This is a genomic window from Pseudomonas cichorii (genome assembly GCF_003700275.1).
Lineage (GTDB): Bacteria > Pseudomonadota > Gammaproteobacteria > Pseudomonadales > Pseudomonadaceae > Aquipseudomonas > Aquipseudomonas cichorii_B.
Window position 1 is genome coordinate 1 of sequence record NZ_RBRE01000040.1, and the last position, 57,671, is coordinate 57,671.

General features: G+C 58.3%; 42 protein-coding genes, 3 tRNA genes and 1 pseudogene (1 of these 46 running past the window's edge). 34 read left to right on the top strand and 12 right to left on the bottom strand.

Annotation, left to right across the window (positions count from 1 at the left end):
- Together ALQ04_RS26725 and ALQ04_RS10665 are read left to right on the top strand one after the other, a co-directional pair.
- Positions 1 to 306: hypothetical protein (locus ALQ04_RS26725; RefSeq protein ID WP_221033399.1), on the top strand; the 306-nt coding region annotated here is incomplete at its 5' end.
- Between the two features lie 77 nt (positions 307 to 383).
- The gene (locus ALQ04_RS10665; RefSeq protein WP_147466583.1) at positions 384 to 4,961 is read left to right on the top strand and encodes a neuraminidase-like domain-containing protein; all 4,578 of its coding nucleotides are present in this window, start codon (positions 384 to 386) and stop codon (positions 4,959 to 4,961) included.
- Here the strand turns inward: ALQ04_RS10665 and ALQ04_RS10670 are convergent.
- Positions 4,954 to 5,310 (bottom strand): hypothetical protein, encoded by a 357-nt coding sequence (locus ALQ04_RS10670; protein ID WP_122315731.1) that lies wholly within the window; start codon positions 5,308 to 5,310, stop codon positions 4,954 to 4,956. The two genes, ALQ04_RS10665 and ALQ04_RS10670, sit on opposite strands and share 8 nt — an antisense overlap.
- Before the next feature lie 447 nt (positions 5,311 to 5,757).
- Here ALQ04_RS10670 and ALQ04_RS10675 point away from each other — a divergent pair, with 447 nt between their 5' ends.
- Positions 5,758 to 10,614 carry an NAD-glutamate dehydrogenase gene (locus ALQ04_RS10675; RefSeq protein WP_122315732.1) on the top strand — a complete coding sequence of 1,619 codons (4,857 nt, stop codon included), beginning with the start codon at positions 5,758 to 5,760 and terminating at the stop codon, positions 10,612 to 10,614.
- A 72-nt stretch (positions 10,615 to 10,686) separates the two neighbouring features.
- Here ALQ04_RS10675 and ALQ04_RS10680 read toward each other — a convergent pair whose 3' ends face one another.
- Positions 10,687 to 11,694: an aldo/keto reductase gene (locus tag ALQ04_RS10680; protein WP_122315733.1), complete on the bottom strand. Its 1,008-nt coding sequence runs from the start codon at positions 11,692 to 11,694 to the stop codon at positions 10,687 to 10,689.
- A gap of 249 nt (positions 11,695 to 11,943) precedes the next feature.
- Positions 11,944 to 13,023, bottom strand: a complete 1,080-nt coding sequence (gene galE, locus ALQ04_RS10685; protein ID WP_122315734.1) for a UDP-glucose 4-epimerase GalE — start codon at positions 13,021 to 13,023, stop codon at positions 11,944 to 11,946.
- 331 nt (positions 13,024 to 13,354) lie between these two features.
- Between galE and ALQ04_RS10690 the strand changes: the two genes are divergently transcribed.
- The 7 genes from ALQ04_RS10690 to ALQ04_RS10720 all read left to right on the top strand — a co-directional run bounded on the left by ALQ04_RS10690 (position 13,355) and on the right by ALQ04_RS10720 (position 20,977).
- The gene (locus ALQ04_RS10690; RefSeq protein ID WP_259644988.1) at positions 13,355 to 14,455 is read left to right on the top strand and encodes a glycosyltransferase family 1 protein; all 1,101 of its coding nucleotides are present in this window, start codon (positions 13,355 to 13,357) and stop codon (positions 14,453 to 14,455) included.
- Positions 14,443 to 15,645 (top strand): UDP-galactopyranose mutase, encoded by a 1,203-nt coding sequence (gene glf / locus ALQ04_RS10695; RefSeq protein WP_122315736.1) that lies wholly within the window; start codon positions 14,443 to 14,445, stop codon positions 15,643 to 15,645. The genes ALQ04_RS10690 and glf overlap by 13 nt, the downstream gene beginning before the upstream one ends.
- The gene (locus ALQ04_RS10700) at positions 15,632 to 16,780 is read left to right on the top strand and encodes a beta-galactosidase (RefSeq protein WP_122315737.1); all 1,149 of its coding nucleotides are present in this window, start codon (positions 15,632 to 15,634) and stop codon (positions 16,778 to 16,780) included. The genes glf and ALQ04_RS10700 overlap by 14 nt, the downstream gene beginning before the upstream one ends.
- Positions 16,777 to 18,531, top strand: a complete 1,755-nt coding sequence (locus tag ALQ04_RS10705) for an ABC transporter ATP-binding protein (protein ID WP_122315738.1) — start codon at positions 16,777 to 16,779, stop codon at positions 18,529 to 18,531. The genes ALQ04_RS10700 and ALQ04_RS10705 overlap by 4 nt, the downstream gene beginning before the upstream one ends.
- Before the next feature lie 82 nt (positions 18,532 to 18,613).
- Entirely contained in the window at positions 18,614 to 19,834 is a 1,221-nt protein-coding gene (locus tag ALQ04_RS10710; protein ID WP_122315739.1) for a multidrug effflux MFS transporter, read from the top strand.
- Between the two features lie 14 nt (positions 19,835 to 19,848).
- Complete coding sequence (locus tag ALQ04_RS10715; protein WP_122315740.1) at positions 19,849 to 20,466, top strand: TetR/AcrR family transcriptional regulator; 618 nt, start codon at positions 19,849 to 19,851, stop codon at positions 20,464 to 20,466.
- Positions 20,467 to 20,635: 169 nt separating this feature from the next.
- The gene (locus ALQ04_RS10720; protein ID WP_122315741.1) at positions 20,636 to 20,977 is read left to right on the top strand and encodes a hypothetical protein; all 342 of its coding nucleotides are present in this window, start codon (positions 20,636 to 20,638) and stop codon (positions 20,975 to 20,977) included.
- Positions 20,978 to 21,065: 88 nt separating this feature from the next.
- Here the strand turns inward: ALQ04_RS10720 and ALQ04_RS10725 are convergent, their stop codons facing one another.
- Positions 21,066 to 21,470, bottom strand: coding sequence for a RidA family protein (locus tag ALQ04_RS10725; RefSeq protein WP_122315742.1), 405 nt, complete (start codon positions 21,468 to 21,470; stop codon positions 21,066 to 21,068).
- 144 nt (positions 21,471 to 21,614) lie between these two features.
- Here ALQ04_RS10725 and ALQ04_RS10730 point away from each other — a divergent pair, with 144 nt between their 5' ends.
- Positions 21,615 to 22,544, top strand: a complete 930-nt coding sequence (locus tag ALQ04_RS10730) for a LysR family transcriptional regulator (RefSeq protein WP_122315743.1) — start codon at positions 21,615 to 21,617, stop codon at positions 22,542 to 22,544.
- Positions 22,545 to 22,559: 15 nt separating this feature from the next.
- Here the strand turns inward: ALQ04_RS10730 and ALQ04_RS10735 are convergent, their stop codons facing one another.
- From ALQ04_RS10735 to acnB, 3 genes are all read right to left on the bottom strand, one after another.
- Complete coding sequence (locus ALQ04_RS10735; RefSeq protein ID WP_122315744.1) at positions 22,560 to 22,982, bottom strand: MarR family winged helix-turn-helix transcriptional regulator; 423 nt, start codon at positions 22,980 to 22,982, stop codon at positions 22,560 to 22,562.
- Positions 22,972 to 23,850 carry an alpha/beta fold hydrolase gene (locus tag ALQ04_RS10740; RefSeq protein WP_122315745.1) on the bottom strand — a complete coding sequence of 293 codons (879 nt, stop codon included), beginning with the start codon at positions 23,848 to 23,850 and terminating at the stop codon, positions 22,972 to 22,974. The genes ALQ04_RS10735 and ALQ04_RS10740 overlap by 11 nt, the downstream gene beginning before the upstream one ends.
- Before the next feature lie 145 nt (positions 23,851 to 23,995).
- The gene (gene acnB, locus ALQ04_RS10745; protein WP_122315746.1) at positions 23,996 to 26,596 is read right to left on the bottom strand and encodes a bifunctional aconitate hydratase 2/2-methylisocitrate dehydratase; all 2,601 of its coding nucleotides are present in this window, start codon (positions 26,594 to 26,596) and stop codon (positions 23,996 to 23,998) included.
- Positions 26,597 to 26,995: 399 nt separating this feature from the next.
- Here acnB and ALQ04_RS10750 point away from each other — a divergent pair, with 399 nt between their 5' ends.
- The gene (locus ALQ04_RS10750) at positions 26,996 to 27,466 is read left to right on the top strand and encodes a DUF1289 domain-containing protein (protein ID WP_122315747.1); all 471 of its coding nucleotides are present in this window, start codon (positions 26,996 to 26,998) and stop codon (positions 27,464 to 27,466) included.
- A 187-nt stretch (positions 27,467 to 27,653) separates the two neighbouring features.
- Here the strand turns inward: ALQ04_RS10750 and ALQ04_RS10755 are convergent, their stop codons facing one another.
- Positions 27,654 to 28,508, bottom strand: a complete 855-nt coding sequence (locus ALQ04_RS10755; protein WP_122315748.1) for a universal stress protein — start codon at positions 28,506 to 28,508, stop codon at positions 27,654 to 27,656.
- 148 nt (positions 28,509 to 28,656) lie between these two features.
- Here ALQ04_RS10755 and ALQ04_RS10760 point away from each other — a divergent pair, with 148 nt between their 5' ends.
- The 4 genes and pseudogenes from ALQ04_RS10760 to ALQ04_RS10775 all read left to right on the top strand — a co-directional run.
- Positions 28,657 to 29,268: a tRNA-(ms[2]io[6]A)-hydroxylase gene (locus tag ALQ04_RS10760; protein ID WP_122315749.1), complete on the top strand. Its 612-nt coding sequence runs from the start codon at positions 28,657 to 28,659 to the stop codon at positions 29,266 to 29,268.
- 151 nt (positions 29,269 to 29,419) lie between these two features.
- Complete coding sequence (locus ALQ04_RS10765) at positions 29,420 to 29,908, top strand: MarR family winged helix-turn-helix transcriptional regulator (RefSeq protein WP_122315750.1); 489 nt, start codon at positions 29,420 to 29,422, stop codon at positions 29,906 to 29,908.
- A 76-nt stretch (positions 29,909 to 29,984) separates the two neighbouring features.
- Positions 29,985 to 31,190, top strand: coding sequence for an efflux RND transporter periplasmic adaptor subunit (locus ALQ04_RS10770; protein WP_122315751.1), 1,206 nt, complete (start codon positions 29,985 to 29,987; stop codon positions 31,188 to 31,190).
- Between the two features lie 42 nt (positions 31,191 to 31,232).
- Positions 31,233 to 32,792, top strand: a pseudogene (locus ALQ04_RS10775) (DHA2 family efflux MFS transporter permease subunit); the annotation flags it as partial.
- Positions 32,793 to 32,909: 117 nt separating this feature from the next.
- Here ALQ04_RS10775 and lpxH read toward each other — a convergent pair.
- Positions 32,910 to 33,656: a UDP-2,3-diacylglucosamine diphosphatase gene (gene lpxH, locus ALQ04_RS10780; protein ID WP_122315753.1), complete on the bottom strand. Its 747-nt coding sequence runs from the start codon at positions 33,654 to 33,656 to the stop codon at positions 32,910 to 32,912.
- A complete protein-coding gene (locus ALQ04_RS10785; RefSeq protein ID WP_122315754.1) occupies positions 33,653 to 34,156 on the bottom strand; it encodes a peptidylprolyl isomerase in 504 nt (167 codons plus the stop codon). Before ALQ04_RS10785 ends, lpxH begins: the two co-directional genes overlap by 4 nt.
- Positions 34,157 to 34,365: 209 nt before the next feature.
- On the opposite strand from ALQ04_RS10785, the gene ALQ04_RS10795 reads away from it, so the two are divergent.
- Both ALQ04_RS10795 and cysS read left to right on the top strand, forming a co-directional pair.
- On the top strand, positions 34,366 to 36,060 hold the full coding sequence (locus tag ALQ04_RS10795; RefSeq protein ID WP_122315756.1) for a glutamine--tRNA ligase/YqeY domain fusion protein: 1,695 nt from the start codon (positions 34,366 to 34,368) through the stop codon (positions 36,058 to 36,060).
- Between the two features lie 10 nt (positions 36,061 to 36,070).
- Positions 36,071 to 37,453, top strand: a complete 1,383-nt coding sequence (gene cysS, locus ALQ04_RS10800; RefSeq protein WP_122315757.1) for a cysteine--tRNA ligase — start codon at positions 36,071 to 36,073, stop codon at positions 37,451 to 37,453.
- 119 nt (positions 37,454 to 37,572) lie between these two features.
- Here the strand turns inward: cysS and ALQ04_RS10805 are convergent, their stop codons facing one another.
- Entirely contained in the window at positions 37,573 to 39,426 is a 1,854-nt protein-coding gene (locus tag ALQ04_RS10805) for a sigma-54-dependent Fis family transcriptional regulator (RefSeq protein ID WP_122315758.1), read from the bottom strand.
- A gap of 301 nt (positions 39,427 to 39,727) precedes the next feature.
- Here ALQ04_RS10805 and ALQ04_RS10810 point away from each other — a divergent pair, with 301 nt between their 5' ends.
- From ALQ04_RS10810 to ALQ04_RS10835, 6 genes are all read left to right on the top strand, one after another.
- Positions 39,728 to 40,822 (top strand): ABC transporter ATP-binding protein, encoded by a 1,095-nt coding sequence (locus tag ALQ04_RS10810; protein ID WP_122315759.1) that lies wholly within the window; start codon positions 39,728 to 39,730, stop codon positions 40,820 to 40,822.
- Positions 40,822 to 41,931 carry an ABC transporter ATP-binding protein gene (locus tag ALQ04_RS10815; protein ID WP_122315760.1) on the top strand — a complete coding sequence of 370 codons (1,110 nt, stop codon included), beginning with the start codon at positions 40,822 to 40,824 and terminating at the stop codon, positions 41,929 to 41,931. Before ALQ04_RS10810 ends, ALQ04_RS10815 begins: the two co-directional genes overlap by 1 nt.
- Positions 41,928 to 42,791 (top strand): carbohydrate ABC transporter permease, encoded by an 864-nt coding sequence (locus ALQ04_RS10820; RefSeq protein WP_122315761.1) that lies wholly within the window; start codon positions 41,928 to 41,930, stop codon positions 42,789 to 42,791. The genes ALQ04_RS10815 and ALQ04_RS10820 overlap by 4 nt, the downstream gene beginning before the upstream one ends.
- Positions 42,792 to 42,800: 9 nt before the next feature.
- Positions 42,801 to 43,601 (top strand): carbohydrate ABC transporter permease, encoded by an 801-nt coding sequence (locus ALQ04_RS10825; RefSeq protein WP_117165301.1) that lies wholly within the window; start codon positions 42,801 to 42,803, stop codon positions 43,599 to 43,601.
- Positions 43,602 to 43,612: 11 nt separating this feature from the next.
- The gene (locus ALQ04_RS10830; RefSeq protein ID WP_122315762.1) at positions 43,613 to 43,885 is read left to right on the top strand and encodes a DUF2160 domain-containing protein; all 273 of its coding nucleotides are present in this window, start codon (positions 43,613 to 43,615) and stop codon (positions 43,883 to 43,885) included.
- A 76-nt stretch (positions 43,886 to 43,961) separates the two neighbouring features.
- Positions 43,962 to 45,734, top strand: coding sequence for an ABC transporter substrate-binding protein (locus ALQ04_RS10835; RefSeq protein WP_122315763.1), 1,773 nt, complete (start codon positions 43,962 to 43,964; stop codon positions 45,732 to 45,734).
- Between the two features lie 60 nt (positions 45,735 to 45,794).
- On the opposite strand, the gene folD is transcribed toward ALQ04_RS10835, so the two are convergent.
- The gene (gene folD / locus ALQ04_RS10840) at positions 45,795 to 46,649 is read right to left on the bottom strand and encodes a bifunctional methylenetetrahydrofolate dehydrogenase/methenyltetrahydrofolate cyclohydrolase FolD (protein WP_122315764.1); all 855 of its coding nucleotides are present in this window, start codon (positions 46,647 to 46,649) and stop codon (positions 45,795 to 45,797) included.
- Between the two features lie 300 nt (positions 46,650 to 46,949).
- Here folD and ALQ04_RS10845 point away from each other — a divergent pair.
- The 10 genes from ALQ04_RS10845 to ALQ04_RS10890 all read left to right on the top strand — a co-directional run.
- Positions 46,950 to 47,026, top strand: a tRNA-Arg gene (locus ALQ04_RS10845).
- A gap of 52 nt (positions 47,027 to 47,078) precedes the next feature.
- Positions 47,079 to 47,154 (top strand) — tRNA-His (locus tag ALQ04_RS10850).
- 63 nt (positions 47,155 to 47,217) lie between these two features.
- Positions 47,218 to 47,302 (top strand) — tRNA-Leu (locus ALQ04_RS10855).
- Between the two features lie 371 nt (positions 47,303 to 47,673).
- Positions 47,674 to 48,984, top strand: coding sequence for a trigger factor (gene tig / locus ALQ04_RS10860; RefSeq protein ID WP_122315765.1), 1,311 nt, complete (start codon positions 47,674 to 47,676; stop codon positions 48,982 to 48,984).
- Between the two features lie 91 nt (positions 48,985 to 49,075).
- A complete protein-coding gene (gene clpP, locus ALQ04_RS10865; RefSeq protein WP_122315766.1) occupies positions 49,076 to 49,717 on the top strand; it encodes an ATP-dependent Clp endopeptidase proteolytic subunit ClpP in 642 nt (213 codons plus the stop codon).
- 106 nt (positions 49,718 to 49,823) lie between these two features.
- Positions 49,824 to 51,107: an ATP-dependent Clp protease ATP-binding subunit ClpX gene (clpX, locus tag ALQ04_RS10870; RefSeq protein ID WP_024687896.1), complete on the top strand. Its 1,284-nt coding sequence runs from the start codon at positions 49,824 to 49,826 to the stop codon at positions 51,105 to 51,107.
- A 385-nt stretch (positions 51,108 to 51,492) separates the two neighbouring features.
- A complete protein-coding gene (lon, locus tag ALQ04_RS10875) occupies positions 51,493 to 53,889 on the top strand; it encodes an endopeptidase La (protein WP_122315767.1) in 2,397 nt (798 codons plus the stop codon).
- A 147-nt stretch (positions 53,890 to 54,036) separates the two neighbouring features.
- The gene (locus ALQ04_RS10880) at positions 54,037 to 54,309 is read left to right on the top strand and encodes an HU family DNA-binding protein (protein WP_002552737.1); all 273 of its coding nucleotides are present in this window, start codon (positions 54,037 to 54,039) and stop codon (positions 54,307 to 54,309) included.
- A gap of 205 nt (positions 54,310 to 54,514) precedes the next feature.
- Positions 54,515 to 56,398 (top strand): SurA N-terminal domain-containing protein, encoded by a 1,884-nt coding sequence (locus ALQ04_RS10885; RefSeq protein ID WP_122315768.1) that lies wholly within the window; start codon positions 54,515 to 54,517, stop codon positions 56,396 to 56,398.
- 170 nt (positions 56,399 to 56,568) lie between these two features.
- Positions 56,569 to 57,671: the 5' portion of a type III effector HrpK domain-containing protein gene (locus tag ALQ04_RS10890; RefSeq protein WP_122315769.1), read on the top strand. Its footprint extends 625 nt past the window's final position; only the first 1,103 of its 1,728 coding nucleotides appear in the window; the start codon lies at positions 56,569 to 56,571; its stop codon lies beyond the right edge, outside the window.

The following is a 57,671-nucleotide window of genomic DNA, read 5'->3' on the forward strand; positions in this document are numbered from 1 at the left end:
GTGTATAGACATCGCGTGGAAACATCTGGGTATTTGCTTTTAAATAATACGGGGCATGGGTCGGAGGAGATGGATGTTCCGCAGGGTTTTTCTGTGGTGCTTGGCTTTGCTGTTGAAGTTCAGAGGTGGCAAGCATCGATTTCAGTGGATATTAAACGCAGTGGTTTAATGAAGGGAGTTATGGCAGCTCCGATCGCTTCAGGATTGGCAGTCGGGGATTGGGTAGTCTGTTCACGCGCTACACTTCTGAAAGGTCATCTTGTTGTTGTGCCGAGTGGTTGTTTTGTTTCTCTGATGAGCCAGTAAGTTAAACTTGGTTTTAGTGTTCATGATCTCATGATGTTTCGGTAAGGCTGACATTAGCCAGGGATGAAGGTGTTGAAATGATTAATGGAATAATCGCCACGCTTGAAGAACAACGCCGCGACGCCCTCGTTGGTTATTATCTAGGCCAGCTTGTTCCTTCAAATGCAACCTCGGCCCCCTTGGGCCTGACCACGCCTGACGATTTATACGAATACTTGCTGATCGATAATCAGGTCAGTGGGGAGGTGGAAACCAGTCGTGTTGCGCAAGGCATCGCCAGCATTCAGCAATATATCAATGCCATCTATCACGGTATGGAGCCGGGATACACACGTGGTTTTGATGAGGACCGCTTACGGCTCTGGCGCGAAGGCATGAGCGAATACAGTGTCTGGGCCGGTTACCAGATGATCGAGGATTACCCGGAAAACTATATCGACCCGACACTGCGTCTGGGCAAGACCAGTCAATTTCAGGCATTCGAGTCGGAGTTGGGGCAGAGTCGAATCAGTAAAGATAATGTAAGCTCGGCACTGAAAAACTACCTAGACAGTTTTGAGAATATTAGTAATCTGCGTGTGGTCGCCTGCTATGTTGATGGCGAAGATTTTAGACACGCCGACTACTATTTTGTAGGTCGAAAAAACGTCGAGCCTTTTGATTACTACTGGCGCGTGGCGAACATCGATCTGGCGCTAGAGAGCACTGGGGTGTTGCCCTCGGCGTGGGGTGAGTGGAAAAAAATCGATGTCGCTTTCGATGCGAAAGTGCAGCATGTCCGTCCGGTCGTGGTCGAGGGGCGCTTGCATTTGGTCTGGGTGGAGCTTGGGCAGGCTGAAACCAACGATGAAGGTATCAAGACCGGCAAGTATTTTTATCGTGCCAGAATGGCTTATAAATTCATCTCGGATAGGTGGTCACCGACGACGCTGATTTATGAGGGGCTTACCGATAAGACCAATCTCGATGCCCGCGACGGAAGTGGAAACAGTGTCCTGGCTGGTCGCTTTACACTGATGGCCAGTATGGATGTGCGATTTGTCGGCGAGCCTCGCATGATTGTTTGCTTTCAGTACAGAGCTGACATCAGTGCACTGGAAGTAACGGCAGAGCCTGAGCAGTTTTTGCTGGTGTTCGACAGGCTCTTCAATAGGGTTCAGCTGGACCATGCCGAGGAAATGCAGTTGTATGCGATTGCCATCACTATGCTGGCTACGAATCCAGCGCGTGCGCAATATCCGATAGGGGGAAGATATCTTGATGGGCGCAGAGAGTGGCAGTTGGAGGGCGTAACCTGGAACACGGCTGGCGATAATGACATCCCGGAAGGCGGTGTTAACCAATCGCTTGAGCTTGCGGTCACGTTGCATAGTTCTGAAGCGGCGTGTTCGCTAGATGTGCAAGGTATTTGTAACGCAAAAAGATATCGGCGCAGCGAGTTTTCCTTGTTTCTCGCAAGTAATCGGAAATATGGCAATGATCTTTACCAATTTACTGTCCGAGGTAGTCAATCAGGATTTTCTCTGGAAGTAAGGATCATCTGTAATTACGCGAATGCATCTGTACCCATAAGTGCGAGTGGCGCTTTAACCAGGTTTGGCGATTTGGTGGCGGGTTTTAATCCCTCCGATTTTGACTGGATCGTACTTGAGCCTGGTTACCGTACCGTTTATCAGGCAATCAAGGCTTTAACCATTGATCCTGAAACGTTTGCTGCACCGACCGCCGAAGAATTAAGAAACGGGGCCCAGTTCACTATGAATTTTGCGGGGCCACTTCCCATGGCAAATCCAGCGAACCAGTACAGTGAAACACTCGTCGCAGCCGTTCAAGATTTCGATATTTGGGAGTCATCCCCCGCCGTGTCTTGTCAATTGGTGCTCAACGGTGCGGCCAGAACGCCGGTGGAGTCCATACCCTGGACAGGCGATGAAGTTGTAAAGACCCTGCGCTTTGGCGCTTTGCCCAAGGGGTCGGGGTATGGGTATAACGAATTTCACGTCGCCAGATTCATGAAGCCCGAGCCAGTGCCGCTCATTGTTACCACGCCTGACGGAGGGCAGTTCCTGGATCTGGCGGCGCTCGAGCTGCCCTTATTACGCTACGTGCGCATGAACACTACATTCGCCAAGGAACTTGTGAAAAGGGCTGAGCTTTCGCTGGAAAACGTATTGAGTTGGGAGGCGCAGCATACACAAGAACCACCCGCTCCCGGCGGTGCGAAAGTGCTGCTGGATTTCAAGGGGGCCAACGGTCGTTATTTCTGGGAGCTGTTCTTTCATGTGCCGCATCTGGTTGCCCAAAGGCTGCACGCCGAGTTCGATTATCTGGGGGCGGAAAGCTGGCTGCATTACCTGTTCAATCCTCTGGAACGCATCGCGCCTTTATACCCTCCACCTGTAGCAGAGCATTTCTACTGGACCAGCCGTCCGCTGACCTTTGAAAACGATCCAGCATATGAGTGGGGCGGGCTCGGCGATCCCGATGCCATCGCCTACGGCGCGCCATCCCATTACCGCAAGGCTATCTTCGTCTTTTACCTGAATAACCTGATTGCCCATGGCGACATGCTTTACCGGCAATTGACCCGCGATACGCTGAATCAGGCGCAGCTCCTGTATGTCCGTGCCGCTTCGCTGCTCGGGCCGCTTTCCAAAGGTCGCAGTATCAGCCGCTGGACCCCGATGACCCTGCAAGAAGCTGCCGCGCATGACGAGACGCTGTTCGCCGACTTCGAGGCTTCGGGGCTAGAGGGGTTGAACAGTGACATACCGAATCATTCTGACGGGCAGCTCTGGCTGCATCTGCTGGATGCGCCGTGGTTTCGTCTGCCGGTCAACAACAAGCTGCTCGATCTCTGGGAGCGGCTGGCACTGAGGCTCTACAACCTGCGGCATAACCTCAGTCTGGATGGCAAGCCGCTTGCGTTGCCTCTCTACGCTCCTGCGGCAAACCCGACCGACCTGTTGCGTGCCCAGGCAGCGGGCGGTGGCAGTGGCCAGCGGCGTCTGGGTTCGCTGGCGATCATTCCTCCGTATCGTTTCAGGGCCATGTTGCCGCGGGTACAGAATGCCGTCGAAACACTGATTCGCTATGGCGAGCAACTGCGCGGTTATATGGAGTTGCGTGATCGTGCCGATCAGGAAGAGCTGCAACAGGCCCATGTACTGGAACTGTCGGTGTTCACCGAAACCCTGCAGATGCAGATGATCGAGCAGGCAATCAAGTCCCGTGAGGCTCTGGTGGGCAGCCGTGCGGCCATTGAGTCGCGCAAGGAGTATTACCGTAAACTTGAGCAGGAGGATGTCAGCCAGGACGAGAGTCGGGCAATGGAATTGCATAATCAAGCCAAATTCATGGATATGGGGGCCTTGGGAATAACAATGGTGGGGCATGCTCTTGATGCCGCTGTTCCGACCATTTTCGGTACCTCAAACGGCGGTATACGTCCTTCCGGATTTGCCTTTGCCGCGGCAACTGCCGTTCAGATCGCCACGTTAGGAAAGTCCAAAGATGCAGACCTGCTCTTGATGAGCGAACAGTACCGCCGTCGGCGTGTCGAGTGGCAGTTCCTGGCCCGTCAGGCCGAACAGGATCTTGAAGCCCTCGATCAGCAGATCCAGGTGCAGGATATTGCCATCGAGGCAGCCAGGACCAGCCTGGCGCAAGCCACCAAGGCCCAGGAGCAGGCGCAGGTCTACTACACCTTCCTGAAAAATCGCGCCACGGGTCCGGCGTTGTATCAATGGTTGATTGGCCAGATGGCGACCCTGTATTTCCAGGCCTACGATGTGGTGCTATCGATGTGCCTGGGCACCGAGGCTTGCTGGCAATACGAAATCGGCGATCGCGATACCCGCTTCGTTCCGGTCAATGCCTGGGCGGATAATCGCTATGGGCTGACGGCGGGCGAGATGTTGAAGCTGGGCCTGTTGCAGATGGAATCGGCATTTCTGTCCCGGCATGAACGGCGACTGGAGCTGAGCAAGACGATATCCCTGAAAACCCTGCTCAAGGACTACGATCCCGGCGCGCAGGCCTGGAGCGCTGTGCCCCGGATAACCGGTTGGGAGGCGGTGATTGCGCAACTGGAAACCACGGGCGAGATTGTTTTCGACCTGAAATCCTCGTTGTTCGACAAGGATTATCCGGGCCAGTATCTTCGTCAGTTGGTGCGCGTTTCGGTCTCGATTCCCGCAGTGCTGGGGCCGTACGAGGATATTCACCTCTTGTTGACCCAGCAGACCAGCAGTGTGTTGTTGAGCCCTGACATCGGTGGTGTGCGTTATTTCTACAAGGAAGCGGGCGAGTTGCCGCAGGACGAGGGCGAGGTCGACCCGACGCATATCGTGTTCAATCCCAGAGCCAATCAGCAGATCGGTATTTCCAGTGGGGTCGACGACCATGGCATGTTCATGCTCGATTTTGGTGATGAACGCTACTTTCCGTTCGAGGGTACCGGTGCAGTATCGCGCTGGACCCTGAGTTTCCCGCGTCACGAATCAGAGCGGCAAAAGGCAATCCTGGGCTCACTGAGCGATATCATCCTGCACGTCAGATACCTTGCCGTGGACGGTGGCAAGGTATTCAACGCCGAGGTGGAGAAACTGGTGAAAACAGTGGAAGAGGGCGAGTCTTCCAGAGGGATCAATTGAGATGGCTTTCGAGTGTGCCGACGTCCTTGAGCAGGGTCAGCAGGGTCGTGTGCACTTCGCTCAGATCATCGGCCGCAGTGGTATGCAGAATCTCGTAGCGGGTATCGCCACCCAGGGCTTCTGCATCCTCGGCTGAAATCTCCACCACCAGCTGTTTATCGTTCAGGGAAACCTTCAGGCTGGTCACATACACCGTGTCATCGCAGACGGTGATCTCGACTTCATCCTCATCCGGAAAACGTGCCAGGGAAAACAGCTCGTTGTTTTCGTCATGGCAGCAAAGCAGCGCCATGTCGTCGTTTTCGTCGTCGCAAGGGTTGGCGAGTAGCAGGGCAGTCTTGGTTTGCATGGCAGAATCCTGGCTGGGCTAGGGGACGATAGTGCCACAGTAATGTAGGAAAATTATCAGGTAATTCTTCCTGTGCAGGATGTTTCCGGAAGAGGTCGTACATCCAGAGCATTTGTGTCGTCCGAAACCATGTGTTCCCGGATAAAACCGGTCCTGCAGGGATTGTCTGACGGCTGCTGTTCCTGGATGTCCGAATATGTCGCAGCTCTGTAAGTATCCGCAAGCGTGCTCTCTTAAGCTGCAATCAGATGAGCGGTCAAAGAACTGCTCCTTCGCGCTTCGATCCCTTTTTCCGGATCGAATGTGACGACTCGTTCGCGGCAAGCGTTATTTCTTTAGCTTTACACTCTGCCATGCTGTGCCTCTGCCCGTTACATCCCGGTGCAGTCTGGTACGAGACACTTCCATCAAGCTTCCTCCTTATAAAAGCAAAGCGGAGTACCACAGATGGCGTTCTTCACCGCAGCCAGCAAGTCCGACTTCCAGCATCAACTGAAATCGGCACTGGCTCAGCACATCAACGAACAGGCATTGCCACAAGTAGCGCTGTTCGCTGAGCAATTCTTCGGCATTATTTCCCTGGATGAACTGACCCAGCGTCGTCTTTCCGACCTGGCAGGCTGCACCCTGTCCGCCTGGCGCCTGCTGGAGCGTTTCGAGCATGGTCAGCCTCAGGTACGGGTCTACAACCCCGATTACGAGCGTCATGGATGGCAATCGACTCACAGTGCCGTCGAAGTGCTGCATCATGACCTGCCATTCCTGGTCGACTCGGTACGTACCGAACTGAACCGTCGCGGTTACAGCATCCACACCTTGCAAACCACCGTATTGAGTGTGCGCCGCGGTGCTGCCGGTGAGTTGCTTGAACTGCTGCCCAAGGGCACGACCGGCGAAGGCGTGCTGCAAGAATCGCTGATGTATCTGGAAATCGACCGCTGCGCCAACACTGTCGAGCTGAGTGTGCTGGCACGCGAGCTGGAGCAGGTGCTGGGTGAGGTCCGTGCTGCGGTAGAAGATTTCGAGCCAATGAAAGCCCGTTTGAACGAGCTGCTGGCAAGTATCGACACCAACGAATACAACGTCGATGAGCAGGAAAAGGCCGAGATCAAGGTCTTCCTGCAATGGCTGGTGAACAACCATTTCACCTTCCTCGGCTATGAAGAGTTTGAAGTCCGTGGCGAAGGCGACGGCGGCCAACTGATCTACGACGAATCGTCGCTGCTGGGCCTGGCCAAGCTGCTGCGTCCGGGGCTTTCCAGCGAAGACCTGCATATCGAAGGCTATGCGGTGAATTACCTGCAGGATCCGACGCTGCTGTCGTTCGCCAAGGCCGCGCATCCAAGCCGTGTCCATCGTCCGGCTTATCCCGACTACGTTTCGATCCGTCAGATCGATGCCTCGGGCAAGGTCATCAAGGAATGCCGCTTCATGGGCCTGTACACCTCGTCGGTGTATGGCGAGAGCGTGCGGCAGATTCCGTACATCCGCCGCAAGGTCGCGGAAATCGAACGTCGTTCCGGTTTCGATGCCAAGGCGCACCTGGGCAAGGAACTGGCCCAGGTTGTTGAAGTGCTGCCACGCGACGATCTGTTCCAGACCCCGGTGGACGAGCTGTTCAGCACCGTGATGTCCATCGTGCAGATCCAGGAGCGCAACAAGATTCGCGTGTTCCTGCGCAAAGATCCGTATGGCCGCTTCTGCTACTGCCTGGCCTATGTACCGCGTGACGTGTATTCCACCGAAGTGCGGCAGAAGATCCAGCAGGTATTGATGGAGCGCCTGAAGGCCAGCGACTGCGAGTTCTGGACCTTCTTCTCCGAATCGGTTCTGGCCCGTGTGCAGTTGATCCTGCGCGTGGACCCCAAGGTCAATCTGGATATCGACCCGATCCAGCTGGAAAACGAAGTCATCCAGGCCTGCCGTTCGTGGAAAGACGATTACTCCAGCCTGGTGGTCGAGAGCTTCGGCGAAGCCCACGGCACCAATGTACTGGCTGACTTCCCCAAAGGCTTCCCGGCAGGTTACCGCGAGCGCTTCGCCGCGCACTCGGCTGTGGTGGACATGCAGCATGTGCTGAGCCTGAGCGAAGCCAATCCGTTGGTGATGAGCTTCTACCAGCCGCTGGCGGGTGGCCGTCAGCAGTTGCACTGCAAGCTGTACCACGCCGACACGCCGCTGGCGCTCTCGGACGTGCTGCCGATTCTGGAAAACCTCGGCCTGCGCGTGCTGGGCGAGTTCCCGTACCGCCTGCAACATGCCAATGGCCGTGAGTTCTGGATTCACGACTTTGCCTTTACTTACGCCGAAGGCCTGAACCTCGACATCCAGCAGCTCAACGACACGTTGCAGGATGCCTTCGTGCATATCGTCAGCGGCGATGCCGAGAACGATGCCTTCAACCGTCTGGTATTGACCGCCGGCCTGCCATGGCGCGATGTGGCGCTGCTGCGTGCCTATGCCCGCTACCTGAAGCAGATTCGTCTGGGCTTCGACCTGGGCTATATCGCCAGCACCCTGAACAACCATACCGACATCGCCCGCGAACTGACCCGGCTGTTCAAGACCCGTTTCTATCTGGCGCGCAAGCTGGGTTCCGACGATCTGGACGACAAGCAACTGCGTCTGGAGCAGGCGATTCTTACCGCTCTGGACGATGTTCAGGTGCTCAACGAAGACCGCATCCTGCGTCGTTATCTGGACCTGATCAAGGCGACCCTGCGCACCAACTTCTACCAGACCGACGCCAACGGCCAGAACAAGAGCTACTTCAGCTTCAAGTTCAATCCGCGCCTGATTCCCGAGCTGCCCAAGCCTGTGCCGAAGTTCGAGATTTTCGTCTACTCGCCGCGTGTCGAAGGCGTGCACCTGCGCTTCGGCAACGTGGCCCGTGGCGGTCTGCGCTGGTCGGATCGTGAAGAAGACTTCCGTACCGAAGTGCTGGGCCTGGTAAAAGCCCAGCAAGTGAAAAACTCGGTCATCGTGCCGGTGGGCGCCAAGGGTGGTTTCCTGCCGCGTCGCCTGCCGCTGGGCGGCAGCCGCGATGATATCCAGGCTGAAGGCATTGCCTGCTACCGCATCTTCATCTCGGGTCTGCTGGATATCACCGACAACCTCAAGGAAGGCGTGCTGGTACCGCCGGCCAACGTGGTGCGTCACGATGACGACGATCCGTATCTGGTGGTTGCGGCCGACAAGGGCACCGCGACCTTCTCCGACATCGCCAACGGCATTGCCATCGATTACGGCTTCTGGCTGGGTGATGCCTTTGCTTCCGGTGGCTCGGCCGGTTATGACCACAAGAAGATGGGCATTACCGCCAAGGGCGCATGGGTTGGTGTGCAGCGTCACTTCCGTGAGCGCGACATCAATGTCCAGCAGGACAGCATCAGTGTGATCGGTGTCGGCGACATGGCCGGTGACGTGTTCGGCAACGGCTTGCTGATGTCCGACAAACTGCAACTGGTCGCGGCCTTCAACCACCTGCACATCTTCATCGATCCGAACCCTGAGCCGGCCAGCAGCTTTGCCGAGCGTCAGCGTCTGTTCAATCTGCCGCGTTCGGCCTGGACCGACTACGACACCAGCATCATGTCGGCAGGCGGCGGTATCTTCCCGCGTAGCGCGAAGAGCATTGCGATCACCGAGCAGATGAAAGCGCGCTTCGACATCAAGGCTGACAAGCTGACCCCGACCGAACTGCTGCACGCGCTGCTCAAGGCGCCGGTCGATCTGCTGTGGAACGGCGGTATCGGTACTTACGTCAAGTCCAGCGAAGAAACCCATGCCGATGTGGGCGACAAGGCCAACGATGCACTGCGCGTCGACGGCAACGAGTTGCGCTGCAAGGTGGTGGGCGAGGGCGGCAACCTGGGCATGACCCAGTTGGGCCGTGTCGAGTTCGGCCTCAATGGCGGCGCGACCAACACCGACTTTATCGACAACGCCGGTGGTGTGGACTGTTCCGACCACGAAGTGAACATCAAGATCCTGCTCAACGAAGTGGTGCAGGCTGGCGACATGACCGAGAAGCAGCGTAACCAGCTGCTCGAAAGCATGACCGACGAGGTCGGCAACCTGGTGCTTGGCAACAACTACAAGCAGACCCAGGCGCTGTCCCTGGCAGCACGTCGTGCCTATGACCGCATCGCGGAATACAAGCGCCTGATGAACGACCTCGAAGGTCGCGGCAAGCTGGATCGCGCCATCGAGTTCCTGCCGGCCGAAGACCAGATCGCCGAGCGGGTTGCAGCCGGTCAGGGCCTGAGCCGTGCCGAGCTGTCGGTGCTGATTTCCTACAGCAAGATCGACCTCAAGGAAGCGCTGCTGGAATCCCGCGTGCCGGATGACGATTACCTGACCCGCGACATGGAGACGGCGTTCCCGCCGTCGCTGAGCGCCAAGTTCTCGACCGCCATGCGTGCCCACCGCCTCAAGCGCGAGATTGTCAGCACCCAGATCGCCAACGATCTGGTCAACCACATGGGCATTACCTTTGTGCAGCGGCTCAAGGAGTCGACCGGCATGAGCGCGGCCAATGTGGCGGCGGCCTACGTGACCGTTCGCGATATCTTCCACCTGCCGCACTGGTTCCGTCAGATCGAAGCACTGGACTACAAGGTCCCGGCGGAAATCCAGCTGTCGCTGATGGATGAGCTGATGCGTCTGGGTCGTCGTGCCACGCGCTGGTTCCTGCGCAGCCGTCGCAACGAGCTGGATGCCGGGCGTGACGTCGCGCACTTCGGTCCGCACCTCGCGGCGCTGGGCCTCAAGCTCGATGAACTGCTGGAAGGACCGACCCGTCACGTCTGGCAGGCCCGTTACGAAGCCTATGTCGAAGCCGGTGTGCCCGAGTTGCTGGCGCGCATGGTTGCCGGCACCAGCCACTTGTACACCCTGTTGCCGATCATCGAAGCTTCCGACGTCACCGGGCACAATGCTGCCGACGTGGCCAAGGTGTACTTCGCGGTAGGTAGCGCACTGGACGTGACCTGGTACCTGCAACAGATCAGCAACCTGCCGGTGGAAAACAACTGGCAGGCACTGGCTCGTGAAGCGTTCCGTGACGATATCGACTGGCAACAGCGGGCGATCACCATCTCCGTTCTGCAAATGCCGGAAGGTCCGGCAGGCGTGGAAGAGCGTCTGGCCCTGTGGCTGGAACAGCACTCAGTGATGGTCGAGCGCTGGCGCGCCATGCTGGTCGAGCTGCGTGCGGCCAGCGGCACCGACTACGCCATGTATGCGGTCGCCAACCGGGAGTTGCTGGATCTGGCAATGAGCGGGCAAGCCGTCGCGGTCTGATGGTTTAGCGTCGTTGTAATGAAAGCCCTGCATTGCGAGATGCAGGGCTTTTTTTGCTTCAGGTCGTATACGCTAGGCAATGATCCTGGAATGAGGCGCATCTGGTTCATAGGCCGATAATCTTCCCGGCCCGGAAGGATCCAGGCGGCTAACCATATCCAGCTTGCCGACCTGTTCATGCGAGAGCTTCACTGACAGTGCACCGAGGTTGTCTGCGAGTTGCTGCCCGGAGCGTGGCCCGATGATCGGAACTGCCCCGTGTGTGCCTGCCCATGCAATCGCGACCTGGCCAGCACTGACGCCGTGTTCGCCCGCAATCTCCAGAACTGTATCCAGGATGAGCGTGCGCTGTGCCGAGTTTTCCGCCTGGAATACTTTGCCGCCAAAACCTTCGGCGCGACCCTTTTCACCTTGCCGGTATTTGCCGGTCAGCATGCCGCCTCCCAGGGGAGACCAGGTCACTACGCCAAGTCCCAGCGCGTTTGATGCCTGAAAAAGGTCGGCTTCGGGCTCGCGATGCACCAGGCTGTGTTCAAACTGAGCGGCTGCGATAGGCAGCGCGTGGGTGAGCTCGGCTAATGTGACCGCACGGGAAAGTCGCCATGCCGGGAAATTCGAGAGGCCGGCGTACAGGATTTTTCCCGCACGCGCCAAATCCTCGAAGCCTCTGACGATTTCTTCAATGGGGGTTACACCGTCTGGATGATGTGCCCAGTAAAGATCGATCCGGTCTGTCTTGAGGCGTTTCAGGCTGGCCTCTACCGAGGTCACCAAAGCCCTACGGCTGTTGCCTGTGGCGAGTCGATTATTGCTGGCTGCTGCGCCGTTGGTGAATTTTGTGGCGAGTACGAAATTGTCGCGGCGCCCCTCAAGCAGGGAGCCAAGCAATTCTTCGGACTGTCCGAATTGATAAGTGTCAGCGGTATCGATGAAGTTGCCACCAGCTTCTGCGTAAGCGTTGAAAATCGCCTTGCTGGTATCGGGATCTGCTCCATAACCCCAGCCAGTGCCGAAATTTCCCGTGCCCAGTGCGAGTTCGGAAACGCTGAGACCGGTATTGCCAAACGTTTTGTAGTTCATGCCTATCTCCACAGGGTGCGTATCGTGCTGGTGTCGACGAATGCTGCGATTGCAGGTAATCAGGGCTTGAGCCTCAAGCTACGCCATACACAATCGGGCGAGTTCCCGGGGATGATGGACTCGGGTCTCGCTGGGTCCTCGCCGTTCGCTCCAGCGCTGGCGCGGTCTGATACGTAGCTGCAACGGCTTATGATGTTGATCATAATCATAGATGTCAATGCTTTGATTATGATCGACATCAGAGTGTGTTCAGGTAATGCCGGGATACTCTCCCGCCAACGAAACGCCGGGTATCTGTGCCTGCACCGTAGCCAGCCCGTCTTCGTAACCTTCGGGGCTTGTGCACTGCCAGTGCCAGGCATCGCGCAGCATGGTTTCCAGGTCATGGCGGGCAACCCAGCCCAGTTCCCGCTGAGCCCGGGACGGATCGGCCCAGCATTGCGCTACGTCGCCCGGACGCCGTTCGCACATTTGCACCGGCACCTTCATGCCCGTGACTTTCTCGAATGCACTCACCACTTGCAGCACCGAATGGTCGATGCCGGTGCCCAGATTCCAGGCGCGGACTCCGTTGTGGGTGCGCAGGTAGCGCAATGCATCGAGGTGTCCGGCGACCAGATCCTGCACGTGGATGTAATCCCGTACGCCACTGCCATCCACCGTCGCATAGTCGCCGCCATATACCGGCAGCACCGGCAACTGACCGTCGGCCACGCGCAGCAGGTAAGGCAACAGGTTGTTCGGCGTTGCGCCGGGCGATTCGCCGATCAGCCCCGAGGGATGGGCTCCGACCGGATTGAAGTAGCGCAACAACGCAATGCGCCAGCGCTGATCGGCACGCGCCAGACTGCCGAGCACCTGTTCGGCCATGAGCTTCGACTGGCCGTAGGGATTGGTGGGGCGTCCATGCCGTGCCTGCTCGGCGATGGGCATCTTGCGACAGCCGCCATACACGGTCGCCGATGAACTGAACACCAACGTGAAAACACCGGCCGCCGCCATCGCCAGGCACAGGTTGATGCTGCCTGTGACATTGGTGTCGTAGTAATGCAGCGGTTTGCGCACGCTTTCAGCCACTGCCTTGAGACCGGCGAAATGCAGCACCGCCCGGATCGGATAGCGCAGGAACAGTTTGTCGAGCAAGTCACGGTTGCGCACATCGCCCTTTATCAACGTCGGACGATGACCACAGATCTGTTCGATCCGTGTCAGCGCGTGAGGGCTGCTGTTGCAGAAATTGTCCAGAACCAGCACATCTTCGCCTGCTTCCAGCAGGGCGAGCACAGCGTGGGCTCCGATGAAACCAGCACCACCGGTCACCAGGATCATAGAGTCACCTTCGCATCATCAATGGAATAAACGGGTTGCGATCGCTGTTGCGCTATAGCGAAAGGCCTGCGCGCATAAATGGATCGCTTACCTGATAACGAAAGAAAGTTCTGGTCACCGGTTCCGGGAACTTGCCGGGCGGTCATGTCACTGGTCGGCCACCGCCATATACCGACTGAACGCTCGCCGTCGCGTACTCGTCCATAAGTCTGGGCCGGCTGTCTCGCTCAACGCCATGACACCACTCTTCTGGAGATAACCCATGATTCCAAATCCTGCTGCATACCCCATCGCAGAGTCTCTGGCCCAGGACACAGAAGCCGTCGCCAGCATGCGGCCATTGCTCATTTGCCTTTCCCATTTGCGTTGGGGGTTCGTCTATCAGCGTCCCCAGCACCTGATGACGCGCATGGCACGGCGCTACGATGTGCTGTTCTTCGAGGAACCGTTGACGGCCGAAGGTGAGCAGGCTCGTTTGCAGTTGTTTGTTCAGGACAACGGCGTCACGGTTGCGACGCCTTACCTGCCCGCCGGGCTGGATGCCGCACAGACCGAGCAAAAGCTGCGTGAATTGCTCGATGACTATTTGCTGCGCAATCCTCGTGATGTGCTGTTGCGCTGGTACTTCACGCCCATGAGCCTGGGTTTCAGCGAGCATCTGTCGGCCCGCGGCACGGTCTATGACTGCATGGACGAACTCTCCGGGTTCAAGGGCGCGCCGCCGCAGTTGCTGGAGCGTGAGCGTCGCCTGATGGCGCTGGCTGATGTGGTTTTCACCGGCGGCGTCAGCCTGTGGGAAGCCAAGCGCGCCCAGCACGGCAATGTCCATGCAATGCCCAGCAGTGTCGATATCGAACACTTCGCCAGCGCCCGTCAGGCGTTGCCCGAACCTGCCGATCAGGCGGTCATCGCTCATCCGCGGCTGGGATTTTTCGGGGTGGTCGACGAGCGTCTGGACCTGGGGCTGCTCGAAGGCCTGGCCAGGCAGCGCCCCGACTGGCAACTGGTGATCCTTGGCCCGGTGGTCAAGATCGATCCGGCCAGCCTGCCGAAACTGCCCAATATTCACTACCTCGGCGCCAAGGCCTACAGTGAACTGCCTGCTTACCTGAGCGGTTGGGATGTGGCGCTGATGCCTTTCGCCCGCAACGACGCCACGCGCTTCATCAGCCCGACCAAGACTCCTGAATACCTGGCAGGTGGTTGTCCGGTGGTCAGCACACCGATTCGCGATGTGGTGCGCACCTATGGCGCGTGCCCGGTTGTGCATATTGGCGAAGACGTGCCGGGATTCATCGCCGCCATCGAGGTTGCCTTGATCCAGCGCCAGGACCCTGAAGCGTTGTGTCATCTGGCCGATCAGGCCCTGGCCGGAATGAGCTGGGACGCTACCTGGAACGCCATGATGGAGCACATCGCATGCCTCGCCTGACACTCGCACAGGCCCGGGAGCGTGCCGGGCAATTCCAGGAGGAGGGCGACGCGCCCTTCTACGACTATCTCATCGTCGGGGCCGGTTTTGCCGGCAGCGTCCTGGCCGAGCGGCTGGCCGAAGGGCTGGGGCTGCGGGTGCTGCTGATCGATCGTCGCGAGCACATCGGCGGCAATGCCTACGATCATCTGGACGAAGCCGGAATACTGGTGCATCGCTACGGCCCGCATATCTTCCATACCAACGCGCAGCGAATCGTCGATTACCTGTCGCGCTTCACCGAGTGGCGACCTTACGAGCATCGGGTGCTGGCTCAGGTGCGCGGGCAGCAGGTGCCGGTGCCGATCAACCTGACCACCCTCAATCGACTCTACGGCCTGGAGCTGGACGAGGCCGGCGCCGAGCGCTTTCTGGCCGAACATGCCGAGCCTGTCGACCCTGTATGCAGCGCTGAAGATGTGGTGGTCGGTCAGGTCGGGCGCGAGTTGTACGAGTTGTTCTTTCGCGGCTATACCCGCAAGCAATGGGGGCTCGATCCGGCGCAGCTCGATCGTTCGGTCACTGCCCGGGTACCGGCGCGCACCAACACCGATGATCGCTACTTCACCGACAGCTTCCAGATGATGCCGCAGCAGGGCTACACCGCGATGTTCGAGCGCATGCTCGATCATCCGCGCATCGATATCCTGCTGGGCGTGGACTTCGCTGCGCTCGACCACCTGTTGCCGCGCGGGCATCTGGTTTATTGCGGGCCGGTGGATGAGTATTTCGGTCATTCGCTGGGGCGACTGCCTTACCGCTCGTTGCGTTTCGAGCATCGGACCCTGGCACAGGAACAGTTCCAGAAAGTGGCGGTGCTCAACTATCCCGATGAAGCCGTGCCCTACACCCGCATCACCGAATACAAGCATCTGACCGGCCAGCAGCATGCGCACACCAGCGTGACCTACGAATATCCCTGCGCCGACGGCGATCCCTATTATCCGGTGCCGGCAGCGGAGAATGCCGAGCTGTATCAGCGTTACCGGATACTGGCCGAGTCTACCGAAGGCGTCACTTTTCTGGGGCGACTGGGCACTTACAAGTACTACAACATGGATCAGGTAGTGGGCCAGGCGCTGGCACTCTATCAACGTATTGCCCAGACCCGCGGCGCAACTGCCGAGGGTTCGTCCCATGAGCGAGCCTGAAAACTTTGCCAGTTTTCTCATGGGGGGCTTTGAATGCACCAGCAGTCGTCGGGGTGACGGGCGACGCCTGGACCTGATCGCCGCAACCGGTCATGAACGTTGGGCCGAGCGGGATTATCGGCGCCTGGCCGGTTATGGACTGCGCACGGTGCGTGACGGGGTGCGTTGGCACCTGATCGAGCCGCATGCCGGATACTACGATTTCAGCAGTCTGGAGCGGCTGTTGCTGGCCGCTGCGCGAACCGAAACCCAGGTGATCTGGGATCTTGGCCACTACGGCTATCCGGACGATCTGGATATCTGGCGACCGGTATTCGTCGAGCGTTTTGCGCGCATGGCCCAGGCGGTGGCCAGGCGGGTTCGCGAGTCCAGCGATGCCGTGCCGTATTACTGCCCGATCAACGAGCCGTCTTTCTGGGCGTGGGGCGGGGGCGAGGTGGGCTACTTTTACCCGCTGGGACACAAGCGCGGCACCGAGCTCAAACACCAGTTGGTGCGCGCCAGTATCGAGGCCATGGCCGCCATTCGTGAAGTCGATCCGCGAGCGCGTTTCATCCATGCCGATCCGCTGATTCATGTGCGTGCCATGGGGCGGCGGCCGGGTGATATCCAGGCCGCCGAGGCCTATCGTCTGGCCCAGTACGAAAGCTGGGACATGCTCTGCGGACGGAGCTGGCCGGGGCTGGGCGGTCAGGAAGACTTCCTGGATATCCTCGGCGTGAACTTCTATCCGCATAACCAGTGGTATTTCGGCGGGCCGACGATTCTGCTGGGCGAGCCGGACTTTCGGCCTTTGGCCGGCATGCTGGTGGAAGTGTATGTCCGTTACGGGCGCCCGCTGTTGATCAGCGAAACCGGTGCCGAAGGCAGTGCGCGTGGCCCATGGCTGGATTACGTCGGCGAGCAGGCGATTCTGGCGCTGAACAAGGGTGTCGATCTGCGTGGGCTGTGCCTGTATCCGGTGCTCGACTATCCCGGCTGGGATGACGACCGTCACTGCACCAGTGGCCTGCTCGGCTATGCCGACGCCCACGGTGTTCGCCCCGAAGATCCGCCGACCCGTGAAGCCCTGGCACGGATTGCGTCGCGCCTGCCCGATCCCCGAGTGCACACTCTCAAGAGGCCGCGAACATGAACGTCGCGCAAAGTGTGCCACCCAGCCCAGAGGCCGGACGCTTCCTGTGGGGTTACGCCAGGCGTCGGCCATGGGCCTATGGCGGCGTCGCGACGCTGGTGATTGCCGCTGCCAGTTGTGCGGTGGCGGTGCAGTACGGCATGAAACTGCTGGTCGACAGCATGGGCGCAGAGGGTGATCGCGCAGGAGTCTGGTTTGCCTTCGGGGTATTCATTTTCCTGATCGCCATCGAAAATCTGTTCTGGCGCATGGGTGGCTGGCTGGGCTGTCGCACGGTAGTCGCCAGTTGCGCAGACATGCGGGTTGACCTGTTCAGCCATCTGACCGGACACCCGATGCGCTATTTCGCCGAGCACTATGCCGGTGCTCTGGGCAGTCGCATTTCTGCCACGGGCGCGGCAGCGGGGCAGATCTACAGTGCATTGTTATGGAAGATCATTCCGCCCTGCATCGATTTTCTTGGCGCGGTGGTGATACTGGCCACGGTACGGATCCAGATGGCTATCGCATTGGTGGCGTTTGTATTTCTGGTGGCGGCGATCATCACTTTTTTCGGCATTCGCGGACGCAGCCGTCACCAGCACTATGCGGCCCAGGCGGCCAGCGTCGGTGGCGAACTGGTGGATCTGGTCAATAACGTCTGGACGATCAAGGCTTTTGCTGCACGCGAGCGCGAGCGCCTGCGCCTGGATGCGAAGATCCGCACTGAAGCGCGGGCCCAGAGCCGTAGCTGGATGTATGTGGAGAAAGCGCGGGTGCTGCACGACCTGTGTCTGGCGAGCATGGCGGGGACCATGCTCGCCTGGTCGATCCTGCTCTGGACCCGTGGCGCAGTCAGTATTGGCGACGTAGTGATGGTCAGTGCGCTGACGTTTCGTATCCTGCATGGCTCACGCGATCTGGCCCTTGCACTGGTCGAGACCAGCCAGCATATGGGGGCCATCGGTGACACTCTGGCAGTGATCGCCAAACCCTATGATCTCAGCGACAACGAACAGGAATGGGCCGTGCCCTCCGGCGCCATCGAGCTGCAGGATGTCGGCTATGCCTATCCAGGCGGGCGCAAGGTGCTGAACGGGCTGACGCTGCGCATCGAGCCGGGGCAGCGAGTCGGCATCGTCGGGCCGTCCGGTGCTGGCAAGACCACACTGCTGGGCCTGTTGCAGCGTCTGGATGATGTCAGCACCGGCTGCATCCGCATCGATGGCAGCGACCTGCGGCAGATCAGCCAGGACAGCCTGCGCCGACAGATCGCCGTGGTGCCGCAGGAGCCGACGCTGTTCAATCGCAGCATCTACGAAAACATCGCTTATGGACGGCCCGAGGCCACACGCGAAGAAGTGCTCGCCGCGGCTCGTCATGCGTATTGTCAGGAATTCATCGAGCAATTGCCCAAAGGCTACGAAACCCTGGTGGGGGAGCGTGGCGTGATGCTCTCCGGCGGCCAGCGCCAGCGTCTCGGCATTGCCCGGGCCTTTCTCAAGAACGCCCCGATCCTGCTCCTCGATGAAGCCACCGCCGCGCTGGACTCCAGTTCCGAAGCGGTGATCCAGACCGCGCTGGGCGACCTGATGCGTGGGCGCACGGTATTGGCCATCGCTCATCGGCTGACGACCCTCACAGGCTTTGATCGGGTGTTGGTGATTCAGCAGGGCAGCATCGTCGAAGACGGTCCCCCCGACCGGCTACGTAACGCAGGCGGTTTGTTCCAGACACTCTGGCAGGCTCAGGCGATGGGACGGCAGGGGTGAATTGACTGCCCGGTTTTATGGCTTTATCCTGCGCTCACTGCAAGCCTACCGACCGGTAGGTTGTTTTTGGGGTATAGGGATTATGGATGCGCGAAAAACCAGCCGGGTTCCCGTCAGACTGGCGATTGGATTAGGACTTATCGGGGCCCTTGGGCCTTCAGCTGTCGACATGTATTTGTCCAGCCTTCCCGAAATTGCCCGTGAATATCAAACCAGCTTCGCCAGTGTGCAACTGACCCTGACCTTCTTTCTGCTGGCCATGGGCGCAGGCCAATTACTCTTTGGCCCTATTGTTGACGCCTGGGGCAGACGCAGACCTTTATTGGCCGGCCTGACGCTGTTCACGATCTGTTCGCTCGGCGCGGCCTGGGCTCCAACCCTGGAAACACTCATTGCATTTCGCTTTGTCCAGGGCCTTGGCAGTGCTCTGACGCTGGTCGTAATCATGAGCATGGTGCGGGATGTCAGCGAAGGGGTTACCGCGACCCGACTGTTTGCCTTGCTGATGACCATTGAAGGCGTAGCCCCGATCATCGCCCCGGCACTGGGCGGCTTTATCGACGCGCATTTCGGCTGGCGTGCGGTGATGCTGGTCCTGGCGTTTTTCGGTCTGGCGGTGTTCTGCAACAGTTGGTTTTCGCTGCCTGAAACCCTGGACGCCAAGGCCAGGGAACCGCTGAGCTTCGGGGCCGCTTGCCGCACCTACCGGGCAATTGCCAGGGATCGCAGCTTCTTGCGGCCGACCCTCGCCGTGGCTGTGGTGTTCTTCTTTCTGTTTGCCTACATTGGCGGAGCCACGCTGGTCTACCAGGAAACCTACGGGCTGAGTGCGCAGTCGTTTGGCATGCTGTTCGGGGTCACCGGTGTGGCGATTCTGATCGGAGCCATGTTGGCCGGAAAACTCGTCAGCCGGGTCGGCTTGAGCCGTCTTTCACTGCTGGGCGTGGCCTGTATGGCGGGCGGCGCTGCAATCGCTCTGGCGTCGACCCTGACAGGCCTGGGTTTGCCCGGTATCGTGCTGGGCATGGCGGTGGCGCTGTTTGGTCTGGGGATTGCGGAATCCACGCTCATGTCGCTGGTGATGTCGTCGCAGGAGCGGGCGCTGGGTTCCACTGCTGCGCTGCTGGGGGCTTTCCAGTTGTCCGTTTCGTCCAGTGCGACCCCGATCTCGGCATTGGTGCTGATCCATGGGCCTGTAGCCTGGACAATGTTGCTGACGTTCAGCGCATTGCTGGCCTGCCTGCTGACCAAACTAAGCCTCCCGCGTGATGCTGGCGAAAACTTCAATCTCGCCGGACACTGATTCAGGACTGAAAGATGACTGCCAACGCTTTAACTCCCGCTGCCGAACGAATTGCCTACCTTGCCCTGGACCAGTTTGCCGAGCATGGCTATGACGCGGCATCGCTCAACGATATTGCAGTGCGCGCGGGAATAAAAAAGGCTTCGTTGTATGCGCACTTTGCGAGCAAGGACGCACTTTACGAAGTCACGCTTCAACTTGCCCTGCAGGCAGAATCCGATTACGTGGAAACTCAGTTCGCAGTGGCCCGAACATCGAGCAAGACGCCCGGCGAGTTCTATATCGACAATCTGCGCGATCGCTTTTATGCCAATGAGTCTTTGCGGTTCTTGTTGAGGGCGGCGTTTTATCCTCCGCAGCCGCTCAAGGACACCGTCATGAACGGTTTCAATGATTACCTGGCCTCTATCCGCAGCCACTTCCAGCACGCCTTGAGCGCCGCGAATCTGGAAGTTCCGGAGCCGATGAGCGAAGTGCTGGCTGAAACCTTCATGGCGGTTATCGACAGCCTGCACGTCGAGTTGATCTACGGTAATGCCGATGCCTATTGCCGCCGCCTGCAGGCCCTGCAACACCTGTCGCGCATGGTCAGTGGCGATGTACTTGCGAAAGGCATACCGGGTTATAAGTAACCAACTTGCCCGTTTGATAGTCGACTATCGGCAGCGTATCAAGACATGTATCTGTGGTGCCGATAGTGACTATCAAAAAACACAGGTTTTATTTTCTTCGATAAAAATGGAAAATACGCACATTGAATACATGGCTCAATGAGCCGATCTTTATTTCAGGGTTCCGCTCATGCGCTTTTTCCTTGCCCCGCTTGTTGCCGTGGGTTTTTCATTGCTGGCTGGCTGTATTTCCGCTCCGAATCAACCGTCGCTCATCTTGCAAACCAGCAAGGCGCCTGATGAGTATGTGCAATGCGTCATGCCCAAGTTGCAGGAGCATTCACTGGCTCCGGTATTGTCGCAATCCCAGCGGCACTACAAGATCATCGTTCCCAGCGCGGTTGCAGCCGACAATGTAATGGAAGCCTACAAGGCGCCGAAAGGTGGGAAAATTTTCTTGTATGAGCGTCAGTTGCTGGCAGCGACGCCAATTTCTTCCCGGTTCGAGCGGGTGGCGCATGAATGCCTGTAAGAGGCTGAAGTTGCCGATGCAAATAAGTTGAGTATGAATCCGCTCCTGCTTCAGTCTGAAAGCAGGAGCACGCTTGCCCGCAGCGGGCTTAGCTTCCAGTGATCTCTGGCACCCTGGCAATTACCTTGATCTCGAAATCAAAACCATACAGCCAGGTCACACCCACGGCGGTCACTGTCGGGTGTGGCGCCTGACCCCAGAACTCCGGGACTACCCCCCAGATCTTCTCGAACTTCGACTCGGGGTCGACCATGAATACGGTGACGTCCACCACGTCATCGAAGGTGCAGCCGGCTTCCTTGAGGATTGCGTTCAGGTTGTTGAATGCAGTCCTGACCTGGATTTCCAGATCCTCCTCGGGTGAACCGTCCTCTTTGCTGCCGACCTGTCCGGACACAAACAGAAAGCCATTGGAGCGGATCGCGGGTGAATAGCGATTGCGTTCATAAAGGGCCTGACGGCCGGCCGGGAAAACGACATCGCGCTTGCTCATGATTTGATCTCCATCGAGAGGCCGGAACCGGCCTGTAATTGACGATGGAGAAACTTTAAGGGCTTGTCTTCGGGCGATAAACCAGCAACTGTAGCCAGCACTGTTTGTAAAAACCAAACAATCCAGTTGTTATTCGGGGTGGAAATGGACCGTTTCGATGCGATGCAGGCATTTGTCCGGGTGGTGGAGGCGGGCAGTTTTACCCGGGCGGCCGATACTCTGCACGTGAGCAAGACCAGCGTCACGCAACTGGTCCAGCAGCTCGAAGCCCGGCTGCGGGTCAAGTTGCTCAACCGCACGACACGGCGGGTCAACCTCACTGCCGACGGTGCGGTGTTTTACGAGCGGGCAGTCAGGCTGCTGGCGGACCTGGATGACGCCGAGACCAGCCTGTCCAGCGCATCGACCTTGCCCCGAGGGCGGTTACGGGTTGACGTGCCCAGTCCGTTTGCCAGCCTGATCCTGATGCCGGCACTGCCTGAGTTTCATGCCCGCTACCCGGACATCCAGATCGACATGGGCGTCAGCGATCGTATCGTGGATCTGATTGGTGAAAATGTGGATTGCGTGGTTCGCGGCGGCGAGCTGACCGATCAGTCGCTGATGGCCCGACGCATCGGCGATCTGCGGCTTGGCGTGTATGCAGCGCCCAGCTATCTGCAACGACTCGGCACGCCTTTGCATCCGCGTGATCTGGAAGACTCGGATCATCGTGTGATCGGCTTTCTGTGGGCGCGCACCGGCAAGGCACTGCCGTATGCCATGCACCGTGACGCTGAAAGTCTGCACATCCAGGGGCGTTATGCGTTGGCGGTGGACGATGGCACTGCCTACCTCGCGGCAGGCCTGGCCGGCAGCGGAGTGCTCTGGTTGCCGGACTATATGGCCAAGGCGCCGCTGGAGCGTGGTGAACTGGTGGCGCTGTTCACGGATTGGCGCATGGACTCGATGCCGATGTACGTGGCCTTTCCGCCAAACCGGCATATCAGCATCAAGGTGCGGGTATTCATCGACTGGGTCGCCGAACTGATGACGCAACATGCGCCGGTCATTGATCGGCGCAGTGGTGACTGATGGCGCTGCAAGCGGTCACTGGCTGCGATTCCTGACTGCCGCAAGCCATCTGGAAACAACCTCCAGCTCGTCATCGGTGAACTCGTGCGTCAGTCGTGCATTCAACGGCGCCAGTTCGGTTATTGCCTGGGACGTCGCTGTTCGACCCGCGTCCGTCAGCCACAAGCGAAAGCTGCGTTTGTCATGCTCGTCGACGCGGCGCTCGATCAGGCCCGACTTGACCATGCGATCCGCCAGCCCGGTCATGGCTGACGGGGCAATATCCAGCGCCAGGGCGACTTCGCCACTGAGCGCACCATCCTGTTCGTTGAGTACAAACAGTGCGCCGGCCTGGGTTGCGCTGATACCGGCTCGATTGGAAATATGCCGTTCTATGTGCCTGGACAGGCTTTTCTGAGCCGCATTCAGCAAATATACGTAGCGACGGTCATGCGCCATTCTGAGTGCTCGGTAATTGCGTTTCCAGCCATCTTGCCACTATCGGCCATAGCGTGTCGGCATGTTGTTGGCGGAAAAAGCCCAGGTGCCCGATTGGCGATCCGGCACTGTCAGCCGGACCCAACTGACGCCGTTCCACGTTACAGCGCGTCATATGGCTGGACATCAGGTCGATTGCTTCGGCAGGCGCCCAGGGATCGTCATCGATGCCTATGGCAAGAATCGGCATCGTTGGCCGAGCGAAGCGGGCAGGTGCATTGACCGAGGCATCATCGAAGAAATACTGGCGAAGGCTGGTCCAGCGTGACCATTCGCGCATCACGCCTGCCGGCAGGTCTTCGCCAATACCCAGCCTGCGCCCCGGAAAGTAACCGAGAAAGCGTGCGCTGAGCGGGCCCAGAATTTTCAGCAGAATCGTTACTTTCAAGCGTTCCTGCCAGGGCCTTATGAATCGCAGGCATCCTGCGTGGGCGCAGATTGTCACCGCCGCACTGAGCTTGCTGCTGCTTGCGCACAAGCCTATCGCATGCCCACCGAAGCTGTGGCCCACCGCGAGGTGAGGGATTTGCGGATATTGTCCGGACACCCATTCGGTGACAGCTTCGACGTCTTGGTCAGCCCATGCAGTGAAGCCTGCCTGCACGGTTTTCGGGTGCGGGCCATTTCTGCTGACCCCGCGATAGTTGTAGGTGATGACCGCAAAGCCGTTGCTTGCCAGGTATTGCGCGAACGGGAAATACATGCGCTCGGTGACACCTGTCGCCGGATTCAACTGCACTACGGCTTTTACAGTCTCCGTGTGGCTATGAACGGTGACGTCGACGCGCTGGCCGTCACTGCAGGTAATCGGGTGAGTGGTGGTCTTCATGAAATATATTTCGCATGTGAAATAAATTATTTAACATGCGAAATATATGACGGCAAGCCTTTTGTAGATACGTCACTCAGTAAGTGCCGGGCCATAAAAAAACCCCATCACCAGGATGGGGTTCTTTCAACGCAGCGTTTCGTGCTTAGGCTTGAACGACCGGGATATTGGCGTTCGCAGCGGCTTCACGGAACTCGGCGATCTGATCGAAGCTCAGGTAGCGGTAGACGTCCGCTGCCATGGTGTCGATCTGGTTCGCGTAGCTCATGTACTCCTCGACGGTTGGCAGGCGACCCAGGATCGAAGCCACGGACGCCAGCTCGGCCGAAGCCAGGTAGACGTTCGCGCCATCGCCCAGACGGTTCGGGAAGTTACGAGTCGAAGTCGAAACCACAGTGGAGTTCGGTTCTACACGTGCTTGGTTACCCATGCACAGCGAGCAGCCCGGCATTTCCATGCGTGCGCCAGCCTTGCCGTAGATGCCGTAGTAGCCTTCTTCGGTCAACTGGTGAGCGTCCATCTTGGTCGGCGGCGACAGCCACAGACGAGTTGGCAGCTGGCCCTTGACCTGATCCAGCAACTTGCCCGCAGCGCGGAAGTGGCCGATGTTGGTCATGCAGGAACCGATGAACACTTCGTCGATCTTCTCGCCCTGTACCGAAGACAGCAGGCGCGCATCGTCCGGGTCGTTCGGCGCGCAGAGCACAGGCTCCTTGACGTCGGCCAGGTCGATTTCGATGATTTCGGCGTACTCGGCGTCCTTGTCGGCTTCCAGCAGCTCAGGATTGGCAATCCAGGCTTCCATCGCCTTGGCACGACGCTCCAGGGTACGAGGATCACCGTAGCCTTGCTCGATCATCCAGCGCAGCAGGGTGATGTTGGAGTTCAGGTACTCGATGATCGGTTCTTTTGCCAGCTTGATGGTGCAACCGGCAGCCGAACGTTCGGCCGAGGCGTCGGACAGCTCGAAAGCCTGTTCGATGCTGAGGTTTTCCAGACCTTCGATTTCCAGGATGCGGCCGGAGAAGGCGTTCTTCTTGCCTTTCTTCTCGACGGTCAGCAGGCCAGCCTGGATCGCGTAGTAAGGAATGGCGTGAACCAGGTCGCGCAGGGTGATGCCAGGTTGCAGCTTGCCCTTGAAGCGGACCAGGATCGACTCTGGCATGTCCAGCGGCATGACGCCGGTGGCAGCGGCGAACGCCACCAGACCGGAACCGGCCGGGAAGGAGATGCCGATCGGGAAGCGGGTGTGCGAGTCACCACCGGTACCGACGGTGTCCGGCAGCAGCATGCGGTTCAGCCAGCTGTGGATGATGCCGTCGCCTGGACGCAGGGAAACACCACCACGGGTCATGATGAAATCAGGCAGCGTGTGGTGGGTCTTGACGTCGATCGGCTTTGGATAGGCCGCGGTGTGGCAGAAGGACTGCATGACCAGATCGGTGGAGAAGCCCAGGCAAGCCAGGTCTTTGAGCTCGTCGCGGGTCATCGGGCCAGTGGTGTCCTGGGAACCGACGGTGGTCATTTTCGGTTCGCAGTAGGTGCCCGGACGGATACCTTCTACGCCACACGCCTTGCCGACCATTTTCTGCGCCAGGGTGAAACCCTTGGTGCTGGCAGCCGGTTGCTCTGGAGTCTTGAACAGATCCGAAGGTGGCAGACCCAGCTCGGCACGTGCCTTGCCGGTCAGGCCGCGACCGATGATCAGCGGAATACGGCCACCGGCGCGAACTTCGTCGAGCAGGACCGGAGTCTTCATTTCAAAGGTGGTCAGGACTTCGTCGCTGTTGTGCTTGGTGACTTTGCCTTCATGCGGGTACAGGTCGATCACGTCGCCCATGTGCATGTTGGAAACGTCGAATTCGATTGGCAGTGCGCCAGCATCTTCCATGGTGTTGTAGAAGATTGGAGCGATCTTGCTGCCGAAGCAGAAACCACCGGCACGCTTGTTCGGAACGTAGGGAACGTCGTCGCCGAAGAACCACAGTACCGAGTTGGTTGCCGATTTACGCGAGGAACCGGTACCGACCACGTCACCGACGTAGGCGATAGGGAAACCCTGGCCGCGCATTTCTTCGATCTGCTTCATCGGGCCGATGGAGCCCTGTACGTCCGGGACGATGCCTTCACGGGCCATTTTCAGCATGGCCAGGGCGTGCAGCGGGATGTCCGGACGCGACCAGGCATCGGGTGCCGGGGACAGGTCGTCGGTGTTGGTTTCGCCGGTGACCTTGAAGACCCGCAGGCTGATCTTGTCAGCCAGTACCGGGCGCTTCTTGAACCACTCGCCGTCAGCCCAGGATTGCAGGACTGCCTTGGCGTGGGTATTGCCGCTCTTGGCTTTTTCTGCGACGTCGTGGAAGGCGTCGAACATCAGCAGGGTGTGCTTGAGTTGTTCGGCAGCGATCGCAGCCAGTTCGCTATCGTCGAGCAGGGCAACCAGAGTCTCGATGTTGTAGCCACCTTGCATGGTGCCCAACAGTTCGGTGGCGCGCTTCTTGTCGATCAGTGGAGAGGTGGCTTCACCTTTGGCCAGGGCCGACAGGAAACCGGCCTTGACGTAGGCCGCTTCGTCCACGCCCGGTGGAATGCGGTTGGTGATCAGGTCGACAAGGAAATCTTCTTCGCCAGCGGGGGGATTCTTCAGCAGCTCAATAAGGTCTGCAGTTTGTTCGGCGTTAAGCGGCTGGGGCACGATACCCTGGGCGGCACGCTCTTCGATGTGTTTACGGTAGGCTTCAAGCACAGTATTACCCTCATCAGTGGTCCCAAATGGGTGTCCGGGACGCTCATCCAGAAATTGTCCGTACCCAGGCAAGGCTTTCGAGCCTTGTTGGCAGGGTATCGGCAATTCCTTACGAAGCTGTTTTCAAAGTTTTACGCCTGCAGGACGGGGGGACTGTAGGTCGACACGGCCATTCGTGATGAGGGAACGGCCTGTCGACACCGTGCTGCGGGATTAACTTGACTGTGCTCGTGACGCTTTGAAAACAGCTTCTAACGGACATTGGCGCCATCTAAGGCACGACGATTCTACGGCAAAACTTCGTTAAAGGTAAGTTAGCCCCTACATCTTCGGGGGTGACCCCTGTTAGACAAAGGGCTAACATGCCTGCTCGTTTCGCCTGCCGTTGTCCTGCCAGCCATGCCTGATCAAATCATCAAAACGCCTTGCGTCGGCCTTTGCTCCACTGTTTACGGGGACCTGGTCTGCCGTGGCTGCAAGCGTTTCCATCATGAGGTGGTTAACTGGAATGGCTATAACGAGGACGAAAAAAGAGCGGTCTGGCTGCGCCTGGAGCATCTGCTGGTCCAGGTAATGACCGCCAAGCTGGAAGTCTTCGATATCGAGAAACTGCGGATGCAACTCGTTCAGCGCAAGATCCGCTTTGTGGCGCATCAATCCGAATACTGTTGGGCCTATCAGTTGATTGCGCGCGGGGCGCGGGTCATCAATCAGGTCGAGGCCTATGGTTTTGTCCTGTTGCCGGAGTTTCGTGACTGGGCGCTGCCTGAACTGCGCGACGCCATCGATCGCGAGTTCTTCCTGCTCTCCGAAGCTCATTACCAACGCTACATCGCCCCGGGTTTCCTGAAGGATGCGTTTGGGGTTTGAGGTTTTTCTTTGGCCCCTATCTGGTTGAGCGTGTCTGTTCTTTGATTGGTTGTTCGGCTCCAGGCCGCCATGGCCCGCCGGCACGTACCCATGGAGCAATGCCGGAGCGTCGTAAAGACGGAGCCGGTAGTGGCCCCACCCGATAATTCCGGATATGCCCACAGAAAAGAACATGCCTTCCTGACGCTTAAAGATGATCCTCCAGGTGCCTGATGATTTCCTCGGTCTTGAGCACCAACACATCGCTTTCCAGTGAGTCGAGCACCGCCTCGGCCGTATTGCCGATCAATGCGCCGGAAAGGCCGGTACGTGCCACAGTACCGATGATCGTCACCGCGGCATCGAGCTGATGAGCCGTGAACGGAATCAACACATCCGCCGGACCCTCGGCAATATGCAGATGACTGTCGTCGATATCGAATTCGCTCTGGAATGCCTGACACTGCTCCCGATAACGCGCCTCGATACTCTCCTTCAACTGATAGACCGGATCGGCAGCCGACAGCATGGGCGAGGGATGCGCCGTAATCACATGCAAATGCCCCTTGGCCAGGGCCGCAATGTCATAACCGTGATCGACAATACTGAAGTGCAGCGCCCTGTGCTCGCCATCCGCATTACCGACATCCACGGCCGCCAGAATCACTCCACCTGTCCAGGGCCGAGAAGTCTTGACCATCAACACCGGGCTTGGACAGTAACGCAACAGCTTCCAGTCGTCCGGAGTGAGCAGGGCCTTTTTCAGCGGGTTATCGGGAAAATGCTGCTTGATGACCAGCCCGCAGCCTTCGGCCTGCTGCACCTTGCTGATGGTCTTGTGCGTAGACTCTTCCCAGTGCTGCTCCGCGGTTGCGGTAAAGCCCTCTTCCTGCAGGGCTCTTTTCAACTCGTTGAGCTGCTGGGTATGCGGATGCTCCTCGTCGCAGATCAGCAGATGCAGATGAGCCTGGGTGACCCCGGCGATCAGTTTCGCGCGGTTCAGGGCCAGACTCTCGGTACGGTTGGGTTCGATGACCACCAGAATGCTGCGAATCGATTGCATGGCGCTGACCTCCACAAGGCGATTGTGCCCACAACTATAGTTGCAGTGCGTCGGGACGTCGCTTGATCTGGATCACAGCATTTCTGTCGCGGCCAGCGCACACCCCTCGTATAATGCGCGGCCTTGCAACCTCGTCCTCTGTGAGCTTATGTACCCGATCCCCGAAATCGAAGCCTTCCTGCTGTGCCGCACGCCCGACAGTTGGGTTCAGGCCGCCTTGCGCAATCTGGACATTCTGTTGATCGATCATGCGAACAACGAGAAAAAGGCTGCCGGGGCGGCGTTTCAGTTCATGTTCCAGTACAACGACAAGTTCGATCTGCTGAGCAAGATGTCGCGCCTGGCCCGTGAGGAACTGCGGCATTTCGAGCAGGTGCTGAGCATCATCCGCAAGCGCGAAATCCCGATGGCCAACGTCAGTTCGGCGCGTTACGCCGGTTCATTGCGCAAGCTGGTACGCAACCATAATCCCTATCGACTGACCGATGCGCTGATTGTCGGTGCCATCGTCGAAGCCCGCTCCTGCGAACGTTTTGCTGCACTGGTGCCGCATCTGGACGAAGAGCTGGCCAAGTTCTACGCCGGCCTGCTGAAGTCCGAAGCCCGGCATTTCCAGGATTACCTGAAACTGGCCTACACCTACGGTGACAAGGCCGATGTCGACGCCAAGATCGAAGAAATCCGTCTGGCCGAACGCGAACTGATCGAAAGCCCCGATGAAGAATTCCGCTTCCACAGCGGCGTACCTGTCGCTGCCTGAAAAGGCTTGCCGGCTTACCCCAAAACGACCGCCTTGCCAGCGGTCGTTTTTTTATGAAGTTTTAGTTAGCTAGCTAACAAATGCTTTGACATTAGCTGCCTGAGCAGTAATATCGCCACATTACTGCCTAAGCAGCTTTTGTGGTGAATCCTTGAAACATTTCACGTCCGATAATTTCGATTCCAGCCTGATAGGCCTGTTGGTCGGTCGCACCAATGCCCTCAAGGACCGCATGCTGGACAAGTATTTACTGCCCTACGACGTCACCTTTTCGCAGTTCAAGGTGCTGATCATCATTGCCCAGTTTTCGCTCGATACCCCCGTCGAATTGTGTCGGCACCTGTCCCTCGACAGTGGCTCGATGACGCGGATGCTCGACCGCCTGGAGCAAAAGGAGTTGATCGTGCGCAGCCGCTCGGCAGCCGACCGGCGTCAGGTGCATCTGGCCCTGACCGAGCAGGGGCGAAAACTGTCGGACCTGCTGCCGCAGATCGGTGCCGACGCCATGAACGACACTTTTGCCGTTCTGGACACGGAAGAAGTCGAAACCCTGCAGCGAATCCTGACCAAGGTGCTGGTGGCCGCCGACGACCACATCACCCTTACACGCCTGAGTTTCAAGTCCACGGGAACGAAATGAGCGGCAGCCGCCGACATCGCCCGGTAACACCTCGATATCCAGCAATTACTGCTTCACCGACTACAAGGTAATCGTCATGGCTACTGCCACTACTGAAAAAACATCTGTCGACTCGCAGCAGGATAGCAATCCGGGCAAGCGCAGATTCATGCTGCTGGTGCTCGCCTTGATCGTCATTGCTGGCGCGGCGGGTGTCTGGGCCTGGCATGAGTTCTATGGCCGCTGGAGTGAAAGCACCGACGATGCCTACGTTAATGGCAATGTCGTCGAGATCACCCCGCTGACTACCGGCACGGTCATCAGCATCGGCGCCGACGACGGTGATCTGGTGCGTGAAGGCCAGGTGCTGATCAGGTTCGACCCCAGCGACGCCGAAGTCAGTCTGCAAAGCGCCGAAGCCAATCTGGCCAAGGTGGTACGTCAGGTGCGCGGGCTCTACAGCAACGTCGATGGCATGAAGGCGCAACTGGCGGCGCAACGGGCCGAGGTGCAAAAGGCTCAGGACAACTACAGCCGGCGCCGCAGCCTGGCTGTGGGCGGGGCGATTTCCCAGGAAGAGCTGTCCCACGCCAAGGATGACCTGACCAGTGCCCAGAGCGCGTTGAACAATGTCCAGCAACAACTGGCCAGCAGCGTGGCGCTGGTGGACGACACCGTAGTGTCTTCGCATCCGGACGTGAAGGCTGCTGCCGCGCAACTGCGTCAGGCTTATCTGGCCGATGCCCGTACCACCGTGGTGTCGCCGGTTACCGGCTATGTGGCCAAACGCACGGTGCAACTGGGCCAGCGAATTCAGCCGGGCACAGCCACGATGGCCGTTATCCCGCTGGATCAGTTGTGGATCGATGCCAACTTCAAGGAAACCCAGCTGGGCAAGATGCGCATCGGCCAGCCGGTGGAAATCACCTCGGACCTGTATGGCGGCCAGGTGAAATACAGCGGCACTATCGACAGCCTGGGAGCCGGGACCGGTAGCGCTTTTGCCCTGTTGCCGGCCCAGAACGCGACCGGTAACTGGATCAAGATCGTCCAGCGGGTGCCGGTGCGGATTCATATCAATCCCGAGCAGTTGGCGAACAATCCGCTGCGCATTGGTCTGTCGACCACGGTCGATGTCAATCTGCATGACCAGAGTGGCCCCGTACTGGCTCAGCAGCCGCCGAAGAAAGCCTCGTTCAGCACCAACATCTATGCCGAGCAGTTGGCCGATGCCGACGCCATGATCGCGCGTCTGATTCATGACAACAGTGCATCGGGCAGCAAATCGACTGCCCAGCGCTGATCCGCCAATCCGCAAGCCCCGACCTTTCGGCCGGGGCATCGCTTTCGTGTCAAAGGATTTGCGATGAGCAACAACGCTCCAGCCTCGTTTACGCCGCCCAGTCTGCTGATGTGCACCATCGGCCTGTCGCTGGCGACCTTCATGCAGGTGCTCGACACCACCATCGCCAACGTCGCCTTGCCGACCATTTCCGGGAATCTGGGCGTGAGTTCGGAGCAGGGTACCTGGGTTATCACCTCGTTTGCGGTCAGCAATGCGATTGCCTTGCCACTGACCGGCTGGCTCAGCCGCCGCTTCGGAGAGGTCAAGCTGTTCCTGTGGGCGACCATGCTGTTCGTGCTGGCTTCGTTCCTGTGCGGGATTTCCCAGTCGATGCCGGAACTGGTCGGCTTCCGGGTGCTGCAGGGCGTGGTGGCCGGGCCGCTGTATCCGATGACCCAGACCCTGTTGATTGCGGTTTATCCGCCTGCGAAAAGGGGAATGGCGCTGGCGCTGCTGGCCATGGTCACGGTGGTCGCGCCGATTGCCGGGCCGATTCTCGGCGGCTGGATCACTGACAGCTACAGCTGGCCGTGGATTTTCTTCATCAATATCCCGATTGGCCTGTTTGCAGTCTGGGTGGTTCGCTCCCAGATGGCCAGGCGCCCGGTGAGTACCAGTCGCCAGCCAATGGATTACGTCGGATTGCTGACCTTGATCATCGGTGTCGGTGCCTTGCAGATTGTCCTCGACAAGGGCAATGACATGGACTGGTTCGAGTCGAACTTCATCGTGGTCGGCTCGCTGATTTCGATTGTGGCGCTGGCAGTGTTCGTGATCTGGGAAATGACCGACAAGCATCCCATCGTCAACCTGCGGCTGTTTGCGTATCGCAATTTCAGGATCGGTACGCTGGTGCTGATCGGCGGTTATTCCGGGTTCTTCGGCATCAACCTGCTACTGCCGCAGTGGCTGCAGACCCAGATGGGCTATACCGCCACCTGGGCCGGGCTGGCGGTGGCGCCCATCGGTATCCTGCCGGTATTGATGTCGCCCTTTGTCGGCAAATATGCGCACCGTTTCGACTTGCGGCTGCTGGCGGGCATGGCTTTTCTGGCCATGGGCCTGAGCTGCTTCATGCGCGCGCAATTCACCAATGAAGTGGATTTCGAGCATGTGGCGCTGGTGCAACTGTTCATGGGCATTGGCGTGGCGCTGTTCTTCATGCCGACCTTGAGCATTCTGCTCTCGGACCTGCCGCCACAGCAGATTGCCGATGGCTCCGGCCTGGCGACTTTCCTCAGGACCCTGGGCGGCAGCTTCGCGGCCTCACTGACTACCTGGATCTGGATCCGTCGTGCCGATCAGCATCACGCCTACCTGAGTGAGAACATCAGCACCTTCGAGCCTGCCACCCGCGACGCGCTCAATAGCCTGGGTGGTGCAAGCCCGCAGGCTTATGCGCAACTGGAGCAGACGCTCAACAGCCAGGCCTACATGATGTCCACAGTGGATTATTTCTACATGCTGGGCTGGGTGTTCGCGGGGCTGATCCTGTTGGTGTGGATGGCCAGGCCGCCATTTGCCGCCAAGGCCGGGCCGGCAGCCGGAGGAGGGCATTGAGCCGGCTTGGCGAAATAACTGTTGGAGCGAATTCATTCGCGAAAAGGCTGGTACATCCAGTCACTATGTGGCGCCTGGAACATAGTCTTCACGGATGAATCCGCTCCTGCACAGGCTTCAATCCAGCAAAACCATCTGCTCAGGCGGAAAATCGAACGCATTGAGCGAAAAGCCCTGTTCGTCCACCTGCAAGGCCCAGCCCTGGCGGTCCCAGTCGCCCAGCACGATGCGCTGTGCGGTCTGGTCGCCGATCTGCAGCTTGTGAATGGCCGGGCGATGGGTGTGCCCGTGAATCAGGGTGCGGACGCCATATTGCTCCATCACCTGAGGTATGAATTCGGGGGTGACATCCACGATGTCATTGGCTTTCATGCGAGTCTGCGCCCGGCTTTCGTTGCGCAGCTTGCGTGCCAGCTTGTGTCGGGTGTTCAAGGGCAGATGCCGCAGGATCCACAGGCTCAACGGATTGCGCAGGTAGCGGCGCATGCGGATATAGCCTTCGTCGCGGGTGCACAGGCTGTCGCCATGCATCAACAGCACCGGCTCGCCATTGAGTGGCACGACGCTGGGATCGTTCAACAGGGTACAGCCGGCGGCCTTGCAGAACGCCTTGCCGATCATGAAGTCGCGGTTGCCGTGCATCAGGAAAACCTGGGTGCCGCTGTCGCTCAGTTCGCGCAGGGCCTGGCAGATCGAGCTCTGGAACGGCGACATGGCATCGTCGCCGACCCAGACCTCGAAGAAGTCCCCGAGGATATACAGCGCCGTGGCAGTGCGGGCCCGGCCAGAGAGTAGATCCAGAAACGCCCGAGTGATATCCGGGCGTTTTTCCTCAAGATGCAGGTCGGAGATCAGCAGTATCACTCAACGATCTCGGCTTTCTCGATGATCACGTCTTCGGACGGAACGTCCTGATGGCCGGCTTTGCTGGTGGTTGCAACGCCTTTGATCTTGTCGACTACGTCATTGCCTTCGACCACTTCACCGAATACGGCATAGCCCCAGCCTTGAACGGTCGGTGCGCTGTGGTTCAGGAAGCTGTTGTCAGCCACGTTGATGAAGAACTGAGCGGAAGCCGAATGCGGCTCCATGGTGCGGGCCATGGCAACGCTGTACTTCTTGTTCGGCAGGCCGTTGTTGGCTTCGTTCTGGATGCTTGGGCGCTTGTCTTTCTTCTCTTTCATGCCTGGCTCGAAACCGCCGCCCTGGATCATGAAGTTACCGATGACACGGTGGAAGATGGTGTTGCTGTAGTGGCCAGCATTAACGTATTCGATAAAGTTGGCTACGGTCAGCGGCGCCTTCTCTGCATTCAGTTGCAGAACGATGTCGCCGTGGTTGGTGGTCAGTTTTACTTTGGACATATCGAAAGTCGCTCTTTTGGCATTCATGAATGGGCGCAGTATCACCCTGACGCGCAGTTTACAGGGGAGGTTACATATTTCAGGTTTTTTGCTGCTTTTCTACCTTCAAATGCGCACTCTGTTGTCAGGGGCTTGACAGCTTCGGCTATGATAAGCGCTTTGATTTAGTCGGCCTACCCTGGCCGCGCACCTGTATGTCCAAGGATCCTATGAGCAAGCCCACTCCAGAACCCGCTGCGAATTCAAAGGCAGGCCCTGTCGTCCCTACCAATTTCCTGCGTCCGATCGTGCAGGCCGACCTGGATTCAGGCAAGCACACCCAAATCGTGACCCGCTTTCCGCCGGAGCCTAATGGCTATCTGCACATCGGTCATGCCAAGTCGATCTGTGTGAACTTTGGCCTGGCCAACGAGTTCGGTGGCGCGACGCACCTGCGTTTCGACGACACCAACCCGGCCAAGGAAGACCAGGAATACATCGACGCCATCATGAGTGACGTCAAGTGGCTGGGTTTCGAGTGGGCTGGCGAAGTGCGCTACGCCTCGCAGTATTTCGACCAGTTGCACGACTGGGCGGTCGAGCTGATCAAGTCGGGCAAGGCCTATGTCGACGATCTGACCCCCGAGCAGGCCCGCGAGTACCGCGGCAGCCTGACCGAGCCGGGCAAGAACAGCCCGTTCCGTGAGCGCAGCGTCGAGGAAAACCTGGACCTGTTCGCCCGCATGAAAGCCGGTGAGTTCGAGGATGGCGCCCGCGTACTGCGCGCCAGGATCGACATGGCCTCGCCAAACATGAACATGCGCGACCCGATCCTGTATCGCATCCGTCATGCGCATCACCACCAGACCGGCGACAAGTGGTGCATCTACCCCAACTATGACTTCACCCATGGCCAGTCCGATGCCATCGAAGGCATCACTCACTCGATCTGCACCCTGGAATTCGAGGGCCATCGTCCGTTGTACGACTGGTTCCTGGACAACCTGCCGGTGCCGAGCAAGCCGCGCCAGTACGAATTCTCGCGCCTTAACCTGAGCTACACCGTCACCAGCAAGCGCAAGCTCAAGCAACTGGTCGATGAAAAGCACGTCAGTGGCTGGGATGACCCGCGCATGTCGACCCTGTCGGGTTTCCGCCGTCGTGGCTACACCCCGGCTTCGATCCGCAACTTCTGCGAAATGGTCGGCACCAACCGTTCCGATGGCGTGGTCGACTTCGCGATGCTCGAATTCAGCATCCGCGACGATCTGGACCGCAATGCGCCACGGGCCATGTGCGTGCTGCGTCCATTGAAAGTCGTGATCACCAACTATCCGGAAGGTCAGGTCGAGAAGCTTGAACTGCCACGCCACCCCAAGGAAGACCTGGGCGTGCGCGAGCTGCCGTTCGCTCGCGAGATCTACATCGATCGCGACGACTACATGGAAGAGCCGCCAAAAGGCTACAAGCGCCTGGAACCGGCCGGTGAAGTCCGTCTGCGCGGCAGCTACGTAATCCGTGCCGACGAAGCCATCAAGGACGCCGACGGTAATATCGTCGAGCTGCGTTGCTCCTACGACCCCGACACCCTGGGCAAGAACCCGGAAGGTCGCAAGGTCAAGGGTGTGATTCACTGGGTTCCGGCGGCTGCAAGCGTCGAGTGCGAAGTGCGCCTGTACGACCGCCTGTTCCGCTCGCCGACGCCTGACAAGGCCGAAGACGGCGCCACGTTCCTGGAAAACATCAATCCCGATTCCCTGCAAGTACTGAGTGGTTGTCGTGCTGAACCTTCATTGGGGCAAGCGCAACCGGAAGACCGTTTCCAGTTCGAGCGCGAAGGTTACTTCTGTGCCGACATCAAGGACTCGAAACCAGGTCGTCCGGTATTCAACCGCACAGTGACATTGCGGGATTCCTGGAGCTGAGGTTAGCCAAGTGCTTTCGATCTACAACACGCTCACCAAGAGCAAAGAAGTCTTCAAGCCGCTGGATGGCAACAAGGTACGCATGTATGTCTGCGGGATGACCGTGTACGACTTCTGCCACCTTGGCCACGGCCGCAGCATGGTTGCGTTCGACCTGGTCACCCGCTGGTTGCGCTTCAGCGGTTACGACCTGACTTACGTGCGCAACATCACCGATATCGATGACAAGATCATCAATCGTGCCCGTGACAACGGCGAATCGTTCGACGCGCTGACAGCGCGCATGATCGATGCCATGCACGAGGACGAAGCGCGTCTGAATATCCTCAAGCCGGACATGGAGCCGCGGGCCACCGATCATATTCCTGGCATGCATGCCATGATCCAGACCCTGATCGACAAGGGCTATGCCTACGCGCCGGGCAATGGCGACGTGTACTACCGCGTCGGCAAGTTCATGGGCTACGGCAAGCTGTCGCGCAAGAAGATCGAAGACCTGCGCATCGGTGCGCGTATCGAAGTCGACGAGTCCAAGGACGATCCACTGGATTTCGTGCTCTGGAAAGGCGTCAAGCCTGGTGAGCCGAGCTGGGAGTCGCCATGGGGGCCGGGGCGTCCGGGCTGGCATATCGAATGCTCGGTAATGTCCACCTGCTGCCTGGGTGAAACCTTCGACATTCATGGCGGCGGCAGCGACCTCGAATTCCCGCACCATGAAAACGAGATCGCCCAGAGCGAAGCCGCGACCGGCAAGACTTACGCCAATGCCTGGATGCACTGCGGCATGATTCGCATCAATGGCGAGAAGATGTCCAAGTCCTTGAACAACTTCTTCACCATTCGCGACGTGCTGGCTAAATACCATCCGGAAGTGGTGCGTTACCTGCTGGTGTCCAGCCACTACCGCAGCGCGATCAACTACTCCGAAGACAGCCTGAAAGAGTCCAAGAGCGCGCTGGAGCGTTTCTATCACGCGCTCAAGGGCTTGCCGGTGGCCGAGCCTGCGGGGGGCGAAGCGTTCGTCGAGCGTTTCACCACGGCGATGAACGATGACTTCGGCACGCCTGAAGCCTGTGCTGTGCTGTTCGAGATGGTGCGTGAGATCAACCGTTTGCGTGACAGCGATCAGGCAGCGGCTGCGGGTCTGGCGGCACGTCTCAAGCAACTGGCCAGTGTCCTGGGCGTGTTGCAGCTCGAAGCGGAGGATTTCCTGCGTGCCGGTGCTGAAGGGCGGGTTGATGCGGCTGAAGTCGAAGCCTTGATCCAGGCGCGTCTGGATGCTCGTAGTGCCAGGAACTGGGCCGAATCCGACCGCATCCGCGACCAGCTCACGGCCATGGGCGTAGTGCTGGAAGATGGCAAGGGCGGTACGACCTGGCGTCTGGCTGACTGATCAGTCTGTGGAAGGCAGCTTGCTGGCGACACCACCAGTGAAGTCAATGAATATTTATTGATTTTCACCGGCCCTGTCGCCAGCAAGCTGCCTCCCACATGATGAACTGCCATGCAAATTCATTGACGAACCTCTCGCAACCGTTTGTAAAGCGTATTGCGACTGACGCCCAACCGCTTGGCCAATTGTGAAATATTGCCGCCAGCCGCCTGCAACAGGTGGTTCAGGTCTTCGGTCGACGGAAAATTCCCCTTGATCCGCAGTGGCGCTACAGGCTCGTCTCTCTCCTCGTCCATCTGAATATCCAGAAAGAAATCTTCCGGCAGGTGCTCCAGCGTAACGATCTGATCGTCAGCCAGTGCCAGCGCGACCTGTATCACGCTATTGAGCTGGCGAAGATTGCCCGGCCACGGATGATGCTCGAACAGTTCAAGCACTTCGCAAGAGAACCCTGCCCGCTGGTGAGGTTCGCGATGGCGTTCCCAGATGCGCTGGATAAGTGCCTGCCTGTCGGTGCGTTCGCGCAAGGGCGGAAGTTCGATATTCAGCCCGCTGATCCGGTAATACAGATCCTGGCGGAAATGGCCTGTCTGGACCCGCTCGCGCAGGCTGTGGTTGGTGGCCGAGATCAGGCGGATATCCACCGGATGCAGCTCGCTGCTGCCCAGCGGCTGCACGCAACGCTCCTGCAGCACGCGCAGCAGACGCGCTTGCACCGGCATTGGCATGTCGCCGATTTCATCGAGAAACAGCGTGCCTTTGTCAGCCTTGCGAATCAGGCCGATGCTGCCTTTCTGATGGGCGCCGGTGAACGCCCCCTTGCTGTAGCCGAACAGTTCCGACTCCACCAGTTCAGCCGGAATGGCCGCGCAGTTGACGGCAATCATCGGTTGGCTGGCACGCGAGCTGGCCACATGCAAGGCTTTGACGAACACTTCCTTGCCGACTCCGGTTTCTCCGTGAATCAACAGCGGGATGTCCTTTTCCAGAAGCCGTTGCGCCTGACGAACCGCCTTTTCGACTTTTGCATCGCCCAGGTCGATGGCATTCAGATCAAGCGTGGGCGAAGTATTGGCCTGTTGCGCAGGCTGCAGCGGCGGCAATAGCTGCATCGGTTTGCGTCGCGGGCGCTTGAGCAGGCACTGGAAGCGGCTATTGCCAAAGGCATGCAGCGCGAAAGGGCGTGCTTCGGGTTCGCTGAGCAGCTGCAGGATCGGGCATTTGAACAGTTCTTCGATATTGACCCCGGACAGCCTGACGCCCAGTAGGTTGTCGGCGCGGCGGTTGGCGCAGCGGATCCTGCCGCTTTCATCGAAAATCAGCAGGCCGGCCCACTGGCTGTCCAGATTGTTCAGGCCGGTATTGAAGGTCAGCTGGAAATGGGTGTCGCGGAACTGGTCGAGAATCAGTCGGTTTTCCACTGACTGACTCATCATCTTGACCATGCCCAGGGTATGCGAGGGCGGCAGGAAGCTGTCGCTGGAGACGTCCAGGATGGCGATCATGCGTCGATCGGCATCGAATATCGGTGAGGCCGAACCGGTCATGAAGCGGTTGGCCTTGAGAAAGTGCTCGTCGGGTTCGATATGCACGGCTTGTTCGCAGGCCAGTGCGGTGCCGATGGCATTGGTGCCGGTCCCGCGCTCGCTCCAGCTGGCTCCGGCCAGAAAGCCCTGGGTTTGCGCAGGGTCGACGAAACGCTGGGTGCCCCATGACTTGAGCAGTTGCCCCTGCTGATCGGCCAGCAGGATCAGGCAATTGGAGTTGCTCAGGATATTGTCATAGAACGGCAGCACTTCCTGATGGGTGGTTTGCACCAGCGAATGATGACGCTCCAGCAGCCGGGAAACCTGGGCGCCCGGCAACACGTCGAACGAGGGGCGTGTCTGATGGCTCAGGCCGAAGCTGCGGCAGCGCGTCCATGAATCCTGAATGATGATGTCGTGCGTAAGCGATGCGCGGGTAGTGACCATGAGCAATGAGTCCTGCGAGTGCCTTGTTGTTTTTGTTTTAGGTCTTGCATGGAGCATCCGTGCCCGAATCGTTCATCCAGTGTCGTCCAGTACTGTTCAAAGTCAATGTTCATTTTGTTCAGGTGTTCAGCATTTTTTGTTCATTTTTGTTCAGCTCTGAAGACGCCGTGCCTGCTCGTTAAAAGCCGGACGCTCTAGGTCGAGCCTTTCAACCGGATAACGCGATCTGGCACGAATGTCGCTCTATGCCAACTGCATTTGAGCTGCATCCCTGACAAGAAAAAATAACAAAGGGCACGCCATGTCACTTACGTTGGAGCACGTCAGTCGCGCAGTCGATGGCCAGATATGGATCGACGACGCATCCCTGAGCTTTGAGCCCGGATCCTTCAATGTGCTGCTGGGGCGGACCCTGTCCGGCAAGACCAGCCTGATGCGCCTGATGGCTGGCCTGGACAGGCCCGACACTGGCCGGGTGCTGATGAACGGCGTGGATGTCACGCACCGGCCGGTGCGCAAGCGCAATGTGTCGATGGTCTATCAGCAGTTCATCAATTACCCGAGCATGACCGTGTTCGAGAACATCGCTTCGCCATTGCGTCAGGCGGGGATGTCCCGAGAGGTTATCCAGACCCGGGTGCTTGAAACCGCAAAGATGCTGCGCATCGAAAAATTCCTCCAGCGTCATCCTCTGGAGTTGTCTGGCGGACAGCAGCAGCGTACGGCCATGGCCCGGGCGCTGGTCAAGGATGCCGAGCTGATCCTGTTCGATGAGCCGCTGGTCAACCTCGACTACAAGTTGCGCGAAGAACTGCGCCAGGAAATGCGCGAGCTGTTTGCGGCGCGGCATACCATCGCCATCTACGCGACCACCGAGCCCAACGAGGCGCTGGCGCTGGGCGGCACCACTACTATCCTGCACGAAGGACGGGTCGTGCAGAGCGGCAAGGCTGCCGAGGTCTATCAGCGGCCAAGTACGGTACTGGCCGCCGAGTTGTTCTCCGAGCCGCCGATCAACCTGATGCCCGGTCGCATCGAGGGCAATGAAGTCAGTTTCGCCAACTTCGTGCATTTCCCGCTCAATGCCGACCTGCGCAAGATCGGTGACGGCGAATACCGTTTCGGGGTGCGACCCAGCCACCTGAGCCTGGTGCCGTCCAATGACGACGATCTGGAACTGGCGGTTACCGTCGAGCTGGCGGAAATCAGCGGCTCCGAAACCTTCCTGCATGTGCGCAATGAGCTTTTTGCCTTGGTGCTGCACTTGCCGGGCGTGCATGGCTATGACGTCGATGCGGCGATCCGGGTGTATATCCCGACCCACAAACTCTTTGTGTTCGATCAGCAGGGGCGCCTGATTCAGGCGCCCGGTCTGCGCATGGCGAGGGTTGCCTGATGGCCGAGATCCGTTTGCAGAACCTGGCCCACAGCTATAGCGCCAATCCGGGGCCGGACGATTACGCCATCCGGGAAATGACCCATGTCTGGGAGCAGGGCGGCGCTTATGCATTGCTCGGGCCTTCCGGGTGCGGCAAGTCGACCTTGCTCAATCTCATTTCCGGCCTGTTGAGTCCGTCGCAAGGGCAGGTGCTGTTCGACTCCAGAGAGGTCAATGATCTGAGTCCCGAGCGCCGCAACATCGCTCAGGTTTTCCAGTTTCCGGTGGTCTACGACACCATGACCGTCTTCGATAACCTGGCTTTTCCATTGCGCAATCAGGGCCTGGATGAAAAACGTGTCCACACCAAGGTGCAGGAAATCGCCGAAGTGCTGGACTTGCAGCCCTTGCTGAAAAAGAAGGCGCGCAATCTGACGGCGGACGAAAAGCAAAAGGTCTCCATGGGGCGCGGGCTGGTGCGCGATGACGTCTCGGCCATCCTGTTCGATGAACCGCTGACGGTGATCGACCCGCATTTGAAGTGGAAGCTGCGCCGCAAGCTCAAGCAGATCCACGAGCAATTCAATATCACCATGGTTTACGTCACCCACGATCAACTGGAGGCCTCGACCTTCGCTGACAAGATCGCGGTGATGTACGGCGGCCAGATTGTGCAGTTCGGGACGCCACGTGAGCTGTTCGAGAAACCCCGCCACACCTTTGTCGGCTATTTCATCGGCAGTCCGGGCATGAACCTGATCGAGGTCCGGCCGCAGGGCAACGGGGTGATGTTCGGCGATGTGCAGGTGCCGCTGTCCGGTCCACTGCAGCAATTGATTGCCCATACATCATTCACCAGCCTGAAGATCGGCATCCGTCCCGAGTTCGTTCATGTCTGGGACGGTCCCTACGAAGAGGCGATGTGCGCCGAGGTGGTGTATGTCGAGGATCTGGGTACCTACAAGATCCTGACCCTTGCGCTGGCCGGGCAGAAAATCAAGGTACGCCTGCCTGAAGACAAGCCTGTGCCGCAGGGGCAGGCCTGGATCAGTTTTCCCGCGCAATGGTTGATGCTGTATGCCGATGATTTCTTGCTTGAGTCCGGTCAAGAGCGGGGTACGCCATGAACAAGGTCCATAACAACAAGGCCTGGTGGCTGGTGCTGCCGGTGTTCCTGCTGGTGGCATTCAGTGCCATCGTGCCGATGATGACGGTGGTCAATTATTCGGTGCAGGACATCTTCGACCAGTCCAACCGCTATTTCGTGGGCGCCGACTGGTATCGCCAGGTCCTGCAGGACCCGCGTTTGCATGATTCGCTGCTGCGCCAGTTCATCTACTCGGGTTGTGTGCTGCTGATCGAGATTCCGCTGGGTATCGCCATCGCCCTGACCATGCCGACCAAGGGGCGCTGGTCGTCGCTTTGCCTGATCGTCATGACCATTCCATTGCTGATTCCGTGGAACGTGGTGGGTACCATCTGGCAGATCTTTGGCCGTGCCGATATCGGCCTGTTGGGCTGGAGCCTCAATCAACTGGGCATCAGTTACAACTATGCGGCCAATACCATGGATGCCTGGGTGACGGTGCTGGTCATGGATGTCTGGCACTGGACGTCACTGGTTGCACTGCTGTGCTACTCGGGGTTGCGTGCCATTCCGGACGTGTACTACCAGGCGGCGCGTATCGATCGGGCGTCAAGCTGGGCGGTGTTCCGACATATCCAGTTGCCGAAGATGAAGAGCGTGCTGCTGATCGCGGTGATGCTGCGCTTCATGGACAGTTTCATGATCTACACCGAGCCGTTCGTCCTCACCGGCGGCGGGCCGGGCAACGCCACGACCTTCCTGAGCCAGACCCTGACACAAATGGCGATCGGTCAGTTCGACCTGGGGCCGGCGGCGGCGTTCTCGCTGGTGTACTTCCTGATCATTCTGCTGGTTTCGTGGCTGTTCTATACCGCCATGACCCATAGCGACAAGAACTGAGGATCGGCCATGAATGCACGCAAGGCTGTGCCGTTGTTGATCTACATCCTGTTCCTGCTGGTGCCGATCTACTGGCTGCTGAACATGTCGTTCAAGAGCAATACCGAGATTCTCGGTGGCCTGACGCTCTGGCCGCAGGACTTCACACTGGCCAATTATCGGGTGATTTTCACCGACCCAAGCTGGTACAGCGGGTATATCAATTCGCTGTACTACGTGTGCCTGAACACGGTGATTTCCCTGGCGGTGGCCTTGCCGGCGGCTTATGCGTTCTCGCGCTACCGGTTCCTGGGTGACAAGCACCTGTTCTTCTGGCTGCTGACCAATCGCATGGCGCCACCGGCAGTTTTCCTGCTGCCGTTCTTTCAGCTCTATTCTTCGATTGGCCTGTTCGACACCCATATTGCCGTGGCACTGGCGCATTGCCTGTTCAACGTACCGCTGGCGGTATGGATTCTGGAAGGCTTCATGTCGGGGGTTCCCAAGGAAATCGACGAAACCGCCTACATTGACGGCTATAGTTTTCCGCGTTTCTTCGTAAAGATTTTCGTGCCGCTGATTGGCTCCGGCATTGGGGTGACGGCGTTCTTCTGCTTCATGTTTTCCTGGGTCGAACTGCTGCTGGCGCGCACGCTGACGTCGGTCAACGCCAAGCCCATCGCGGCAGTCATGACCCGTACGGTATCGGCTTCGGGTATCGACTGGGGCGTGCTGGCTGCGGCCGGGGTCTTGACCATTTTGCCGGGCATGCTGGTGATCTGGTTCGTTCGTAATCATGTGGTCAAGGGCTTTGCCCTTGGCCGGGTCTGAGGAGTCGGGATATGGAATGGATGGCCTGGACTTCACTGACGGCGGGTTTCTTCGGCGTCATCGCGGTGCTGCTGATCGGCATGACGGTGTGGGAGCTGAGTTCGCCCTGCGTCGAGCGTCGTGGTTTTCTGCCGATCGTCACCAGCCGTGGCGACCGCCTGTTCATCGGACTGCTGGCAAGTGCCTACCTGCATTTGCTGGTCATCGGCGTGACGGACTGGAGTATCTGGATCGCTTCGCTGGTATCGCTGCTGTGGTTGTTGGTCGTAATGCGTTGGGGGTAGCCGAGCAACTGTTTTCATGCCGGGACTGTCCGGGAGGCGGCAACGTGCCCTGGGTAATAATCATCTGGAGGTGTCTATGTTCTACAAAAACAACAAGCTGAGACATAGCGTGGCGCTGGCTTCGATGCTGGCATGCAGTGGATTGAGCGTGACGGCGTGGGCGGATGCCTATCAGGATGCCGCGAAAAAATGGATCGGCGCCGAGTTCAAGCCTTCGACCCTGACCCCCGAGCAGCAGATGGCCGAGCTGGAGTGGTTCATCAAGGCGGCTGAACCGTTCCGTGGCATGGAAATCAAGGTGGTGTCGGAAACCCTGACCACCCACGAGTACGAATCCAAGACTCTGGCCAAGGCGTTTACCGAGATCACCGGTATCAAGCTCACCCATGACCTGGTGCAGGAAGGGGATGTGATCGAGAAGATCCAGACCCAGATGCAATCGGACAAGAATATCTATGACGGCTGGGTCAACGATTCGGACCTGATCGGCACCCATTTCCGTTATGGCAAGGCGCAATCGCTGACCGAACTGATGGCCAGCGATGCCGGCAAGAAGGTGACTTCTCCGACCCTGGATCTGAAGGATTTTATCGGCCTGTCGTTCACCACCGCACCGGATGGCAAGGTCTATCAATTGCCCGATCAGCAGTTCGCCAACCTCTACTGGTTCCGCGCCGACTGGTTCGAGCGTGCCGACCTGAAAGAGAAGTTCAAGGCCAAGTACGGCTATGAGCTGGGTGTGCCGGTCAACTGGTCCGCCTATGAAGACATCGCCAAATTCTTCAGCGAAGACGTCAAGGAAATCGACGGCAAGCGCATTTATGGCCATATGGATTACGGCAAGAAAGATCCTTCTCTGGGCTGGCGCTTTACCGATGCCTGGTTCTCCATGGCCGGTGGCGGCGACAAGGGCCTGCCGAACGGCCTGCCAGTGGACGAGTGGGGCATTCGGGTAGAGAACTGCCGTCCGGTCGGCTCCAGCATCACCCGCGGTGGCGACACCAACGGCCCTGCAGCGGTGTTCGCCACGCAGAAATACATCGACTGGCTCAAGGCCTATGCGCCACCGGAAGCGGCGGGCATGACCTTCTCGGAATCCGGCCCGGTGCCTTCGCAAGGTAACGTCGCGCAGCAGATTTTCTGGTACACCGCCTTTACCGCAGACATGACCAAGCCCGGCTTGCCGGTCATGAACGCCGATGGCACGCCGAAATGGCGGATGGCGCCTTCACCCAAGGGGCCGTACTGGAAAGACGGCATGAAGCTGGGTTATCAGGACGTGGGCTCCTGGACTTTCCTGTATTCGACGCCCGAGAAACAGCGATTGGCCGCCTGGCTGTATGCGCAGTTCGTGACCTCGAAAACCGTGTCCTTGAAGAAAACCATTGTTGGCTTGACGCCGATTCGTGAGTCGGACATCAACTCGAAGGAGATGACCGAGCTGGCGCCGAAACTGGGTGGTCTGGTCGAGTTCTACCGCAGCCCGGCACGGGTGCAATGGTCGCCGACCGGCACCAACGTCCCGGATTATCCGAAACTGGCTCAGTTGTGGTGGAGTCATGTTGCAGAAGCGGTGACCGGCGAGAAGACCGCACAGCAGGCGCTGGACGGGCTGGCCAAGGATCAGGACTCGATCCTGATGCGCCTTGAGCGCTCCAAGGCTCAGGAAAAGAGTGGTTGCGCGCCGAAGCTGAACCCGGAAACCACGGCTGAAGAGTGGTACAAGAAGGGTGAAGCGAGCCCCGATGGCTGGGCCGCTCCGCAACGCAAGCTGGCCAACGAGAAACCCAAAGGCGAGACCGTGGCGTATTCCGAATTGCTCAAGAGCTGGGAAGCAGCGCGCAAGTAATCGTTCTCGGGAATGAAAAACGGCACCCCTGGGGTGCCGTTTTTCATTTTGGGAAACCACTCAGTCGTGCAGGCTTTCTGCCGCATACAGGGTGTTTTCCAGCAGGCAGGCACGGGTCATCGGGCCTACGCCGCCCGGTACCGGCGTGATCCAGCCGGCGCGGGGCAGGGCGGTTTCGTACACGACGTCACCGACCAGCTTGCCGTCTGCCTGACGGTTGATACCGACGTCGATGACGATGGCGCCAGGCTTGATCCACTCACCCTTGACCAGACCGGGTTTACCGGCGGCCACCACCACCAGATCAGCGCGACCTACATGGCCGGCCAGATCCTTGGTGAAGCGGTGGGTCACGGTAACCGTGCAACCGGCGAGCAGCAATTCCATGGCCATCGGGCGACCGACGATATTGGAAGCGCCTACTACCACGGCGTCCAGTCCGTACAGATCGACACCGGTGCTTTCCAGCAGGGTCATGATCCCTTTCGGGGTGCATGGGCGCAGCAATGGGATGCGCTGGGCCAGACGGCCGACGTTATAGGGATGGAAGCCGTCGACGTCCTTGTCCGGACGAATACGTTCCAGCAACAGGGAGGCGTCCAGGTGCTCGGGCAATGGCAGTTGCAGCAGGATACCGTCGACATTGTCGTCGCCATTGAGGCGATCGATCAGCTCGGTCAGCGCAACCTGTGTGGTCTCGGCGGGCAGGTCGTAGGCCTGGGAAATGAAGCCGACTTCCTCGCAGTCCTTGCGCTTGTGAGAGACATAAACCTGGGAAGCGGGGTCGCTGCCCACCAGAATCACCGCGAGGCCTGGCGTGCGCAGGCCTTGCTCGCGACGTTCGGCGACACGTTTGGCGATCTGCTGGCGCAGGCTGGCGGCGATCGCTTTGCCGTCGATAAGTTGTGCAGTCATGACGCGTGATTAACCATCGAGAGGGAAAAAATGAGGGCGCATTCTCGCATGACATGACGCAAGGGCAAAGGCGCTTGGTCTGTATATTCAGCTAACTCCTTTATCTAACTGAATTTTTTTCAAAAAAGAGTTGACGACCCATGGGGGCGTCTATAAGATTCGTCGCACTTGCCGGGCAGCACCCAGCACCGCTTAACAAGCAGGCGCCGGTTGATGTAAGTCAGGTGGAGTTGAAATTCAGCTCGACGTGATTGAAAGCCTTGTAATTTGTGATCGATTAAAAGAATGCAGATTATATAAGTGCCCGTAGCTCAGCTGGATAGAGCATCCGCCTTCTAAGCGGATGGTCGCAGGTTCGAGTCCTGCCGGGTGCGCCATTAACGGCGGCTTTGGCACGGTAGGTAAGTTGTAGTAGCAGGATGCAATATGGTGGGCGTAGCTCAGTTGGTAGAGCACAGGATTGTGACTCCTGTTGTCGTGGGTTCGATCCCCATCGTCCACCCCATATTCGGAAAGGCGCCAGACTTATTAATCATAATCTGGCGCCTTTGCTTTAAAAGCTTGTAACGCGGATGTGGTGGAATTGGTAGACACACTGGATTTAGGTTCCAGCGCCGCAAGGTGTGAGAGTTCGAGTCTCTCCGTCCGCACCAAGATATAAGTAGTGAGGTTTTTGAAACGCTCGCTATTGAAAGAAGCCGCCTAGTGCGGCTTTTTTTGTTTCAGCGTGTTGGTTTTATCGTCTCGCTGGTCGGTTGGTGTGTTGCCACTGATCGAGCGAAGCGCGCTACGCGGATGGAGTCGGTAGCGGTCCGGTGCACGTGCTTCCTTTATATAGCCCGTGCCAGACGCGTTGCCGGTGATGTAGAGGGCTTTTTGTCTTCGCACGTCGACAGTCCGATTCCATCCTCTTAATCTGCCCTTTTTCAGTAGGGTGACTTCTTGAGTTTGACCCACTAGAATGCATGCCCTTGATTCTGGGGTCGGAAACGGCCGGCTAACGTCTGTGCAACGAGGAATATCCATGCAAGTTTCTGTTGAAAATACTTCCGCTCTTGAGCGCCGCATGACCATTGGCGTGCCTGCCGAACGCATCGAGACTGAAGTCAACAAGCGTCTGCAGCAGACCGCACGTAAAGCCAAGATCCCGGGCTTCCGCCCTGGCAAAGTGCCTATGAGCGTTATCCGCCAGCGTTATGAAGATGGCGCACGCCAGGAAGCGCTGGGCGATCTGATTCAGGCTACCTTCTACGAAGCAGTGGTCGAGCAGAAGCTGAACCCGGCTGGCGCACCTGCCGTAGAGCCAAAGTCCTTCGAGAAGGGCAAGGACCTGGAATACATCGCTACTTTCGAAGTGTTCCCTGAGTTCACTGTTGCCGGTTTCGAGTCCATCTCCGTCGAGCGCCTGTCCGCTGACGTGGCTGACGCCGATCTGGACAACATGCTGGAAATCCTGCGCAAGCAGAACGTCCGTTTTGAAGTGGCCGAGCGTGCTGCCCAGAACGAAGACCAGCTGAACATCGATTTCGTGGGCAAGGTTGACGGCGAAGTCTTCGCTGGCGGCTCTGCCACCGGTACCCAGCTGGTTCTGGGCTCCGGCCGCATGATCCCTGGTTTTGAAGACGGTCTGGTTGGCGCCAAGGCTGGTGAAGAGCGCGTTCTGAACGTCACTTTCCCAGAGGACTACCAGAACCTGGAACTGGCTGGCAAAGCCGCCGAGTTCACCGTTACCGTCAACAGCGTTTCCGAGCCAAAACTGCCTGAACTGAACGAAGAGTTCTTCAAGCAGTTCGGCATCAAGGAAACCGGTATCGACGGCTTCCGCACCGAAGTTCGCAAGAACATGGAGCGTGAACTGCGTCAGGCCATCAAGTCCAAGGTCAAGAACCAGGTCATGGACGGTCTGCTGGCTGCCAACCCGATCGAAGTGCCGAAGGCGCTGCTGGAAAACGAAGTCAACCGTCTGCGCGTCCAGGCTGTTCAACAGTTCGGTGGCAACATCAAGCCTGATCAACTGCCTGCCGAGCTGTTTGAAGAGCAAGCCAAGCGTCGTGTCGAGCTGGGCCTGATCGTTGCTGAAGTGGTCAAGCAGTTCGAGCTCAAGCCTGACGACGCTCGCGTTCGCGATCTGATCCAGGAAATGGCTTCCGCTTACCAGGAGCCAGAGCAGGTTGTTGCCTGGTACTACAAGAACGAGCAGCAAATGAACGAAGTACGTTCTGTTGTGCTTGAAGAGCAAGTTGTAGATACTGTTTTGCAGAAAGCTAGCGTGACCGACAAATCGGTCTCCTACGAAGAAGCGGTCAAGCCGGTAGAAGCTCCAACAGCCGACTGATTTCTCCTTTCGTTCGAAAACACCCACAAGCCAGCCTTCGCGCTGGCTTGTGCGTATTCAAGACTCGACTATTTGGGAGTGAATGCAGGACATGTCCCGCAATTCTTATATTCAGCAGAACTCTGACATCCAGGCCGCTGGCGGCCTGGTCCCGATGGTTATCGAGCAGTCCGCCCGTGGCGAACGCGCCTATGACATCTACTCGCGCCTTCTCAAGGAGCGTGTCATCTTTATGGTTGGTCCGGTAGAGGACTACATGGCCAACCTTATCGCGGCGCAACTGCTGTTCCTTGAAGCGGAAAACCCGGACAAGGATATCCATCTCTACATCAACTCACCGGGCGGTTCGGTGACTGCAGGCATGTCGATCTACGACACCATGCAGTTCATCAAGCCGGACGTGTCGACCATCTGTATCGGTCAGGCCTGCAGCATGGGTGCTTTCCTGCTGGCTGGCGGTGCCGAGGGCAAGCGTCATTGCCTGCCTAACTCGCGGATGATGATTCACCAGCCGTTGGGCGGTTTCCAGGGTCAGGCGTCGGATATCGACATCCATGCCAAGGAAATCCTGCACATTCGTCATCGCTTGAACTCGTTGTTGGCTCACCATACCGGTCAAAGCCTTGAAACCATTGAGCGTGACACCGAGCGTGACAACTTCATGAGCGCGGATCGTGCGGCTGAATACGGCCTGATCGACTCCGTGATCAGCAAGCGTCAAATGCCTGCCTAATTGACTCAAAATGTGGGTGGTTGGCTCAACCGACCGCCTGCGGACTTGAAAAAGCCCGCAATAGCCTTCATCTTGTGTTGCAAGCCTACCGGATTGGATCGATCGAATGACTGACACCCGCAACGGCGAGGACAACGGCAAACTGCTCTATTGCTCCTTCTGCGGCAAAAGCCAGCATGAAGTGCGCAAATTGATTGCCGGCCCCTCGGTCTTTATCTGCGACGAGTGCGTCGACCTGTGCAATGACATCATCCGCGAGGAGGTGCAGGAAGCACAGGCCGAGAGCAGCGCGCATAAATTGCCTTCGCCTAAAGAAATCAGCGGCATCCTTGATCAATATGTAATTGGTCAGGAACGTGCCAAAAAGGTTCTCGCAGTAGCGGTGTACAACCACTACAAGCGTCTGAACCAGCGTGACAAGAAAAATGACGATGTTGAACTCGGCAAAAGCAACATCCTGCTGATCGGCCCTACGGGCTCCGGCAAGACCTTGCTCGCTGAAACCCTGGCGCGCCTGCTCAATGTGCCGTTCACCATCGCCGATGCCACTACCCTGACCGAAGCCGGTTATGTCGGTGAGGATGTGGAAAACATCATTCAGAAGCTGTTGCAGAAGTGCGATTACGACGTAGAGAAGGCCCAGATGGGTATTGTCTACATCGACGAAATCGACAAGATTTCCCGCAAGTCCGACAACCCTTCGATTACTCGTGACGTTTCCGGTGAAGGCGTGCAACAGGCCTTGCTGAAACTGATCGAGGGCACCGTGGCTTCCGTTCCTCCGCAAGGCGGACGCAAGCATCCACAGCAGGAGTTCCTGCAGGTGGACACGCGCAATATCCTGTTTATCTGTGGTGGTGCTTTCTCGGGCCTGGAAAAAGTCATCCAGAACCGTTCTACCCGTGGCGGTATCGGTTTCAACGCCGAAGTCCGCAGCAAGGAAGAAGGCAAGAAGGTTGGCGAATCCCTGCGTGAAGTCGAGCCTGACGATCTGGTCAAGTTCGGTCTGATCCCCGAGTTCGTGGGCCGTCTGCCGGTACTGGCGACCTTGGACGAGCTGGACGAGGCTGCATTGATGCAGATTCTCACCGAGCCGAAGAACGCCCTGACCAAGCAGTACGCCAAGCTGTTCGAGATGGAAGGTGTGGACCTCGAGTTCCGTACCGACGCGCTGAAATCGGTTGCTCGTCGTGCGCTGGAGCGCAAGACGGGTGCTCGTGGCCTGCGTTCCATTCTGGAAGGCGTATTGCTCGACACCATGTATGAAATCCCGTCGCAGAGCGACGTGAGCAAAGTGGTGATCGACGAGAGCGTCATCGATGGTTCGTCCAAGCCGCTGCTGATCTATGAAAACAGCGAGCCGCCAGCCAAGGTTGCTCCTGACGCATAACCGGCATTGCCCTGTTGTGTGAGTAACGGATGTACAGAAGGGGGCCTGCGGGCCTCCTTCTGCATTTCAGAGGGTCGCTAAATCAAGGGCCATGCCTGCCGGATTGCTCATGTCCCAGGGAACGATTTTCGCCAGCGGGCCACTAGTATTCTGTCTGTAGCTTGATAGTCCTCTTTTGACAGCGTCCTTAACTGCCTGATTGCGTTGTCATTTCCCGTCATTGCGGGGCCATGTGCCTTGTCGAATGGTTTCGGTCAGCCGTCAAAAAGAGAGCGTATTTTCAAAACAGGCCACTAAAGCTTGTTTTTTTGGAACGCTACCCCCATCTTGACTTCAAGCTACTTCCACCTGTCCACGGCCAATTGGCCGCCGTAGAGGCGAAATCATGAAGACCACAATCGAATTGCCTCTCTTGCCATTGCGTGATGTTGTGGTTTATCCGCACATGGTTATCCCGCTGTTCGTGGGGCGCGAGAAATCTATCGAAGCTCTAGAAGCAGCGATGACCGGCGACAAGCAGATCCTGTTGCTGGCACAAAGAAATCCGGCCGATGACGATCCCGATGAAAAGGCTCTTTATAACGTCGGTACCATTGCAACCGTATTGCAACTGCTCAAATTGCCTGACGGCACAGTCAAGGTGCTGGTTGAGGGCGAGCAGCGTGGCTCTGTCGAGCGTTTCATCGAAGTCGAGGGTCATTGCCGCGCCGAAGTCGCGCTGATCGAGGAAACCGACGCGCCGGATCGTGAATCCGAAGTCTTCGTTCGCAGCCTGCTGTCGCAGTTCGAGCAGTACGTGCAGCTCGGCAAGAAAGTCCCTGCCGAAGTCCTGTCTTCGCTCAACAGCATCGATGAGCCGGGTCGTCTGGTCGACACCATGGCCGCGCACATGGCGCTGAAAATCGAACAGAAGCAGGAAATCCTCGAAATCATCGACCTGCCAGCCCGTGTCGAGCACGTGCTGGCCTTGCTGGATGCCGAAATCGACCTGTTGCAGGTCGAGAAGCGCATCCGTGGTCGGGTCAAGAAGCAGATGGAGCGCAGCCAGCGCGAGTACTACCTGAATGAGCAGATGAAGGCCATTCAGAAGGAACTGGGCGATGGCGATGAAGGCCATAACGAAATCGATGACCTGAAAAAACGCATCGAGGCTGCCGGTCTGCCCAAGGATGCTCTGGCCAAGGCAACTGCCGAGCTGAACAAGCTCAAGCAAATGTCGCCGATGTCGGCTGAAGCCACCGTGGTGCGTTCCTACATCGACTGGCTGGTCCAGGTGCCGTGGAAGGCGCAGAGCAAGGTTCGCCTTGATCTGGCGCGTGCCGAGGCGATTCTCGACTCCGACCACTACGGTCTGGAAGAGGTCAAGGAACGCATTCTCGAATACCTCGCTGTGCAAAAGCGCGTGAAGAAGATTCGTGGTCCGGTGCTGTGCCTCGTCGGGCCTCCGGGTGTCGGCAAGACTTCCCTGGCCGAGTCGATCGCCAGTGCGACCAACCGCAAGTTCGTGCGCATGGCCCTGGGCGGCGTGCGTGACGAAGCTGAAATTCGTGGCCATCGCCGTACCTACATCGGCTCGATGCCTGGTCGACTGATCCAGAAAATGACCAAGGTTGGCGTGCGCAACCCACTGTTCCTGCTCGATGAAATCGACAAGATGGGCAGCGACATGCGCGGCGATCCGGCTTCGGCACTGCTTGAGGTGCTGGATCCCGAGCAAAACCACAACTTTAACGACCACTACCTGGAAGTCGATTACGACCTCTCGGATGTGATGTTCCTGTGCACCTCGAACTCGATGAACATCCCGGCTGCACTGCTGGACCGGATGGAAGTCATTCGTCTGCCGGGCTACACCGAGGACGAGAAGGTCAACATTGCAGTCAAATACCTTTCGCCAAAACAGATCCAGGCCAATGGCCTGAAAAAGGGCGAAATCGAGTTCGACGACGATGCGATCCGCGACATCATCCGCTATTACACCCGTGAAGCAGGTGTGCGTGGCCTTGAAAGGCAGATTGCCAAGGTCTGTCGCAAGGCTGTCAAGGAACATGCACTGGAAAAACGTTTTGCAATTCGTGTCACGGCCGAAATGCTCGAACACTTCCTCGGCGTGCGCAAATTCCGTTACGGCCTGGCCGAGCAGCAGGACCAGATCGGTCAGGTAACCGGTCTTGCCTGGACTCAGGTCGGCGGCGAATTGCTGACCATCGAAGCGGCCGTCGTGCCGGGCAAGGGCCAGTTGATAAAGACCGGTTCGCTGGGCGATGTGATGGTCGAATCGATCACCGCAGCGCAGACGGTAGTACGCAGCAGAGCCCGTAGCCTGGGCATTGCGCCGGATTTCCACGAGAAGCACGACACCCACATTCACATGCCGGAAGGGGCTACGCCCAAGGATGGCCCGAGCGCTGGCGTAGGTATGTGCACCGCACTGGTATCGGCCCTGACGCAGATTCCGGTACGTGCCGATGTGGCCATGACCGGCGAGATTACCCTTCGCGGGCAGGTGCTGGCGATTGGTGGCCTGAAGGAAAAACTGCTGGCGGCGCATCGCGGTGGAATCAAAACCGTGATCATCCCGGAAGAGAATGTGCGCGATTTGAAGGAAATTCCTGACAATATCAAGCAAGACCTGCAGATCAAGCCTGTTAAATGGATTGACGAAGTCCTGCAAATTGCGCTGCAATACGCGCCGGAGCCCTTGCCGGATGTGGCTCCCGATATTGTTGCAAAGGATGAAAAACGCGAGTCTGACTCTAAGGAAAGAATTAGCACGCATTAAGTCTGTGTGGGGCTTCCTTGACAGCTTTTTGGAGCCCTTGCTATAAAGCGGCTCTTTCAGGCAAGTACCAGCAAGCCCAACAGTGCTCGTTTTGCTTACCACCAAAAACTTAGAAACATACTCAATATAGAGATAAGGGGACTTAGAGTGAACAAGTCGGAACTGATTGATGCTATCGCTGCATCTGCTGATATCCCGAAAGCTGCTGCTGGCCGTGCGCTGGATGCAGTTATCGAATCCGTCACTGGCGCTCTGAAGGCTGGCGACTCTGTTGTTCTGGTTGGCTTTGGTACGTTCTCCGTTACAGATCGTCCTGCTCGTATCGGTCGCAACCCACAGACTGGTAAGACGCTGGAAATCGCTGCTGCTAAAAAGCCAGGTTTCAAAGCCGGTAAAGCCCTGAAAGAAGCTGTCAACTAAGCCTCTTGAAGCCTTTGCCCGCCGGGTCGGAGACAATCTGATCCGGTAACGGAACGGTGGTGCAGCCGGTTGCAATGCCGGAGGGTTCGAGCCCTTCCGCTCCGTCAGTTACGAGAAGGCGCATCCTCGGATGCGCCTTTCTTCTATCCGCTTTCTACCCACGCTCCGCGGTTGGTTAGTCAGTTCAACCGTTTTGGGGGACGCAATGCTGCAGAATATCAGGGACAATTCACAGGGCTGGATTGCCAAGACAATCATCGGGATCATCATCGCTTTGATGGCTCTGACAGGCATCGAGGCGCTGTTCACCGCCAGTGGCAACCAGCAGAACGCTGCCAAGGTCAATGGCGAGGACGTGACTCAGAATGAACTGAGTCAGGCTGTCGACATGCAACGTCGTCAGTTGGCCCAACAGCTGACTCAGCAACTGGGCAAGGATTTCGATCCTGCCATGCTGGACGAAAAGCTGCTGCGTGAATCCGCTCTCAAAGGGCTGATCGACCGCAAGCTGCTGCTGCAAGGCGCTGCCGACGCTAAATTCGCTTTTTCCGAAGCCGCACTGGACCAGCAGCTTTTGCTGACACCCGAGTTTCAGGTTGACGGCAAGTTCAATGCCGACCGCTTTGATCAGGTCATCCGCCAGCTGGGCTACAGCCGTCTGCAGTTCCGCCAGTTGCTGGGCCAGGAAATGCTGATCGGTCAGGTGCGTGCCGGTATCGCTGGCAGCGCTTTCGTGACTGACACCGAGGTCGAGGCTTTCGCCCGTCTGGAAAAACAGACCCGCGATTTTGCTACCTTGACCCTGCCTGTCGATCTGGCCGCCGTAAAAGTGACCGACGACGAAGTCAAGGCTCACTACGACCAGCACGCCAAGGAGTTCATGAGCCCCGAGCAGGTGGTACTTGATTACATCGAATTGAAGAAGGCTTCCTTCTTCGACAAGGTGCAGGTCAAGGACGAAGATCTGCAGGCGGCTTACCAGAAGGAAATCGCCAATCTGGCCGAACAGCGTCGTGCTGCGCACATCCTGATCGAGGTCAACGACAAGCTCAACGAAACCCAGGCCAAGGCGCGGATTGACGAAATCCAGCAACGTCTGGCCAAGGGTGAGAGCTTTGCGGTACTGGCCAAGGAGTTCTCGCAGGATCCGGGCTCGTCGAGCAAGGGCGGCGATCTGGGCTATGCCGGCAAGGGCGTCTACGATCCGGCCTTTGAAGAGGCGCTGTACGCCTTGAACAAGGATCAGGTTTCGCAACCGGTACGCAGTGACTTCGGCTGGCACCTGATCAAGCTGCTGGGCGTTGAAGCACCTTCGGTGCCGAGCTTTGCCAGCCTGAAGGACAAGCTGACCCATGACCTGAAAGCTCAGCAGGTCGAGCAGAAGTTTGTCGAAGTGACCAAGCAACTGGAGGACTCGGCTTTCGAGTCGTCCGATCTGGCTCAGCCGGCTCAGGATCTGGGCCTCAAGGTTCAGACCAGTGCTGCATTCGGTCGTGAAGGCGGCGAAGGCCTGACAGCCAATCGTGCAGTGATCCAGGCAGCATTCAGCCCGGAAGTCCTGGAAGAAGGTTCCAACAGCAACACGCTGGAACTGGACCCGGAGACAGTCGTGGTCGTGCGCGTCAAGGAGCACCTGCAGCCTCAGCAGTTGCCGCTTGAGAGCGTTGCAGGCTCGATTCGTACTCAACTGCTCAAGGATCACGCCAGTGCTGCTGCCAAGGCCAAGGGCGAAGCGCTCCTGGCTGGCCTGCGCGACGGCAAGATCCCGTTGGCTGCGAAGCAGGAAGGTCAAGCCTGGGCTGTTCTGGAAGCGGCTAACCGCAGCCAGGACAGTGTCGACCCGGCCGTGCTGCAGGCGGTGTTCCGCATGCCCAAGCCGGTTGGCAAGGACAAGCCCGAGTTTGCCAGCCTGACCGCAGCAGACGGCAGCTTTGTGATTGTGCGCCTCAATGGCGTGAATCAGGCAACCGCGCCGACTGATGCCGAGAAGACCCAATATCGCCGTTTCCTGGCTTCGCGTGCCGGTCAGCAGGATTTCTCTGCCTATCGCTCGCAACTGGAAAGCAAGGCGAAGATCGAGCGTTTCTAAGCTCGGTCTGATCCACTCAAAACGCCCGGTGCCTTGCATCGGGCGTTTTGCTTTGTGGGATCGGTCATTTTTTTCACGATTCTTTTTCAGGACCATGGAACCGTTTCTGCTCCGGTGCCACTCACTCGGGTACGTAGATCCTTGTTTCGTGCGAGAGGGAGAGAACCGCAATGAGCGATCCCATTTCAAGCAGTGGCCGCATTGGGGGCTTCCCTCTGCCGGAAAACCTTACTGAAGTCCCGTTCAACCTGAGCCCGGCAGAGCTTCATAAGCCTGCTGGTGGCTTGTCGGGTATCGATTACGGTCAAGCCGGCATGACGAGGACTGCAGCGCAGCCCACTCAGGTCGCCGAGGACTCGATTCTCCAGCGTCTGTTTCGCGCCCTGACCAGTCAATTGGCAGGCAAGGCTCAGCCTCCGGTGCGAGAAAACCATGAGTATCTCGATGACTCGAAATACAGCTCGCCCGAAGAACTGGCCAAATGGGATGGTCTGCTGGGTGATATGCCGGCTTCCAGGCGTGAGCAGGCCGCCAAGGAGCTGAATCGCCCCATTGCTGCGGCCAGAATGATTGCTGCCAATGATCCCGATGCAGACAAGGCCTGGGCCTTTCTGGATGAAAATCCGACGCTGAAAACCGCCATGGACACTGCGCAGGGTGGCAAGGCGGACGGCAAGATCACCAGGAAAGACGCCAAGACCTTTGCCAAAAACATGGAGAAGCAGGTCGACCGTGGCACAGACAGCCTGAATGACTTCCGCAAGGACAATCCGGATGCCGATGCGCAATCGGTGCAGTTGGTGCGTTCTGCTGCCGTGCTGCTGGCCCATGAGCCGATAACCGAAGCGGGCGACCCGTCCAATGCCCAGGGGGTCGAAGGCCAGACCAAGGTCAATGGTCGTACCACCATCGCCGGGCTGGAATCGGTGAGCACCAAGAACCCTGGGCTTTCCGATGTACTGCAGGATTCCGCCGCGACCTGGGCGCAGCCGGGCATGTTCGAGATGATGGACCAGGGCAACATGCGCGGCAAAAAGCTGGCGATGCGTGCTCCGGACGGGGTGATGGTCAAAAAGGACATCAGTACCTGGATCAGGCACAAGGCGCCGGCCAATGAAGAGGATTTTTCCCGGGTCATCTCGGATGCGGCGACTGTCGGCGCAGTTTCCAATGTGGATATCAGCAAGCTGAACGGTGATGTCTTCAGCAACCCGCAAGGCTACAGCGGCGAGCAAAAGGCGGCGGTGCTGGTCGAGTTGCAGCAGATTGCCGA

Bases quoted from the DNA above. Each gene is read 5' to 3' on its own strand.
- ALQ04_RS10755 (WP_122315748.1), bottom strand. From the start codon at position 28,508: ATGCAATCGATTCGCAGCATTCTGGTGGTCATCGAACCCAACCGTACC.
- ALQ04_RS10705 (WP_122315738.1), top strand. From the start codon at position 16,777: ATGAACGTCGCGCAAAGTGTGCCACCCAGCCCAGAGGCCGGACGCTTC.
- ALQ04_RS10710 (WP_122315739.1), top strand. From the start codon at position 18,614: ATGGATGCGCGAAAAACCAGCCGGGTTCCCGTCAGACTGGCGATTGGA.
- ALQ04_RS10810 (WP_122315759.1), top strand. From the start codon at position 39,728: ATGTCACTTACGTTGGAGCACGTCAGTCGCGCAGTCGATGGCCAGATA.
- ALQ04_RS10835 (WP_122315763.1), top strand. From the start codon at position 43,962: ATGTTCTACAAAAACAACAAGCTGAGACATAGCGTGGCGCTGGCTTCG.
- ALQ04_RS10735 (WP_122315744.1), bottom strand. From the start codon at position 22,982: ATGGCGCATGACCGTCGCTACGTATATTTGCTGAATGCGGCTCAGAAA.
- ALQ04_RS10725 (WP_122315742.1), bottom strand. From the start codon at position 21,470: ATGAGCAAGCGCGATGTCGTTTTCCCGGCCGGCCGTCAGGCCCTTTAT.
- galE (WP_122315734.1), bottom strand. From the start codon at position 13,023: ATGATCCTGGTGACCGGTGGTGCTGGTTTCATCGGAGCCCACGCTGTG.
- ALQ04_RS10795 (WP_122315756.1), top strand. From the start codon at position 34,366: ATGAGCAAGCCCACTCCAGAACCCGCTGCGAATTCAAAGGCAGGCCCT.
- ALQ04_RS10815 (WP_122315760.1), top strand. From the start codon at position 40,822: ATGGCCGAGATCCGTTTGCAGAACCTGGCCCACAGCTATAGCGCCAAT.
- ALQ04_RS10665 (WP_147466583.1), top strand. From the start codon at position 384: ATGATTAATGGAATAATCGCCACGCTTGAAGAACAACGCCGCGACGCC.
- ALQ04_RS10760 (WP_122315749.1), top strand. From the start codon at position 28,657: ATGTACCCGATCCCCGAAATCGAAGCCTTCCTGCTGTGCCGCACGCCC.
- ALQ04_RS10670 (WP_122315731.1), bottom strand. From the start codon at position 5,310: ATGCAAACCAAGACTGCCCTGCTACTCGCCAACCCTTGCGACGACGAA.
- ALQ04_RS10825 (WP_117165301.1), top strand. From the start codon at position 42,801: ATGAATGCACGCAAGGCTGTGCCGTTGTTGATCTACATCCTGTTCCTG.
- ALQ04_RS10680 (WP_122315733.1), bottom strand. From the start codon at position 11,694: ATGAACTACAAAACGTTTGGCAATACCGGTCTCAGCGTTTCCGAACTC.
- ALQ04_RS10830 (WP_122315762.1), top strand. From the start codon at position 43,613: ATGGAATGGATGGCCTGGACTTCACTGACGGCGGGTTTCTTCGGCGTC.
- glf (WP_122315736.1), top strand. From the start codon at position 14,443: ATGCCTCGCCTGACACTCGCACAGGCCCGGGAGCGTGCCGGGCAATTC.
- ALQ04_RS10820 (WP_122315761.1), top strand. From the start codon at position 41,928: ATGAACAAGGTCCATAACAACAAGGCCTGGTGGCTGGTGCTGCCGGTG.
- clpX (WP_024687896.1), top strand. From the start codon at position 49,824: ATGACTGACACCCGCAACGGCGAGGACAACGGCAAACTGCTCTATTGC.
- clpP (WP_122315766.1), top strand. From the start codon at position 49,076: ATGTCCCGCAATTCTTATATTCAGCAGAACTCTGACATCCAGGCCGCT.
- ALQ04_RS10700 (WP_122315737.1), top strand. From the start codon at position 15,632: ATGAGCGAGCCTGAAAACTTTGCCAGTTTTCTCATGGGGGGCTTTGAA.
- ALQ04_RS10730 (WP_122315743.1), top strand. From the start codon at position 21,615: ATGGACCGTTTCGATGCGATGCAGGCATTTGTCCGGGTGGTGGAGGCG.
- ALQ04_RS10675 (WP_122315732.1), top strand. From the start codon at position 5,758: ATGGCGTTCTTCACCGCAGCCAGCAAGTCCGACTTCCAGCATCAACTG.
- ALQ04_RS10805 (WP_122315758.1), bottom strand. From the start codon at position 39,426: ATGGTCACTACCCGCGCATCGCTTACGCACGACATCATCATTCAGGAT.
- lon (WP_122315767.1), top strand. From the start codon at position 51,493: ATGAAGACCACAATCGAATTGCCTCTCTTGCCATTGCGTGATGTTGTG.
- tig (WP_122315765.1), top strand. From the start codon at position 47,674: ATGCAAGTTTCTGTTGAAAATACTTCCGCTCTTGAGCGCCGCATGACC.
- ALQ04_RS10770 (WP_122315751.1), top strand. From the start codon at position 29,985: ATGGCTACTGCCACTACTGAAAAAACATCTGTCGACTCGCAGCAGGAT.
- ALQ04_RS10715 (WP_122315740.1), top strand. From the start codon at position 19,849: ATGACTGCCAACGCTTTAACTCCCGCTGCCGAACGAATTGCCTACCTT.
- ALQ04_RS10740 (WP_122315745.1), bottom strand. From the start codon at position 23,850: ATGAAGACCACCACTCACCCGATTACCTGCAGTGACGGCCAGCGCGTC.
- ALQ04_RS10720 (WP_122315741.1), top strand. From the start codon at position 20,636: ATGCGCTTTTTCCTTGCCCCGCTTGTTGCCGTGGGTTTTTCATTGCTG.
- ALQ04_RS10750 (WP_122315747.1), top strand. From the start codon at position 26,996: ATGCCTGATCAAATCATCAAAACGCCTTGCGTCGGCCTTTGCTCCACT.
- ALQ04_RS10690 (WP_259644988.1), top strand. From the start codon at position 13,355: ATGCGGCCATTGCTCATTTGCCTTTCCCATTTGCGTTGGGGGTTCGTC.
- folD (WP_122315764.1), bottom strand. From the start codon at position 46,649: ATGACTGCACAACTTATCGACGGCAAAGCGATCGCCGCCAGCCTGCGC.
- ALQ04_RS10885 (WP_122315768.1), top strand. From the start codon at position 54,515: ATGCTGCAGAATATCAGGGACAATTCACAGGGCTGGATTGCCAAGACA.
- ALQ04_RS10785 (WP_122315754.1), bottom strand. From the start codon at position 34,156: ATGTCCAAAGTAAAACTGACCACCAACCACGGCGACATCGTTCTGCAA.